Annotated in this window: 43 protein-coding genes, 9 tRNA genes, 2 pseudogenes and 1 riboswitch (2 of these 55 running past the window's edge); of the genes and pseudogenes, 26 read left to right on the top strand and 28 right to left on the bottom strand. The window is 71.9% G+C overall.

The window, feature by feature from the left end; all coding sequences use genetic code 11:
* Positions 1-59, bottom strand: the start of a protein-coding gene (locus ACIHAA_RS28320; RefSeq protein ID WP_399822022.1) for a SpoIIE family protein phosphatase. 1,594 nt of this gene lie to the left of the window's left edge; 59 of the gene's 1,653 nt are visible here — the first part of the coding sequence; it begins with the start codon at positions 57-59; its stop codon lies off the left edge, out of view.
* A 206-nt stretch (positions 60-265) separates the two neighbouring features.
* Positions 266-1,666, bottom strand: coding sequence for an NAD(P)/FAD-dependent oxidoreductase (locus tag ACIHAA_RS28315; RefSeq protein ID WP_399822020.1), 1,401 nt, complete (start codon positions 1,664-1,666; stop codon positions 266-268).
* 381 nt (positions 1,667-2,047) lie between these two features.
* Here ACIHAA_RS28315 and ACIHAA_RS28310 point away from each other — a divergent pair, with 381 nt between their 5' ends.
* Entirely contained in the window at positions 2,048-2,812 is a 765-nt protein-coding gene (locus tag ACIHAA_RS28310; RefSeq protein WP_399822019.1) for a TetR/AcrR family transcriptional regulator, read from the top strand.
* Between the two features lie 460 nt (positions 2,813-3,272).
* Here ACIHAA_RS28310 and ACIHAA_RS28305 read toward each other — a convergent pair whose 3' ends face one another.
* Positions 3,273-5,357 carry an asparagine synthase-related protein gene (locus tag ACIHAA_RS28305; protein WP_399822018.1) on the bottom strand — a complete coding sequence of 695 codons (2,085 nt, stop codon included), beginning with the start codon at positions 5,355-5,357 and terminating at the stop codon, positions 3,273-3,275.
* 694 nt (positions 5,358-6,051) lie between these two features.
* Between ACIHAA_RS28305 and ACIHAA_RS28300 the strand changes: the two genes are divergently transcribed.
* The 4 genes from ACIHAA_RS28300 (at position 6,052) to ACIHAA_RS28285 (ending at position 11,430) form a co-directional block, all read left to right on the top strand.
* A complete protein-coding gene (locus ACIHAA_RS28300) occupies positions 6,052-7,479 on the top strand; it encodes an MFS transporter (RefSeq protein WP_399822016.1) in 1,428 nt (475 codons plus the stop codon).
* 280 nt (positions 7,480-7,759) lie between these two features.
* A complete protein-coding gene (gene lhgO, locus ACIHAA_RS28295) occupies positions 7,760-8,977 on the top strand; it encodes an L-2-hydroxyglutarate oxidase (protein ID WP_399822039.1) in 1,218 nt (405 codons plus the stop codon).
* Positions 8,978-9,051: 74 nt separating this feature from the next.
* Positions 9,052-9,903, top strand: a complete 852-nt coding sequence (gene trmB, locus ACIHAA_RS28290; protein ID WP_399822014.1) for a tRNA (guanosine(46)-N7)-methyltransferase TrmB — start codon at positions 9,052-9,054, stop codon at positions 9,901-9,903.
* Positions 9,904-9,966: 63 nt separating this feature from the next.
* The gene (locus ACIHAA_RS28285) at positions 9,967-11,430 is read left to right on the top strand and encodes a PrsW family intramembrane metalloprotease (RefSeq protein ID WP_399822011.1); all 1,464 of its coding nucleotides are present in this window, start codon (positions 9,967-9,969) and stop codon (positions 11,428-11,430) included.
* Positions 11,431-11,491: 61 nt separating this feature from the next.
* Here ACIHAA_RS28285 and ACIHAA_RS28280 read toward each other — a convergent pair whose 3' ends face one another.
* The 5 genes from ACIHAA_RS28280 to ACIHAA_RS28260 all read right to left on the bottom strand — a co-directional run bounded on the left by ACIHAA_RS28280 (position 11,492) and on the right by ACIHAA_RS28260 (position 17,257).
* Positions 11,492-12,436, bottom strand: a complete 945-nt coding sequence (locus ACIHAA_RS28280) for an aldo/keto reductase (protein WP_399822010.1) — start codon at positions 12,434-12,436, stop codon at positions 11,492-11,494.
* A gap of 312 nt (positions 12,437-12,748) precedes the next feature.
* On the bottom strand, positions 12,749-13,783 hold the full coding sequence (locus ACIHAA_RS28275; protein ID WP_399822008.1) for a M23 family metallopeptidase: 1,035 nt from the start codon (positions 13,781-13,783) through the stop codon (positions 12,749-12,751).
* An 11-nt stretch (positions 13,784-13,794) separates the two neighbouring features.
* A riboswitch (cyclic di-AMP (ydaO/yuaA leader) is annotated at positions 13,795-13,952 on the bottom strand.
* Positions 13,953-14,165: 213 nt separating this feature from the next.
* Entirely contained in the window at positions 14,166-15,419 is a 1,254-nt protein-coding gene (locus tag ACIHAA_RS28270) for a PP2C family protein-serine/threonine phosphatase (protein ID WP_399822038.1), read from the bottom strand.
* 486 nt (positions 15,420-15,905) lie between these two features.
* Positions 15,906-15,979: transfer RNA gene (locus tag ACIHAA_RS28265), tRNA-Met, on the bottom strand.
* 129 nt (positions 15,980-16,108) lie between these two features.
* Positions 16,109-17,257, bottom strand: a complete 1,149-nt coding sequence (locus ACIHAA_RS28260) for a dihydrofolate reductase family protein (protein ID WP_399822006.1) — start codon at positions 17,255-17,257, stop codon at positions 16,109-16,111.
* Positions 17,258-17,426: 169 nt separating this feature from the next.
* Between ACIHAA_RS28260 and ACIHAA_RS28255 the strand changes: the two genes are divergently transcribed.
* Positions 17,427-17,942, top strand: a complete 516-nt coding sequence (locus ACIHAA_RS28255) for a MarR family winged helix-turn-helix transcriptional regulator (RefSeq protein ID WP_399822004.1) — start codon at positions 17,427-17,429, stop codon at positions 17,940-17,942.
* Positions 17,943-18,145: 203 nt separating this feature from the next.
* Entirely contained in the window at positions 18,146-18,847 is a 702-nt protein-coding gene (ribA, locus tag ACIHAA_RS28250) for a GTP cyclohydrolase II (RefSeq protein ID WP_399822001.1), read from the top strand.
* A gap of 141 nt (positions 18,848-18,988) precedes the next feature.
* Here ribA and ACIHAA_RS28245 read toward each other — a convergent pair whose 3' ends face one another.
* Positions 18,989-19,189, bottom strand: a complete 201-nt coding sequence (locus ACIHAA_RS28245) for a helix-turn-helix domain-containing protein (protein WP_399821999.1) — start codon at positions 19,187-19,189, stop codon at positions 18,989-18,991.
* A 321-nt stretch (positions 19,190-19,510) separates the two neighbouring features.
* Between ACIHAA_RS28245 and ACIHAA_RS28240 the strand changes: the two are divergent.
* Positions 19,511-20,237, top strand: a pseudogene (locus ACIHAA_RS28240) (pyridoxal-phosphate dependent enzyme); the annotation flags it as partial.
* On the opposite strand, the gene ACIHAA_RS28235 reads toward ACIHAA_RS28240, so the two are convergent.
* On the bottom strand, positions 20,192-20,575 hold the full coding sequence (locus tag ACIHAA_RS28235; RefSeq protein WP_399821997.1) for an ArsR/SmtB family transcription factor: 384 nt from the start codon (positions 20,573-20,575) through the stop codon (positions 20,192-20,194). The pseudogene ACIHAA_RS28240 and the gene ACIHAA_RS28235 sit on opposite strands and share 46 nt — an antisense overlap.
* A gap of 133 nt (positions 20,576-20,708) precedes the next feature.
* Here ACIHAA_RS28235 and ACIHAA_RS28230 point away from each other — a divergent pair, with 133 nt between their 5' ends.
* Positions 20,709-22,685, top strand: coding sequence for a heavy metal translocating P-type ATPase (locus ACIHAA_RS28230; protein WP_399821995.1), 1,977 nt, complete (start codon positions 20,709-20,711; stop codon positions 22,683-22,685).
* Positions 22,664-23,072: pseudogene (locus tag ACIHAA_RS28225) on the top strand ((2Fe-2S) ferredoxin domain-containing protein). The gene ACIHAA_RS28230 and the pseudogene ACIHAA_RS28225 overlap by 22 nt, the downstream one beginning before the upstream one ends.
* A gap of 16 nt (positions 23,073-23,088) precedes the next feature.
* Here the strand turns inward: ACIHAA_RS28225 and ACIHAA_RS28220 are convergent.
* On the bottom strand, positions 23,089-24,429 hold the full coding sequence (locus tag ACIHAA_RS28220; protein ID WP_399821993.1) for an MFS transporter: 1,341 nt from the start codon (positions 24,427-24,429) through the stop codon (positions 23,089-23,091).
* A gap of 133 nt (positions 24,430-24,562) precedes the next feature.
* Between ACIHAA_RS28220 and ACIHAA_RS28215 the strand changes: the two genes are divergently transcribed.
* Positions 24,563-24,922 carry an ArsR/SmtB family transcription factor gene (locus ACIHAA_RS28215; RefSeq protein ID WP_399821991.1) on the top strand — a complete coding sequence of 120 codons (360 nt, stop codon included), beginning with the start codon at positions 24,563-24,565 and terminating at the stop codon, positions 24,920-24,922.
* A gap of 126 nt (positions 24,923-25,048) precedes the next feature.
* On the opposite strand, the gene ACIHAA_RS28210 is transcribed toward ACIHAA_RS28215, so the two are convergent.
* Positions 25,049-25,618, bottom strand: a complete 570-nt coding sequence (locus tag ACIHAA_RS28210) for a DUF1775 domain-containing protein (protein ID WP_399821989.1) — start codon at positions 25,616-25,618, stop codon at positions 25,049-25,051.
* A gap of 991 nt (positions 25,619-26,609) precedes the next feature.
* Between ACIHAA_RS28210 and ACIHAA_RS28205 the strand changes: the two genes are divergently transcribed.
* Positions 26,610-27,266, top strand: coding sequence for a class I SAM-dependent methyltransferase (locus tag ACIHAA_RS28205; RefSeq protein WP_399821986.1), 657 nt, complete (start codon positions 26,610-26,612; stop codon positions 27,264-27,266).
* A gap of 250 nt (positions 27,267-27,516) precedes the next feature.
* Here ACIHAA_RS28205 and ACIHAA_RS28200 read toward each other — a convergent pair.
* From ACIHAA_RS28200 to ACIHAA_RS28180, 5 genes are all read right to left on the bottom strand, one after another.
* Positions 27,517-27,589: transfer RNA gene (locus ACIHAA_RS28200), tRNA-Lys, on the bottom strand.
* 100 nt (positions 27,590-27,689) lie between these two features.
* Entirely contained in the window at positions 27,690-29,225 is a 1,536-nt protein-coding gene (locus ACIHAA_RS28195) for an amino acid permease (RefSeq protein ID WP_399821984.1), read from the bottom strand.
* A 207-nt stretch (positions 29,226-29,432) separates the two neighbouring features.
* A complete protein-coding gene (locus ACIHAA_RS28190; protein ID WP_399821981.1) occupies positions 29,433-31,703 on the bottom strand; it encodes a DEAD/DEAH box helicase in 2,271 nt (756 codons plus the stop codon).
* 243 nt (positions 31,704-31,946) lie between these two features.
* Positions 31,947-32,477, bottom strand: coding sequence for a hypothetical protein (locus tag ACIHAA_RS28185; RefSeq protein ID WP_399821978.1), 531 nt, complete (start codon positions 32,475-32,477; stop codon positions 31,947-31,949).
* Positions 32,478-32,672: 195 nt separating this feature from the next.
* Positions 32,673-33,023, bottom strand: coding sequence for a metallopeptidase family protein (locus ACIHAA_RS28180; RefSeq protein WP_399821975.1), 351 nt, complete (start codon positions 33,021-33,023; stop codon positions 32,673-32,675).
* Between the two features lie 85 nt (positions 33,024-33,108).
* On the opposite strand from ACIHAA_RS28180, the gene ACIHAA_RS28175 reads away from it, so the two are divergent.
* The 8 genes from ACIHAA_RS28175 (at position 33,109) to ACIHAA_RS28140 (ending at position 40,675) form a co-directional block, all read left to right on the top strand.
* On the top strand, positions 33,109-34,776 hold the full coding sequence (locus tag ACIHAA_RS28175) for a metallophosphoesterase (protein WP_399821974.1): 1,668 nt from the start codon (positions 33,109-33,111) through the stop codon (positions 34,774-34,776).
* Between the two features lie 227 nt (positions 34,777-35,003).
* Positions 35,004-35,076 (top strand) — tRNA-Glu (locus ACIHAA_RS28170).
* 36 nt (positions 35,077-35,112) lie between these two features.
* Positions 35,113-35,187: transfer RNA gene (locus tag ACIHAA_RS28165), tRNA-Asp, on the top strand.
* A 24-nt stretch (positions 35,188-35,211) separates the two neighbouring features.
* Positions 35,212-35,288 (top strand) — tRNA-Phe (locus ACIHAA_RS28160).
* 170 nt (positions 35,289-35,458) lie between these two features.
* Positions 35,459-35,857 (top strand): hypothetical protein, encoded by a 399-nt coding sequence (locus tag ACIHAA_RS28155; protein ID WP_399821972.1) that lies wholly within the window; start codon positions 35,459-35,461, stop codon positions 35,855-35,857.
* Between the two features lie 109 nt (positions 35,858-35,966).
* The gene (gene hrpA / locus ACIHAA_RS28150) at positions 35,967-39,959 is read left to right on the top strand and encodes an ATP-dependent RNA helicase HrpA (RefSeq protein WP_399821970.1); all 3,993 of its coding nucleotides are present in this window, start codon (positions 35,967-35,969) and stop codon (positions 39,957-39,959) included.
* Between the two features lie 120 nt (positions 39,960-40,079).
* Positions 40,080-40,154, top strand: a tRNA-Asp gene (locus ACIHAA_RS28145).
* 329 nt (positions 40,155-40,483) lie between these two features.
* A complete protein-coding gene (locus tag ACIHAA_RS28140) occupies positions 40,484-40,675 on the top strand; it encodes a DUF6274 family protein (protein WP_399821968.1) in 192 nt (63 codons plus the stop codon).
* Between the two features lie 494 nt (positions 40,676-41,169).
* Here the strand turns inward: ACIHAA_RS28140 and bldC are convergent, their stop codons facing one another.
* A complete protein-coding gene (gene bldC / locus ACIHAA_RS28135) occupies positions 41,170-41,376 on the bottom strand; it encodes a developmental transcriptional regulator BldC (protein ID WP_003949541.1) in 207 nt (68 codons plus the stop codon).
* Between the two features lie 596 nt (positions 41,377-41,972).
* Entirely contained in the window at positions 41,973-42,815 is an 843-nt protein-coding gene (locus ACIHAA_RS28130) for a hypothetical protein (protein ID WP_399821965.1), read from the bottom strand.
* 235 nt (positions 42,816-43,050) lie between these two features.
* Here ACIHAA_RS28130 and ACIHAA_RS28125 point away from each other — a divergent pair, with 235 nt between their 5' ends.
* On the top strand, positions 43,051-44,172 hold the full coding sequence (locus tag ACIHAA_RS28125; protein ID WP_399821962.1) for a Leu/Phe/Val dehydrogenase: 1,122 nt from the start codon (positions 43,051-43,053) through the stop codon (positions 44,170-44,172).
* Between the two features lie 275 nt (positions 44,173-44,447).
* Positions 44,448-44,705: a DUF3073 domain-containing protein gene (locus tag ACIHAA_RS28120; RefSeq protein WP_399821960.1), complete on the top strand. Its 258-nt coding sequence runs from the start codon at positions 44,448-44,450 to the stop codon at positions 44,703-44,705.
* A 72-nt stretch (positions 44,706-44,777) separates the two neighbouring features.
* On the opposite strand, the gene purM is transcribed toward ACIHAA_RS28120, so the two are convergent.
* The 6 genes from purM to purS form a co-directional block, all read right to left on the bottom strand.
* Positions 44,778-45,857 carry a phosphoribosylformylglycinamidine cyclo-ligase gene (gene purM / locus ACIHAA_RS28115; protein WP_399821958.1) on the bottom strand — a complete coding sequence of 360 codons (1,080 nt, stop codon included), beginning with the start codon at positions 45,855-45,857 and terminating at the stop codon, positions 44,778-44,780.
* A 33-nt stretch (positions 45,858-45,890) separates the two neighbouring features.
* Complete coding sequence (gene purF, locus ACIHAA_RS28110) at positions 45,891-47,417, bottom strand: amidophosphoribosyltransferase (RefSeq protein ID WP_399821956.1); 1,527 nt, start codon at positions 47,415-47,417, stop codon at positions 45,891-45,893.
* A 332-nt stretch (positions 47,418-47,749) separates the two neighbouring features.
* Positions 47,750-48,547: a sterol carrier family protein gene (locus ACIHAA_RS28105; RefSeq protein ID WP_399821954.1), complete on the bottom strand. Its 798-nt coding sequence runs from the start codon at positions 48,545-48,547 to the stop codon at positions 47,750-47,752.
* Between the two features lie 279 nt (positions 48,548-48,826).
* Positions 48,827-51,085 carry a phosphoribosylformylglycinamidine synthase subunit PurL gene (gene purL / locus ACIHAA_RS28100; RefSeq protein WP_399821952.1) on the bottom strand — a complete coding sequence of 753 codons (2,259 nt, stop codon included), beginning with the start codon at positions 51,083-51,085 and terminating at the stop codon, positions 48,827-48,829.
* The gene (purQ, locus tag ACIHAA_RS28095) at positions 51,082-51,762 is read right to left on the bottom strand and encodes a phosphoribosylformylglycinamidine synthase subunit PurQ (protein WP_399821950.1); all 681 of its coding nucleotides are present in this window, start codon (positions 51,760-51,762) and stop codon (positions 51,082-51,084) included. Before purQ ends, purL begins: the two co-directional genes overlap by 4 nt.
* Complete coding sequence (gene purS, locus ACIHAA_RS28090) at positions 51,759-52,022, bottom strand: phosphoribosylformylglycinamidine synthase subunit PurS (RefSeq protein WP_210872646.1); 264 nt, start codon at positions 52,020-52,022, stop codon at positions 51,759-51,761. The genes purQ and purS overlap by 4 nt, the downstream gene beginning before the upstream one ends.
* A 360-nt stretch (positions 52,023-52,382) precedes the next feature.
* Between purS and ACIHAA_RS28085 the strand changes: the two genes are divergently transcribed.
* The 4 genes from ACIHAA_RS28085 (at position 52,383) to ACIHAA_RS28070 (ending at position 53,654) form a co-directional block, all read left to right on the top strand.
* On the top strand, positions 52,383-52,700 hold the full coding sequence (locus ACIHAA_RS28085; RefSeq protein ID WP_399821948.1) for an Lsr2 family protein: 318 nt from the start codon (positions 52,383-52,385) through the stop codon (positions 52,698-52,700).
* A 149-nt stretch (positions 52,701-52,849) separates the two neighbouring features.
* A tRNA-Gly gene (locus ACIHAA_RS28080) sits at positions 52,850-52,924 on the top strand.
* Positions 52,925-53,001: 77 nt separating this feature from the next.
* Positions 53,002-53,077, top strand: a tRNA-Gly gene (locus ACIHAA_RS28075).
* Positions 53,078-53,578: 501 nt separating this feature from the next.
* Positions 53,579-53,654: transfer RNA gene (locus tag ACIHAA_RS28070), tRNA-Gly, on the top strand.
* A 51-nt stretch (positions 53,655-53,705) separates the two neighbouring features.
* Here the strand turns inward: ACIHAA_RS28070 and ACIHAA_RS28065 are convergent.
* The 3 genes from ACIHAA_RS28065 to ACIHAA_RS28055 form a co-directional block, all read right to left on the bottom strand.
* The gene (locus ACIHAA_RS28065; RefSeq protein ID WP_399821945.1) at positions 53,706-54,605 is read right to left on the bottom strand and encodes a phosphoribosylaminoimidazolesuccinocarboxamide synthase; all 900 of its coding nucleotides are present in this window, start codon (positions 54,603-54,605) and stop codon (positions 53,706-53,708) included.
* 186 nt (positions 54,606-54,791) lie between these two features.
* A complete protein-coding gene (locus ACIHAA_RS28060; RefSeq protein WP_399821943.1) occupies positions 54,792-56,291 on the bottom strand; it encodes a N,N-dimethylformamidase beta subunit family domain-containing protein in 1,500 nt (499 codons plus the stop codon).
* A gap of 196 nt (positions 56,292-56,487) precedes the next feature.
* A protein-coding gene (locus ACIHAA_RS28055; RefSeq protein ID WP_399822035.1) for a hypothetical protein crosses the window boundary here: on the bottom strand, positions 56,488-57,671 show its 3' portion. The gene runs 688 nt beyond the window's last position; only the last 1,184 of its 1,872 coding nucleotides appear in the window; its start codon lies off the right edge, out of view — the gene reads right to left on this strand; its stop codon occupies positions 56,488-56,490.

The following is a 57,671-nucleotide window of genomic DNA, read 5'->3' as shown; positions in this document are numbered from 1 at the left end:
CGCGCTGCGGCGCGGCGCTGCGTTCCGGGGAGCCGGGCGCTCCAGCGCGTGAAGTTCACCGATTCCTTGCCTCGTCTGGGTCGTGGCCGGCCGGATCCGGAACCGGTCGGGGTCCGGAGCCTGCCCCCGGGGTGGCGGCACAGCGGGAAAAGCCTGATGGGTCCGTCGGGGCGGGGATCGGCCCGCCCGAGATCGGGGACCAGTCTGTCGGAACAGGCCGACATCCGTCAGACGTCGGCGCTTCCGGTGGAGTTCCTGGTTTCGGTCAGGACGACCCCTTCGGGTCCCTGGAAGGCTTTCCACCGGCCGCGAGTTCGAACTCCGCACGGGGATGTTCGAGTGAACCGAGCGAGACGATCTCCCTCTTGAAAAGGCCCGCCAGGGTCCATTCGGCCAGGATCCGGGCCTTGCGGTTGAAGGTGGGCACCCGGCTCAGGTGGTAGGTGCGGTGCATGAACCAGGCGGGGTAGCCCTTCAGCTTGCGCCCGTACACATGAGCGACACCCTTGTGCAGTCCCAGGGAGGCGACCGAGCCGACGTACTTGTGGGCGTAGGTCTCCAGGGGCTCGTCGCGCAGGGAGCGCACGATGTTGTCACCGAGGACCCTGGCCTGGCGCACCGCGTGCTGGGCGTTGGGGGCGGTCTCCTTGCCGGGCTCCTCGGCGGTGACGTCCGGGACGGCGGCCGCGTCACCCGCCGCCCAGGCGTGCGGGGCGCCGTCCACACTCAGTTCGGGGGTGCACTTCAGGCGGCCGCGGCCGTTCAGCGGCAGGTCCGTGGTGGCGAGGACCGGATGGGGTTTGACCCCGGCGGTCCACACCACCGTCCGGGTGGGGAAGCGTGCGCCGTCGGACAGCACGACCACCCGGTCGACGCAGGACTCCAGGCGGGTCCCGAGGCGTACGTCGATATTGCGGCGGCGCAGCTCGGTGACGGTGTAGCGGCCCATCTCCGCGCCGACCTCCGGGAGGATGCGGTCGGACGCCTCCACGAGGATCCACTTCATGTCCCCAGGCTCCACGTTGTGGTAGTAGCGCGTGGCGTAGCGGGCCATGTCCTCCAGCTCGCCCAGCGCCTCCACACCGGCGAACCCGCCTCCGACGAAGACGAAGGTGAGGGCGGCGTCACGGATCGCCGGGTCGCGGGTGGAGGAGGCGATGTCCATCTGTTCGATGACGTGGTTGCGCAGGCCGATGGCCTCTTCGAGGGTCTTGAAGCCGATGCCGTGGTCGGCGAGGCCGGGGATCGGGAGGGTGCGCGAGACGGAGCCCGGGGCGAGGACCAGTTCGTCGTACGGGATGTGCTCCGTCTGTCCGCTCTCCTCGGTGGCGAGCGTGTCGACGGTGGCGGTGCGCCCGGCGTGGTCGATGCCGGTGACCTCGCCGATGACCACATGGCAGCCGTCGAGGACCCGCCGCAGGGGTACGACGACATGGCGCGGGGAGATGGCACCCGCGGCCGCCTCGGGCAGGAACGGCTGGTAGGTCATATAGGGGTCGGGCGAGACGACCACGATCTCCGCCTCGCGTCTGGCGAGTTCCGCCTTCAGTCTGCGTTGCAGGCGCAGGGCCGTGTAGAGGCCGACGTAACCGCCGCCGACGATGAGGATGCGCACGCACTTCGGGGGTTCGGCGGGCCTCGCCCGGTGGAATGCAGCCGTCACCATCCCATGACGCACCGGGCACGCGAGTTTGTCCACAGGCCCAGCAAATTGTGTGACCGGACGGCGCTGCTCGGCAGGGTTGGCCGGATTACCGGAGTGCGGGGAAAGATTGCAGGTCAATGGGTGTGAGCCGGGTGGCACTGGGGGGCGTAATCAGGACGTACCCGACCCGTACTCCGATCGGGGGGCGCTCTGTGCGGAACCTGCCCCTTCTGAATTGACCCCCTCTCAACTATGTTCGTGTGTCGACGGAGTGTAAGGGGGATGCGCTCGACGGGCCCGCGACGGGCGGGCCGGTCACGTAGGACGCTCGTTCCATGCGCTCCGGCTTTCCAATGGCGGGGAGAGTCTCCGGGGGGAGACGTCATTACCGGGGGAACACTTATGCACATTCAGGACTCTCACTGGTCGGCCGCGTCCACTGTCGCGGCGGCGGGCACGATGAGCATGGCGGCGGGCGGCGGACGCGAGGACGGTGCGCGGACGGCGCCGCTGCGGGTGGATGCACAGCGCAACCTGGAGCATGTACTGCGCGCGGCCCGCGAGGTCTTCGGCGAGCTGGGCTACGGCGCGCCGATGGAGGACGTGGCGCGGCGCGCGCGGGTCGGCGTCGGCACGGTGTACCGGCGCTTTCCGAGCAAGGACGTCCTGGTACGGCGAATAGCCGAGGAGGAGACCTCCCGGCTGACCGACCAGGCCAGGACGGCGCTCGGCCAGGAGGAGGAGCCGTGGTCGGCGCTGTCGCGCTTCCTGCGCACCTCGGTGGCGTCGGGGGCGGGGCGGCTGCTGCCGCCGCAGGTGCTGCGGGTCGGGGTCGTCGAGGAGGGGATCGAGGGAGCCGGTGCGGCGCCTTCGGCCGAGGCGCTGCTGCCGCAGCAGCGGTCCCTCGCGGCGGAGTTGCAGCTTGTCGCGGAGCGGTCCGCGCCCGAGCCCCACGATGTGGGCACGGCGGAGCTGCTGGAGGTCGTCGGACAGCTGGTGGAGCGGGCGCGCGCGGCAGGCGAGCTGCGGCCGGACGTCACCGTCTCGGACGTCCTGCTGGTGATCGCCACGGCGGCACCCTCACTGCCGGACGCGACCCAGCAGGCGGCAGCATCGGCGCGACTGCTGGACATCCTCCTGGAGGGACTGCGGTCGCGGCCGGTCTGAGGGGCGGGGGCCGTTCGGGGCGGGATCAGGGGACCGTCAGGGGCAGTGGTCCAGAAGTCTTCCGGCCACGGGATCCGGCACCCGTCCGGGCTGAGGGTCCGGGGCTCCGGGGCACGTCCGAACCGGGATCCGGGATCCGTCCTGCCCTACGATTCGGCGCCCCGGCGATTCGGGACCCATCCGGTCTGAGGGGCGGGAACCTGTCCGGTCCGGGAATCGGGGACCGTTCGGGCCGAGGACTGGAGACCGTCCGGGCGGGGGACCGTTCCGGGCCGGGCGCCCGAGGGCCGTCCGAGCCAGGTGCCCGAGGACCGTCCGGGCTAGTTGCCAGGGCCCCCTGGCAACGGGGAACCGGGCGCAGCCGAGGCTGACGTCTGCCGGGGCCGGCGAGGCGTGGCGGAGCGTCTCGGGGCTGGCGGGGCGTGTCGGGGGTGGCGGGCCTCGGGACCGGCGGGGGTGGCTATCGTCCTGCGCCGAGTGCTCGGCCGCCGGTCGCGAGGCCTGCTGGTACGGCGCGGGACCGGGCCGGGGTGCCCGTCCAGCAGGTGCCCCGGCGGGCGAGCAGGCGACGCAGCCACAGTTCTGTGGAGACCAGCTCCGCCAGGCCGTCCAGCGGGACGGGCGCACCGTCCGCCGCGGCGCGTACGGCCTCGCGGACGACCCGGGCCTCCACCAGCCCTGCCTCCGCCAGCAGGGGCGTGTCGAACAGGGCCAGCAGGGGGTGCACCGCCATCCGGAGACCGGCACGGGCCGCGGCCGCCGAGGAGGCGTGCGACGGGGCGCCCCAGCCGGGCGGGAGTGCGCCGACGCCCGCGCCCTGAAGGACCGTGCGCAGGATGGCGGCCCGCGCCCCGGGCTGGACCCGCAGCGCCTCCGGCAGGGCGCGGCAGGCGCGGACGACCTGGTTGTCCAGGAACGGTGAGTGCAGGCGCTGGGAGCGGATCTCGGCGGCCTGTTCCAGCACCCTCAGGTCCGCCGCCTGTCTCGCCAGCGCGGCCCGCGCCCGGTGGTCGCCGGGGCGCCGACCGGGGCCGATGCCCGCCCGGTCCGCGGCTCCCTGGAGGCGAACCGATACTTCAGCGAGGGCCTCACCGGTCAGCCAGCGGGCCGCCGGGCCGGGTCTGGCCCAGGTGAGGGCGGCGAGCGACGCCCCCACCGCACCCCCGGGCTCCTCGAAGTGCCGCTGCATCAGCCGGTCGCCGAGCGCGGCGACACCGGCCCGGTAGGGCGTGCGGGCCAGTTTCCGCGCAGCGGCGTACACCCGTGCGGGAACCATCACCGATCCGTCCGCCTTCGCCAGCGCGGCGACCGGGCGGACGAGATGGCGCCGTCTGCGGTCCATCAGCAGGTCCGCGAGACGGGCCGGATGCGCGTCGAGCACCTGGCGCGCGCCGTAGCCCGTGAAGTGGTCCGCGCTGCCGGAGGCCAGCCGGGCCCGGTGTCTGGCCGCCGAGACCAGGGACGGGCCCGGCTCGTCCGTCAGGGGGCCCTCCAGTTCGGCGTAGGGCAGGGCCTCCTCGCCGCAGGCGACCACCACATGGTGCAGCCGGGGGTTGGCGGCCAGGGTCCCGGCCCGCTCCAGCTCGGCCTCGCGGCCGCGCACGGCGAGGTCGTTGAAGGTGACGGCGAGCAGGCGTTCACCGGCTCCGGTGCCGTGTCCGAGGACCGTGCCGGGTCTGCCGGGAAGCCCGGCCGCGAGGAGGGCCAGGGTGCCGGAGGCCGGTCCGCCGGAGAGGTCGGCGCCGATCCCCGGGGCGGGCACTCCGCGAGCGGCACGCCGCTCGGCCGGTCCCATACCGGGGACGGGCCCCGGGTCGATCTCGACGCCCGGCACATGCCGGGGCGCCGACAGCCGGGCGCGTACGGCGTCGACGAGGGCGTCGCGCACCGCGTCCACGGCTTCGGCCGGGTCCGCCGGGGGCGCGGCGACCGCCAGCGAGGCGACCGGCTCGTAACCGGCGACCTCGCGCGCGCCCGCGCGCAGGATGAGGGCGTGACCGGGCGGAATGCGCCGTACACCGTCGTAGGGGGTCGAGTCGTGGACCGCGGCCGGTACGTCGGGGGCGGCGAGGAGGGCGGCCAGATGCCCGAAGTCCAGATTGGCCTCGGTGAGGTCGGCCAGGGGGAGCGCGGCGGTCGCGTAGGCGGTGCCCCCGGCCCAGGGGGTGTGGAAGACGGGGCGGGCGCCCGCGAGGTCGCCGCACACGGTGATCCGGCGTCCGACCTGGACGACGGCGGTGTAGCTGCCGGACCAGGCGGTCAGATGGCGGAGTGCCCCTCCGCGGGCTGCGAACAGCGACACCCGCAGTTCCTCGTCGGAGGCTCCGCAGATGCCGAGAACCGCGATCCGGGTCTGCGCGTCCGCCTTCACCACGCGCACCTCGTCGGGGCGCCAGTCGCCGACGGCCCACAGCGGATCGGGGTCGCCCCACAGGAGCTGGGCGCCGACCGGGTGCAGGGTCTCGCCGTCGTAGCCGGTGGCTCCGGCCGATTCGGGACCGACGGCCGCAGCGGCGGTGCTGCTCCATCCCACCAACCACCGCATCGACGCCTCCACAGGCTGTGGACAACCAGTGCACCGTACGAACGGCACCATGCTGCCACGAAGATTGCGCGCCGGAGGGCGGGTGCCGTGTCTCGCGCGCCCCTGAATGCGCCCTTGGACTCCGGGCGGCGAACCGGTGAACTCCATTTCCCGGCAGGGCCGTCGGACTTTCCCGGCAGGGCCGTCGGAAGAAATCGGCGGCACGAATGCGCCCCCGGTGCGCTCCCTGTGAACCCCGTTCGCGCCGTCAAGTGTCATGGTCGGGGGCCTGATCGCCGCCGAAAACCAGCAACTGTTTTCGGCCAAATCGGCCGGGAGCAGGCAGGGTTGCACACGCTCCGTACAGGCCGACGCAACGCACAGTCCGGGAGGCGGAATTCGCCCCCCGGACCGGTCCGCCGCCCGCGGGGATGGGGGCGGCGGTATCCCCCAGCCCGCTGGATCCAGTACAGCGGGCCGACCCACGCAGGGTCCATGGAACCGCCCTCCGCCCTGGCCGGAGAAGAGCGCACGGGCAGGCGCACAGCCACACGCCAGGAGCACGCGGCAACACTCCGTACTGAGGTGCGGACCACAATCCCGCCATCCGGATTTAAGCCCCTTAACGCTTGGGATGCGGCGAACTACGCTGGGTTTACGAATGCCGCGCGGTTATGCCATCGCCGCGGCAGCCGTCTGTGTCGAGGGGTGGCGCATGTCCAGGGAGCAACGCGGGCCGAACGAGAAGCTCGGCGCCGTTCTCGCCCTCGCGGGAATCAGCAACGCAGGACTCGCCCGGCGCGTCAACGACCTTGGCGCCCAACGCGGGTTGACACTTCGCTACGACAAGACCTCGGTGGCGCGCTGGGTGTCGAAGGGCATGGTGCCGCAGGGCGCCGCGCCGCACCTGATCGCGGCCGCCATCGGGCAGAAACTCGGCCGCCCCGTACCGCTCCACGAGATCGGTCTGGCGGACGCGGATCCCGCACCGGAAGTGGGCCTCGCCTTCCCCCGGGACGTGGGACAGGCGGTGCGGTCGGCGACCGAGCTGTACCGCCTCGACCTCGCCGGGCGCCGGGCCGGCAGCGGCGGCATCTGGCAGTCGCTGGCCGGATCCTTCGCCGTGAGCGCCTATGCGACCCCCGCCTCCCGCTGGCTGATAACCCCGGCCGACAGCTCGGTGGCCCGGGACACGGACGCCGTCGGCGACGGGTCGGGCGCACCGCTGAAAGTCGGCCACAGCGATGTCCAGAAGCTGCGGGAGGCCGCGGAGGACGCCCGGCGCTGGGACTCCAAGTACGGCGGCGGCGACTGGCGTTCGTCGATGGTGCCCGAATGCTTACGGGTGGAGGCCGCGCCGCTGCTGCTCGGCTCCTACTCGGACGAGGTGGGCCGCGCGCTGTGCGGCGCCAGCGCCGAACTGACGCGGCTGGCCGGGTGGATGGCCTTCGACACGGGACAGCAGGAGGCCGCCCAGCGCTACTACATCCAGGCGCTGCGCCTGGCCCGCGCCGCCGCCGACGTCCCCCTCGGGGGCTATGTCCTGGCCTCCATGTCGCTCCAGGCGACCTACCGCGGCTTCGGCGACGAGGGCGTCGACCTCGCCCAGGCCGCCCTGGAGCGCAACCGCGGCCTGGCCACGGCCCGCACCATGAGCTTCTTCCGCCTGGTCGAGGCACGGGCGCACGCGCGGGCGGGCGACGCCCAGGCGGCGGGTACGGCCCTGAAGTCCGCCGAAGGCTGGCTGGAACGCGCCCGTGACGGCGACCACGACCCGTCCTGGCTCGGCTTCTACTCCTACGACCGCTTCGCCGCCGACGCCGCCGAGTGCTACCGCGACCTCAAGGCCCCGCGCCAGGTCCGCCGCTTCACCGAGCAGGCGCTGTCCCGGCCCACGGAGGAGTTCGTGCGCTCCCACGGGCTGCGGCTGGTGGTCTCGGCCGTCGCCGAGCTGGAGTCCGGCAATCTGGACGCGGCCTGCGAGCAGGGCGTGCGGGCGGTGGAGGTCGCCGGACGCATATCGTCGGCGCGCACCACCGAGTACGTACGGGACCTGCTGCACCGGCTGGAGCCCTACGGCGACGAGCCCCGCGTGGCGGAACTGCGGGAGCGGGCCCGGCCACTGCTGATGACACCCGCTTAGGCGGCACGCGCGGGCGGTACGAGGGGGCTACGAGCGGGCGCTACGAGGGGCCGGTCTGAGGCGCTGGTCCAAGGGGCCGGCCCGGCTGGGGTGGCTCGGGTTGGCTCGCCCGCGCCGCCCGCGCCGCCCGCTTCAGGAGGCTGTCCGCTTCAGGAGGCCGTCCCCTTCAGGAAGCCGTCTGCTCCAAGCGGCCGACGCCGCCGTGTGGCCTGCGTGGTCTTCGGTTCTCCCCGGGTTTGAAGGCATTGTCAGTGGCGCAGTGCACTATCGAAACCGGGAGGTGGAGCAGGTGCGGAAGATCGCGTACGACTGCGATGTGCTGGTGGTCGGCGGTGGCATCGTCGGGCTGTCGACGGCGTATGCGATCACGCGTGCCGCCCCCGGCACCCGGGTCACGGTCCTGGAGAAGGAGACGGGGCCCGCCCGCCATCAGACGGGGCACAACAGCGGCGTCATCCACAGCGGGATCTACTACCGCCCGGGCTCCCTGAAGGCACGTTTCGCGGTCGAGGGCGCCGCCGAGATGGTCAAGTTCTGCGCGGAGTACGGCATCGCGCACTCCGTCACGGGCAAGCTGATCGTCGCCACCGGGCGCGAGGAGCTGCCGCGTCTGCACGGACTCGTCCAGCGCGGCCGGGAGAACGGGATACCGGTCCGGGAGCTGGGCCCGGCCCAGATCGCGGAGTACGAGCCGGAGGTGCGCGGAGTCGCGGCCATCCATGTGGGCACGACGGGGATCTGCGACTTCACGGCGGTCGCCCGGCAGCTGGGGGAGGAGTCCGGGGCGGAGATCCGGTACGGCGCCGAGGTCGTGCGGATCGACCGCCGACCGGCGCTGGGCGTCGCCGTGCGCACCGCGGACGGGACCGTGCTGCGGGCGCGGGCGCTGGTCAACTGCGCGGGACTGCACTGTGACGAGGTGGCCCGGCTGACCGGGGACGAGCCGGGCATGCGGATCGTGCCGTTCCGGGGTGAGTACTACACGCTGGCGCGGCCCGAGCTGGTGCGGGGGCTGGTGTATCCGGTGCCGGACCCGGCGTTCCCCTTCCTCGGGGTCCATCTGACCCGGGGTATCGACGGAGAGGTCCACATCGGTCCGAACGCGGTCCCGGCCCTGGCCCGCGAGGGGTACGGCTGGGGTGTCGTACGGCCGCGGGAGCTGGGTGCGACGGTGGCCTGGCCGGGATCGTGGCGGATAGCGCGGCGGCACTGGCGGTACGGCGCGGGCGAGCTGCACAGATCGCTGTCCAAGAGTGCCTTCACCCGGGCGGTGCGGACTCTGCTGCCCGGGATCCGGGCGGAGGACCTGGTGCCGACCGCGGCCGGGGTCCGGGCGCAGGCCGTGCTGCGGGACGGGACGCTGGTGGACGACTTCCTGATCCAGGAGGGGGCACGGACGGTCCATGTGCTGAACGCGCCGTCGCCCGCGGCCACCGCCTCCCTGCCGATCGGCCGCGAGGTCGCCCGCCGGGCGCTGGCCGTGCTGGAGGGAGAGTGAGTGGATCACCGGCCACGGCCGCCGGACCGGGCCGGACTGGCTCTTCCCGGCTTCCCCTTAAAATTGGTGTCACTGTGTCTGACTCACTCCCTTTCGCTCCCGAAGACTCCGAGGCCGCCCCCGGGGTCCGGCCCCCGCACACCTCCGGCGCCCCGGCCCGCAGGCCCAAGGGCGAGCCGCGGTTCCCCGACGGGCCGCAGCCCGACCCCGCCGGGTCCCACTTCGAGCGGCGGATCCGGAGTTTCCAGCCGCGGCGCAGCCGGGTGACCACCGGACAGGCGGACGCGATCCAACGGCTGTGGCCCCGGTGGGGACTGGACATCGACGGGCAGCGGACGGTGGATCCCGCCGAGCTGTTCGGGAACGAGCACCCCGTGGTGCTGGAGATCGGCTTCGGGATGGGCGAGGCCACCGCGCGGATGGCCGCCGACGACCCGGGCACCAACATCCTGGCCGTCGATGTGCACACCCCCGGCCAGGGCAATCTGCTGGGCCTCGCCGAGCGGAACGGACTGACCAACGTCCGGGTCGCGAACGGCGACGCGATCATCCTGCTCCGCGAGATGCTTCCGCCGGACGCGCTGGACGGGCTGCGGGTCTACTTCCCCGACCCCTGGCCCAAGAAGCGCCACCACAAGCGGCGGCTGATCCAGCCCGAGTTCCTCGACCTCGTCGCGGCCCGCCTCAAGCCGGGCGCGCTGGTGCACTGCGCCACGGACTGGGAGCCGTACGCCGAACAGATGCTTGAGGTGCTCACCGCGCACCCCGCCTTCGAGAACACCGTGCCGGACGGCGGCTGCGCGCCCCGTCCCGCGTTCCGTCCGCTGACCCGTTTCGAGGGCCAGGGGCTGGACAAGGGACATGTCGTGAACGACCTGCTGTTCCGGCGCGTAGAGCACCGGGACCCCTCCCCCGCCGGGAACTGAGCGCCCGGCGGGCCCGCCGGGCACCGTCGCGGGCGGCGCCCCCGTCTCGTTAGGGTCGATTCCGTGGACATCCGTCGCCCGTATCCGAGGCACCCCGACGGCCATCCGGGCGGAACCCGGCATCCGCACTGGTGGCAGCGCCGGTGGGTGCGCTATGGCGCGCTGGTCACGCTGCTGACGCTCTCGGGCCTGGTCATCCTGGCCCTCGTACGGCAGCAGACGGGCACCGAGGGGTTCCTCGTCGGGCTGGGGCTCGCAGTGCTGCCGGTGCCCCTGCTGGTCGCCGCGTTCCGCTGGCTGGACCGGGTGGAGCCCGGACCCTGGCGGAACATGGTCTTCGCCTTCGCCTGGGGCGCCTGCGCGGCCGCGCTCATCGCGATCGTCGCCAACAGCTTCGCCACCCGATGGATAGCGACCGCGACCGCCGACCCGCACGGCGCCGACACACTCGGCGCGACCCTCATAGCGCCGGTCGTCGAGGAGTCCGCCAAGGCGGCGGCGGTGCTGCTGGTCTTCCTGTTCCGCAGACGGGACTTCACCGGGATCGTGGACGGGGTGGTCATAGCCGGGGTCACCGCGACCGGCTTCGCCTTCACCGAGAACATCCTCTATCTGGGCACGGCCTTCGGCACGGACCAGCTGAGCGGCGGTCGGGGGCTCGCCTCCGTGACGGCCGCGACCTTCTTCGTCCGGGTGGTGATGTCGCCCTTCGCCCATCCGCTGTTCACCGTGTGCACCGGGATAGGTTTCGGCGTCGCGGCACTGACGACGGAGCGGCGGCGGGCGCTGCGCGTGCTGCTGCCGCTGGCCGGACTGCTGCTCGCCATGGGCATGCACTCGATGTGGAACGGATCCTCGTCCTTCGGCGACTTCGGCTTCTTCGCGGTCTACGCGTCCTTCATGGCGCCCGCGTTCGCGCTGCTGACCTGGCTGGTGATCTGGACGCGGCAGCGGGAGCTGCGGACGGTCCGGGAGGAGCTGCCCGTGTATACGGCCACGGGGTGGCTGGGGCCCGCGGAACCGCATGTGCTCGGCTCGATGCGGGCGCGGCGGCTGGCCCGCCAGTACGCCCGGCAGCACTTCGGAAGGGCCGCGGCGCGCTCGGTCGCACAGTACGAGGCGTACGCGACCTCACTGGCGTTTCTCCGGCACCGTGCGCGCCGCGGCCGGGCTGGGGCCGACTTCGCCGAACGGGAGAGCGAGCTGCTCAACGCGTTGTGGGCGCGGCGGGAGGTGGCGCGCCCGTCTCTGGCGCACGCCGCGCCGATGGCACCGCGGGTACCGGTGTGGTCCGGCCATGGGCATGCCCCGCGGTACCCGGCACCGCGCCACGGCCCGACAGCGCCGTACCCGCAGCCGTATCCCCATCCGTATGGCTATCCGTATCCGCAGCCGTATCCCTATCCGTATCCCTACGCCGCGTCGGCGCCCCACTCACGCTCCGCGCCTCACTCCCCCTCCGCTCCCGCCCCCCGCTCCCCTTCGGCTCCCTGCTCCGCGTCCGCGCCCGACCCCTATCGGCCGTAGGGCGCCGGGCGCCCCGCGACCGGAGAGGAGCACGGGCAGGAGCAGGGGCACGGGTGTGCGACTAGGCGGACGCCTCCGTGAGCCTTTCGAGGTCCTCGTCCGTCAGGGTCAGATCCGCGACCGCCAGCAGTGCGGGCAGCTGTTCCACCGTGCGGGCGGAGGCGATCGGGGCCGCGACCGTCGGCCGGGACGCGAGCCAGGCCAGGGCCACCGTGGGGATCTCCGCGCCCCGGGACCGCGCGACCTCGTCGAGGGCCGCCAGCACCCGTCGCCCGCGCTCGCTCGCCAGATACTTTCCGGCGCCCTGCGCCCGCGCCGAGTCCACGGTGGTGCCTGGCCGGTACTTGCCGGTCAGGAATCCGGCCGCGAGGGCGTAGTAGGGAACGGCCGCCACGCCCGCGCGGGCGGCCACCTCCTCCAGCGGGCCCTCGTAGGTGTCGCGCGAGACCAGGTTGTAGTGCGGCTGGAGGGCCGTGTACCGGACCAGGTTCTCGCGGTCGGAGAAGTCGAGGGACTCCTTCAGCCGGTCGGCGGAGATGTTGGAGGCGCCGATGGCGCGCACCTTGCCCGCCTTCACCAGGTCGTCGAGCGCGCCGATGATCTCCTCGACCGGCACCTCCGGCTGGTCGAAGTGGGTGTAGTAGAGGTCGATGTAGTCGGTGCCCAGGCGGCGCAGGGACGCGTCGGCGGCGGCCTTGATGGTGGCGGACCGCAGCCCCTTGTAGTCGGGGTGCTGGCTGACCTTGGTCGCGATGATCACGTCGGAACGGTTGCCGCGCGCCGCGAGCCACTGTCCGATGACGGTCTCGGACTCGCCGCCCTTGTTTCCGGGCACCCACGCCGAGTAGGCGTCGGCCGTGTCGACGAAGTTGCCGCCGGCCGCCGTGTAGGCGTCGAGTACGGCGAAGGACTGCGCCGTGTCGGCGGTCCAGCCGAAGACATTGCCGCCGAGGGAGAGGGGGAAGACCTCGAGGTCCGAGGAGCCGAGCTTGCGTAGAGCAGTCATGCAACAGTTCAGCGCACACCCTGGAAGCGCTTATTCCGATCGGCGGCCGTTCGGCTGAACGGCGGCTGTTCGGCTGAACGGAGAGCCGGAGCCCACCGAAGGCCGCCGGAGCCCCCGCGCCGGTGAGCCGCCCGGCCGTCGCTGCGGCAGACCGACGGCCCTGGCGTCGGGGGGTTGTCGCCAGGGCCGCCGGAGTTCGTCTCAGGAGATCGCGTTCGTCTCAGGAGATCGCGTTCGTCTCAGGAGATCAGGAGGATGACGCGCGCCGCGCCGCGGGGCACAGGCACGGACGCGGGAGAGCCGGGCAGGGCGTCAGGGGTTGATGCCTCTGGCCTGGAGCCACGCCATCGGGTCGATCGCGCTGCCGCCGTCCGGGTGGACCTCCAGGTGCAGGTGCGGCCCGGTGACATTGCCGGTCGCGCCCACGCGGCCGATGACATCGCCCGTGGACACCTTCTGACCGGCGGTGACACTGATCGACGACTGGTGGCAGAACCACAGCTCGGTGCCGTCGTCCAGGGTGAGGACCGTGCGGTAGCCGTAGGCGCCCGCCCATCCCGCCTGGGTGACGGTGCCGCTGTGGATGGCCTTGATGAGGGTGCCCGTGGGCGCGGCGAAGTCGAGGCCGGTGTGGTAGCCGGAGGACCACAGGGACCCGGCGTCGCCGAAGCGCGAGGTCAGGGTGTACGAGGAGGTGGGCAGCGTGTACTGCTTGGCCAGGTCCGCCAGCCGGGCGGCCTCGGCCTTCTGCTTGGCCGCCGCGTCCGCGGCCTTCTTGTCGGCGGCCGCCTTGGCCGTGGCGGCGTCCTGGGCCTTGGCGGCGGCGTCGGCGGCCTTCTTCGCGGCGGCGTCCTCGGCGGCCTGGGCGGCTGCCGCGGCCGTCCGGTCCTGCTGGGACTCGGCCTGCCGCATGATCCGGCTGCGCAGTGCCTCGCCCGCGTCCCTGCTGCCCGTGGCAGCGTCGGCGGTGCTGACACCGGCGGTGCTGAGGGCGGTGGCGGAGCCCTTGGGGGTGCCGGTGTCCTCGCCGATGAGCGCCTTGGCCGAGTCGGTGACGGTGGAGAGGTCGGGCAGGGAGATGGACACCGGCGGCTTGCCGGTCTGCGCGGTGGCCATGCCGCCCGCGCCGACCGCGGCCATCACGCCGACGCCGAGAACGGTGGAGCTGCGGGCGAGTCCGCCGCCGCGCTGCTTGCTGACGCGGTGCCGACCGCGGAGGGGACGGACGGAATCCTCAGTGGGGTTCCACTCCTCCCAGGGGCCCTCGTCGGTGCGGGACGCGAAGCCGATGGTCTGGGTGCCGTTCGGGGTGAACAAGAGGTTCTCGGCAGGCCGGTTGGACGCCACGTGGGCGCGCTCCTTTCCTTCCCTTTCGCCTACCGGGTTAGCTGACGGGTTCGGAGCAGGAAGGTCTCCTACGCGCGTATACCGGCCGTTCAGACGTGGCGGTATACGGGCGATTCACCCCAAGGTGGTGGTTCCCCGGTTCCCTTGCGGGATTCGGCACATGCGCACGGAGCCGTCTCTGCTGACGGCTGGGACGACCGCGCTGCGTTATCGAACGTTAATAGACGCGGGACCCGGATTCCAAGCCGTTCGGACAGATCGTTAACGCTTCTGGCCAGGCTTTTCACGGATGGAACGGTGCAAATAGGGCGAGTTGTTCGCGCGGCACCGACCCCTTTCATTTTGACGGTGTGTCAGTTGTTATACGGCGGGAGCGGATCACTCACCCACCGTGACAAAGCCCCCGCAGGCAGGGGCGCTTGGCCCGCTCACGACCGCTCGGCCGTCGTACGGCCAGCAGCGCCATGTCGTCCGTGGCCTGGCCGCCGGTGTGCCGGGCGACGTCCTCGGTGACGGCGGTCAGTACGGCGCCGGGAGTCGGCAGGTCGCGCCCGGCCAGGCGCTCGACGGGATCGTAGAACTCGCCGCGCGCGTCCCGGGCCTCCGAGACGCCGTCGGTGTGGAAGAGCAGCGTCGAGCCGGGCGGGAAGTCCCGCTCCTCGGCACGGTCGGGCCCGAGCGCGAGGTCGCCCATCCCGAGCGGCAGCGCCGGTTCGCGGGCCTCCAGTTCGCGCAGGGTGCCGTCCGGGAACAGCAGCAGGGGTGCGGGGTGGCCCCGGTTGACGATGCGGACGGCGCCCTCCTCGTGCGGGATCTCGGCGAGCACCGCCGTGGTGAACCACTCGTGGACGTCGTGCCCCTCCCGGCGGATGCCCTCGCGCGACAGCGCCCGCTCCAGGCGCTGGGCGACGGCCTCCAGGGTCGCCTCCTGCTCCGCGGCCTCCCGGAAGGCGCCGATGACGACGGCGACCGCCGCCACGGCGCCCGTCCCCTTGCCGCGTACGTCCCCGACCACCAGCCGTACGCCGTGCGGGGAGTCCTGGACGGCGTACAGGTCGCCGCCGATGCAGGCGTCGGCCTGCGCCGCCTCGTACCGGGCGGCGATCCGCAGCCCCCCGATCCGCGCGGGCGGCTCGGGCAGTACGGCGCGCTGGGCGGCCTCGGCGATCCGGCGGGCGGAGGCCAGGCGGGCGTCGTTGCGACGGACGAGCGCGTTGATGAGGACCGCGGGAACGGCGGCCGCCCCGGTGGTCACCGCCTCGGTGACCGTCCCGGAGGACCCCGGCACCGCGAGCCCGAGATGCACGGCCAGCACGGCGGCGAGGGCCGCGGCGCCGGTGACGACGGTGCCGCGCAAGGAGTGCAGCGGGGCGGCGACGAGCGGCGCTGCAGTGAAGAGGGGAACGGCCGGGAAGACGGACGGGGTCAGCCGCCCGCAGCAGATGCCCAGGCCGATGAGCAGCGCGGGCAGCGCCCGCAGAAAGGCCCGCGCATACGAACTCCGCCGACTCTCGGCGGGACTGCTGCCGGGAGGCCGGGGGCCACCGGGCCGCCGATAGGACCACTGGGCCCCGCCGGTTCGCCCGGCTTCCCCGGCCCACTCGGCCCCGCCGGTCCGCCCGGCTTCCCTGGTCAGCTCGGCTTCGCCGGTCCCCTCGGCTTCCCCAGTCCGCCCGCCGGGGCGGTCGCCGCCCGCGGAACAGCCGCAGTCACCGCCCTCGGAACGGTCGCGGGATCGCTCCCGCTCCCCCGGGTGACGTTCCCCGGCCCCTGGGGGCCGCTCTCCCGGGTGATGTTCTCGTTCCCCCGGAAAAGGGGGAACGGCCGGGCCGACGAGGGTCCGGTCGTACGGGACACCGGTCCCGCTGTACGGAGTTCCGGGCCCTGGCCCGCGGTTCTGTTCGTCGCACGGCGCGTCGGTCCGCCACGCGCCTCCTCGCTGCACCACCCGTCCAGGCTTCCCGCAGGACGGGCGGGGGGCGACCGCTGTGGGCCGACCGGCGTACACAAACCCGCAGACGGGGATGGGAAGGAACCGCGCGTGGAAGGAAGAGGAGCGGGTGAAGAACACGGGAGAAAGCAGAGGGCCGGAATCCTATGGATTCCGGCCCTCTGCCATCAGTAGCGGGGACAGGATTTGAACCTGCGACCTCTGGGTTATGAGCCCAGCGAGCTACCGAGCTGCTCCACCCCGCGTCGGTGATTCCAGTGTACGCCATGCGCGGGACACTCAGCACACAGGTTTACGTCCACCCAGCTTCACCGGCGCCCCGGACCCGTCGGCGGCCTGCCGCGACCGGGACGGCCAGGGGCGGGCGTGAGCCGTCAGCGGGTCTCGGGCGGGGACAGCAGATGGGCGTTCGGGGCCTTGGCCGCCTCCTCGTGCCCAGGCAGCAGCACCACATCCACCCCGGCCGCCGTGAGCAGCGCGTTCCCGTCCGCGGCCGCGACAAAGGTGTCCGGTTCCCGCCAGGCCGTGACCACCCGCCGTACCCCGGCGTCGAGGATCAGCCGGGCGCAGGGCGCGGGCCGGGAGGACCGGCGGGCGCAGGGCTCCAGGCTGCTGTAGACCGTGGCGGTGGCCAGGCGCGGATCCGCCGGGTCCAGCTTCGCCAGGGCCGCTTCCTCCGCGTGCACCACCGGGTCCCCGCCCTCCCGGGAGTGCGCCCGCGCCAGCTCCGTACCGTCGGCCGCGACGATCACCGCCCCGACGCTGAAGGCCGTGGCGGAGGGCGGGCACTGCGCCGCCAGTTCGCAGGCCGCCGCCAGCCACCGCCGGTCCGCGGCGGAGGCCGAGCGGCCGCTGCCGGGTGCGGTGGGCACGTAGCGCATCAGGACGACGTCCCCCACCGGCCGCGTCTCCACCAGCCGCATCCGGCCCGGCGGGTACGCCCCCGGCCCGAACATCCGCGGCGCGTCGGGCTGCCCCACGATCAGCGGGGCGAGCACCAGCTGGAGTTCGTCCGCGAGCCCTTGTTGCAGCAGCTGGGTGTGCACCCGGCCGCCGCCCTCGACCATCAGTCTGCGCACGCCCCGCACCTCACCCAGATGGGAGAGCACGGCGGCCCACTCCACCTCGAGGCCGAGCGCGACCACCGCCACGTCCGCGGGCAGCAGACCGCCCAGCCGCTCCGCGCCCTTGTCCGTGGTGTAGAGCACCTTCGCGCCCCCGGTGTGCCAGAAGCGGGCGTCCGGATCGAGGTCTCCGGAGGCGCTGACCGCGACCTTCAGGGGGTATACCGGCTGCCCCGCGGCCACCCGGGCCGCGCGCCGCTCCTCGGAGTAGACCAGCAGCCGCGGGTTGTCGGTGCGGAGCGTGCCCGCACCGACGAGGATCGCGTCGCTGCCCGCCCGTACCTCGTCGACCCGGTCGAAGTCCTCCGGTCCGGACAGCAGGAGCCGCTCGGGGCCGGTGTCGTCCAGGAAGCCGTCGAGGGAGACGGCGGCGGACAACAGGACGTAGGGGTGGGCCATGGGGGTGCACTCCAGGGGATCGATGAGGGCCGGGGGCGGGCAAGGTGGTCACGGGGCCGGGCGTGCCGTGGGGCCAGGATGCGCCCGGGCGGGCCCGAAGGTCGAGATCCGGCGGGCATCCACCCCCGCACCCTTGGTTCAACTTTTAAACAATAACTACACTGGGGCCATGACCACTCGCTGGCTCACCCCCGAGGAACAGCGCGCCTGGCGCTCGTACCTCGCCGCGTCCTGGCTCCTGGAGGACGCCGTCGACCGGCAGCTCCAGCGCGAGGCCGGGATGCCGCACCTGTACTACTCCGTCCTCGCCAACCTCTCCGACGCGCCCGGCCACCGGATGCGGATGACGGACCTCGCCCGGACCCTGAAGATCACCCGCAGCCGCCTCACCTACGCCGTCACCCGCCTGGAGCGGGACGGCGCGGTCCGCCGGGAGGGCTGCCCCACCGACCGGCGCGGCAGTACGGCGGTCCTCACCGACGAGGGCCTGGCGCTCCTGGAACGCACGGCGCCGGGCCATGTCGAAACGGTACGGGCCGCCGTCTTCGACCATCTCGCACCCGAAGAGGTGGCCCAACTGGAAGCGATCTGCACCCGGATCACGGAGGCGCTCCAGGGCGACCAGGAACGATCGGCGGGCGACTGCCTCCCCTGGCGCCGCCGCTCATCCACGACGACCGACTGACCGAGCGCCCAAGTGCCCGAGTGCCCGAGTGCCCGAGCAACCGGCGGACCGGCGGACCGGCCCCCTCACCAGGCTTCCCGAAATCCCTGTTGCTTGAAGTTTAAAGCATGGGCTAAGCTCTCCGCCCGAGGTTGTGCTTCAAATCTGAAGCAAGGGGCCCACACCCTGCCCCGCAACCCGCCGGCCCGGAGAGGACGACAGACATGCGCGACCCAGGCGACGCCATCGCACCCCAGGACAGCGGCGACCCGACCGCCACCGGACTCCCCGCCCCCACCGGCCCCTCCGCCGCCACCGTGCGCACCCGCGTGACGGTCCCCCTCCGCTTCGGCGACGGCTACACGGTCACCGCCGACCTGGTCACCTTCCACGGCCTCACCGACGGCCAGGAGCATGTCGCCGTGATCCTCGGCGAACCCCCGGCCGACCGGCCCCCGCTGGTGCGGCTGCACTCCGAGTGCCTGACCGGAGACGTCTTCGGCTCGGCCCGCTGCGACTGCGGCCCCCAGCTGCGGGAGGCGGTGGAGCGCATCGCGGACCGGGGCGGCGTTCTGCTGTACCTCCGTCAGGAGGGCCGCGGCATCGGCCTCTACAACAAGCTCGACGCCTACGCGCTCCAGGACCAGGGCCTGGACACCTACGAGGCGAACGCCGCGCTCGGCCTGCCGGAGGACGCGCGCGACTACACGGCCGCCGCGCAGATGCTCCGCGCCCTCGGCATCGACACCCTGGACCTGCTCTCCAACAACCCCGACAAGGCGGCCCAACTCCGCGGCCACGACCTCGACGTCACCCACCACGTCCCGACCGGCGTCTTCACCACGGCCCAGAACGTCCGCTACCTCCGCGCCAAGGCGATCCACACCCAGCACACCCTGCCCCTCACGGAACTGACAGCCGGCTGACCGGCGAACCCCCGGCACAGCGCAAGCGCGGGCCCCCCGGAACCCGGATCATCGACGTGGACTCGGTCTGGCGTACGGCGATCTCCTGACGGCCGCGGTGTCCGCCGGCCAGCTGCCGTCGCCATGACCGATTGCGCTGCTTCATGGCCGGGCAAGCCAACAGTCCGTGCAGTTCGGTCTCGACGTCCAGTCGGTCGATGGCGGACACCCACGCGGTGAGATCGCCGCGGGGGGGGGAGGCTGCCTGCCGTTCTGAAGGCGACTGACCTTCGAGGTCTGCCAGCCAAGGCGGGCAGCGAGGGCCTTCCCTTCCAGTCCGGCGGATGCCGGCGCCCTGCTCATCGATGGACCCCAGGTCGGAGTGGGAGCGCGGGGATGCGTGATTCACCGTGTGCCGACTTGTGCCTCACCGTCCGTTCGCGCATCGCTCACGCAGCCACCCGGGCGGGACTTTGCGGCCAGGACTGCCACCCTCGGTGCAGCCGGTCGGGACTCCGAAGGACAGCCGCAGCCCCCTCGCGCTCCACTGCGTCTGGCGCCTGTAGGCACCACCCGTACGCCCCGCCCCACGCCGGAAATCCGTGGCGGGGCGTGCTTGTGCGCCCGTAACCCATGACGACGGCGCCGCGCCTTTCGTGCGCGGCGCGTAGAAGCCGTACTCGCATGAATGTCCCCCTGCCTGACCCCCTGCCTGAATTCCCCTCAGCTCATGTCGCGCCTCCCCGGACCGCCCGCCGCCCCGCCGAACTGGTCGGTGGAACGCCGACCCTGTGGATCGACGAACCGTTCGCCCCCGCCGGCCGCGGCTTCCGGGCGAAACTCGACGGCGCGAACCCCGGCGGTATCAAGGACCGCCCCGGGCTGCACATGATCCGTGAGGCCCGCCGGAAGGGCGATCTCCCGCCGGGCGCGCCGCTCGTCGAGTCGTCCAGCGGCACGCTGGCCCTGGGTCTCGCCCTGGCCGGGCTGACCTTCGGGCATCCGGTCACCGTCGTGACCGACCCGGGCATGGAGCCGCCGGTGGTGCGGCTGCTGGCCACACTGGGCGCGCACGTCGACCAGGTCGCCGCCCCGCACCCCAGCGGCGGCTGGCAGCAGGCACGCTGCGAACGCGTCGCCGAACTGCTGGCCCGCACTCCGGGGGCGTTCTGCCCGGACCAGTACCACAACCCGGACAACGTGTCCGCCTACCGGCCGCCGGCCGCGGAGCTGATCGCGCAGCTCGGACGCATCGACTGTCCTGGTGGCGTCGGTGGGCACCGGAGGCCACTCCGCCGGCGTCTCCCGCGTACTGCGCGAGTTCTTCCCCGACCTGGCCCTGATCGGCGTGGACTCATTCGCCGACTACGCCCCGGCTGCGGTGACCGCCGCGGCCGGGGTGTCGCGCAGCCCCAGGCGCAGATGTTCCACGTGATGGAGGGCCTGTTCCAGAAGCTCGGCCACATGGTTGTCGTAGAGCGCGTAGATGACCGAGCGGCCCCGGCGCTCACCTGTCACCAGGCCCAGGTTGCGCAGCAGGCGCAGCTGGTGGGAACAGGCGGACTGCTCCATGCCGACGGCGCCCGCCAGCTCGGTCGCCGCGCACGGGCCCTCCTGAAGGCGGGCCAGGATCCGTAGCCGTGAGGGCGTGGCCAGGGCTTGGAGCGTGGCGGCCACGTCGGCCGCGCCCACGGTCTCCAAGCGCTCGCGCGCGGTGGCGGTGGTCTCGGCGTCTGGTCCATGGCCCATGCCCTTCATCCTACGGAGAGCAATACATGAATGCATGAATGAGTCTTCATGCGGTCCTGTACGGTGAGGAGGGCGCTGCCGCAGTTCCGGCGGTCCGCCGTTCCGTCCGCCGTTGTGAAGGATCCGCATTCCCGTGACGACACTCACCGTTCCTCCGGCCGACCGGGACGCCCTCGCCCTGACGGCGGAGGCACCGCCACGACGCACCCGTGCCCTGGCCCTGCCCGAGGCCCGCTGGGCCGCCACGGCCACGGTGTTGTTCCTGGTGGCGCTCGTGTTGCAGCTGGCGGGCGCCCCGGCGTGGGCTTGGGGCCCGCTGTACGCGCTGACCTACGCGTCCGGCGGCTGGGAGCCCGGCTGGGCGGGCCTGCGGGCGCTGCGGGACAGGACCCTGGACGTCGACCTGCTGATGGTCGTCGCGGCGCTCGGGGCGGCGGCGATCGGACAGGTCATGGACGGCGCCCTGCTGATCGTCATCTTCGCGACCTCGGGTGCGCTGGAGGCTCTGGCAACGGCCCGTACGGCCGACTCGGTGCGCGGCCTGCTCGACCTGTCCCCGGCCACGGCCACCCGGCTGTCCGACGGCGACGGCGAGGAGAGGGTCGCCGTCGAGGACCTGGCCGTCGGCGACACGGTCCTCGTGCGTCCCGGGGAGCGCGTGGGCGCCGACGGCCGTGTGGTGGGCGGCGCCGGCGAGGTCGACCAGGCGGCCATCACCGGTGAGCCGCTGCCGGTGGCCAAGGAGGAGGGCGACGAGGTCTTTGCCGGCACCCTCAACGGCACCGGCGCCCTGCGGGTGCGCGTCGAGCGGGACGCATCGGACTCGGTGATCGCCCGGATCGTGCGCATGGTCGAGGAGGCGTCCGAGACCAAGGCACCCACCCAGTTGTTCATCGAGAGGGTCGAGCAGCGCTACTCGCTGGGCATGGTGGCGGCGACCCTGGCCGTGTTCCTCGTGCCGCTCGCCCTCGGGGCGGACCTGACCGGGTCACTGCTGCGGGCGATGACCTTCATGATCGTCGCGTCGCCGTGCGCGGTCGTGCTGGCGACCATGCCGCCCCTGCTGTCGGCCATCGCGAACGCCGGACGGCACGGGGTCCTGGTCAAGTCGGCGGTGGTGATGGAGCGGCTGGGGCAGGTCGACGCGGTGGCGCTGGACAAGACCGGCACACTGACCGAGGGCACCCCGCGCGTGGCCGACCTGCGCCCGCTGGCCGGCTCCGGCGTGTCCGAGGGCGAGTTGCTGGCCTGGGCGGCGGCCGCGGAGCGCCCGAGCGAGCATCCGCTGGCGCGGGCCGTCCTGGACGCGGCGCACGACCGCGGGCTGGAACTGCCGGTGGCGGAGGACTTCGACTCCACCCCTGGCGTCGGCGTGAGAGCCACCGTCGACGGGCATGTGGTCGCGGTCGGCGCACCGGGCCGCCTGCTGGACGGGGCCACGAGCGGGGCCTCCGCGCGGGCTGCGGTCGTCGCCGCCGCGCTGGAGGCGGAGGGCCGGACGGCCGTGCTGGTCGTGGTCGACGGCGCACCGGTGGGTGTCCTCGGCGTCGCCGACCGGCTGCGGCCGGACGCGGCTCGCACCGTCGGCGCGCTGACCTCCCTGACCGGCACGGCACCTGTGCTGCTGACCGGCGACAATCCGCGAGCCGCCGGCCGTCTCGCCGCCGAGGTCGGTATCGGGGACGTCCGGGCGGCCCTGCTGCCCCAGCACAAGGTGGCCGCGGTCAGGGAGTTCGAGAAGATGGGCCGCAGGGTGATGGTGGTGGGCGACGGCGTGAACGACGCCCCGGCCCTGGCTGCCGCGCACACCGGTGTCGCCATGGGCCGGGCGGGCTCCGACCTGGCGCTGGAGACCGCCGACGCGGTCGTCGTCCGCGACGAACTCACCACGGTGCCCGCCGTGATCTCCCTGTCCCGCCGGGCCCGCGGACTGGTCGTCCAGAATCTCGTCATCGCGAGTGTCTTCATCGCCGCGCTGGTCGTCTGGGATCTCGCCGGACACCTGCCACTGCCCCTCGGTGTGGCGGGTCACGAGGGCTCCACCGTCATCGTCGGCCTCAACGGACTGCGGCTGCTGCGCGAGGCGGCCTGGAAGCGGGCCGCCGAGTGAGCCACCGCAAGGCACCGCGAGGCACCGGGGCGCCCCGGTGCACGGTCATCGTGGGCAGGGGGTGCGGCACACCCGAGGTCCCGGGCATCGACCACGCCGCCCGGCTCGCCGCGCTCAAGACCGGACTGGGCACGGTGGCGCAGGTCCGCGCGGTCGGCTGCCTCGACGCCTGCGAGCACGCCAACGTCGTCGTACAGCCGTCCCCGGCCGGACGGACCGCGGGAGCCCGGCCACTGTGGCTCGGGCTGGTCAACGGCCCCGACGCGACGGCCGGCATCGTGGCCCGGGCCCGGGCGGCAGGCCCGGGCATCTCCGAGCGGCCCGGAACTCGTCGGCCGCTACGCGTTCCCACCGTCCGGGCGCGTACGGCGCGCCGTCGAGGACTGAGCACCGCCCCAGGGCGTCAGCGAGGGGCGTGCAGGCTGTCGGCCAGCACATGGTGGCTGTGCCGCCAGCCCCGCTCCGCCTGCTCGGCGCCCCTCAGGTGCGGGTGGCCGGGGTCGAGGCCGGTGTGCTCGTGCTCGACACCCGCCGCCTCCCTCGACGGCCACATCCGCACCGCCAGCACCCCGGACACCAGCGTGATCACGCCCAGCGCGACCACGGCCGACTGAAGGCCCGCGACCGACCCCAGCCAGCCCGCCAGCGGATAGGTCAGCAGCCAGCAGCTGTGGGAGAGGGAGAACTGGGCGGCGAAGGCGGACGTGCGCTCCTCGGGCGGAGCGGAGCGCCGGATCAGCCGTCCGGTCGGGGTCAGCACCATCGAGCAGGCAGCGCCGAAGGCGGCCCAGGTCAGCAGCAGCACGGGCCAGCGCCAGCCTCCGCCGCCCGCCGCCGTGAGCGCGCCGAGTCCCGCGAAGACGACGGTCAGGAACAGCGCGCCGCGCAGCATCACCGTGCGGTCGGACACCCGGTCAAGGACGCGGGGCAGCAGCAGCGCGACGACCATCGAACCAGCGCCGTAGGCGCCGAGCGCCAGGGAGACGTCGGCCGCGCTGCGGCCCAGGTGGTCGCGGACGTACCCGACGCTGTTGACGGTGACCATCGCGCTCGCCGCCGCCACCGCCAGGTTGAGCAGGAGCAGGGCACGCAACTGCGGGGCCGCGAAGAAGAGGCGGCTGCCGGCGGTGGCCCTGGCATACACGCCCCCTGCGGGCGGCTCCGTCGGCGCGGCGGGCTTCGGCAGCACCACGGAGACCACGAGAGCCGCCGATGCCAGGAACCCGGCCACCGTGCCGAGGAAGAGCCAGTTGTATGTGATCACCGAGAGCAGGACTGCGGCCAGTGCCGGGCTGAACAGGCTCTCCAGGTCGTAGGCGAGGCGGGAGAGGGACAGGGCCTGCGTGTAGTCGCGCTCGGCGGGCAGCGCGTCGGGGATGACCGCCTGGAAGGTCGGGGTGAACGCGGCCGATGCCGCCTGCAGCAGGAAGATCAGTACGTACACCTGCCACACCTGGTCCACGAACGGCAGCATCAGCGCCACCGCCGCACGGGTCAGGTCCGCGCCCACCATGAGCGTCCGGCGCGGCAGCCTGTGGGCGACCGCGCCGATCGCCGGAGCGATCGCCACATACGCCACCATCTTGATCGCCAGCGCGGTACCGAGCACGGAGCCGGCGTCGGCACCCGCGATGTCGTACGCCAGCAGCCCGAGTGCCACCGTCGCCAGACCCGTGCCGACGAGCGCGATGACCTGGGCGGTGAACAGGTGGCGGTAGGTGCGGTTGCGCAGCACCGAGAACATGCGGCGATCCCTGGGCCGAAGTCGGGCGAGTCGTCCACCCCCACTCTACCTATAGGTGCGCATCTGCGCACATGTTTGTTTCCAGCCGTGGCCGGACGACCCGGCCGTGCGCTCCGGCCTCTACCCTGTGTGCATGCCGGCTCGCGAACCCTCGCCAACTGCGCCTGGCGCGCATCTGCGCCCCCCGGACAGCACGCGTCTCGCCGAGGCGACCGAGGTTTTCGCGCTACTGTCCGACCCGACCCGGCTCCATCTGCTGTGGCTGCTCGCGCAAGGAGAGTCCGATGTCGGCTCGCTGGCAGAGCAGTGCGCCGCCTCACGGACCGCGACCAGCCAGCACCTGGCGAAGCTGCGGCTTGCCGGACTCGTGGAGACGCGCCGCGAGGGACGGCACGTGTACTACAGGCTCAGCGACGGGCATCTGCGGCGCCTGGTCGTGGAGGCGCTCAGCCACGCCGACCACCGCGTGAGCGGCACGGCACCGCACGACTGAGTCCCCCTGCCTCCCGCCCGCACCCGCGGCCGGGCACGCGCCCGGCCCGAACGCCACGGCCCCCCGCCGGCCCGCGCGAGAGCGGGTCGGCGGGGGGCCGATTCTGTGCCTACCCGTCCGCGCGGGTCACCGCCGGGCGGCCGACCTGCGGCGGACGGCGAAGACCACCGCGACGACGGCGAGTGCCGCGGCACCGATGCCGGCCCAGGCGCCCGTCGGCACCCCGCCGTCGTCGTCCTTCTTCGCCTCTGCGGCAGGAGAGGACGACGGCTCCGCGCCCTGCCCGGCCGGTGACGCGGACGCGGGCGCGAACGCCGAAGCGCCGGGTGAACCAGTGGCCCGGGCGCCGGGCACGGCAGCACCGAGTTCGAGGACCGGCGCGGGGTTCTCGGCGCCCTCGTCCAGCGCGATCCAGCGGTCCACCCGGCCGTCGCTGTGGGACTGGAGCGTCTTGAACGCCAGTTCCCTCACGTCGGGAAGCCGCTTCACGAGGACCGAATACCTCGCGTTCTCACCGGTCTTCAACGCCGGTCCGCCGATGGTGCAGCCGTCGGCGCCGGCGGTGAACTTCCAGCCCTTTGGGCCGTCCTGGTAGGTCACATCGGCGGGGTCGATGCCCTTGGGCAGGACGACACGGATTCTGAGTGATCCCGGCGGTCGTGAACTCCGACTCGGCTTCGCAGGCCACTTCGGCATTCGCCGCGAGAACCTGCGCCTTCTCGGACTCGACCTCGACGTGGGCGGCGGCCGGTACCGCGGCGAGCAGGAGGGTGCCGGCGGTGGCGGCGGTGGCGAAGGCCAGACGCCGGGCCGTGCGGGGGGCTTCAGGGCATGGAACATACGTGTGTCTCCAGGCATGAGGGAGCGCGGGGTCGCACCAAGCGCCGTCCCCGCGGGGTCAGAAGGCGAAGGCGAGGCCCGCCCGGGGAGGCCCCTCCGCACGATCACATCCGCGAGCACCGCCCCCTGGGGCGGCGGCCTGTCCAGCCATGACGCAGCAGGCAGTGGCGCGGGGAACCGGACCCGTGATCGGCGGCTGTCCAACAGGGCAAGCGCCCTGGAGATCGGTACCCGCACGGCCGCGACCACCGCGGTCAGCCCGCGCGCGAGCGACCAGCACACGGTGTCCCCACGATGCAGCAGCACACCGACCAGGAGCGCGGCCACGGCGTGCGCCACCGTCAGCGCCGACGAGGCGTGCAACCGTTCGTGCCAGACTTCATGGGCGCCGACCGCGTGGTGCATGTGCGCGGGCCCGGACCTCACCGACTCCGGCCTGCCGTCGGAGTGGTCGGCCATGAACCAGGAGTGCAGCCACGCCTGGGCAAGACCGCATGTCGCCACCACCACGCCCAGCGACCGACGCCTCCGTGCGCCGACGAGACCCACCATGAGGAGCGCGGCCATCGCCGCCGCGCCCTGCCGCCACGGAACCGGTCCCCCGGCGACCAGATGACGGGCGCTCACGCCGAGCACCGTCCCGACGGTCGCGAACACGGCTGCCCGCAGGAGGGGCAGCGGCGCCTGGTGCGTCGTCGTTCGCGGCTCGGTCATGGTCTGTCCATCATCGGGGAACACGCCATGCGCCGCGGCAGCGCACAGCGGTCGATGCGCCGGAGGATGCCGGTGAGAACCGGCACCGCCGCTGCGTGTCCGGAGTGTCAGTGGCCACTGACAAGATCAGGAGATGACTGACAGGACCGCTTCGATCGCCGCCTACTGGGATGCCGCCGCGGCGGCCTTCGACGACGAGCCGGGCCACGGGCTGCGAGCCGACCGCACACGGGCCGCCTGGGCCCGGCTCCTGCACACCTGGCTGCCGACCGGCCCGGACGACGTCCTCGACATCGGCTGTGGCACCGGATCGCTGTCCCTGCTCCTGGCCGAGGCCGGACACCGGGTCACCGGGGTCGACCTGGCGCCGCGGATGGTCGAGCAGGCGCGCACGAAGTTTCAGGGCGCAGCGCTCCCGGGCCTCTTCCTGGTCGGTGACGCCATGGTGCCCCCGACCGGGGAACAGCGGTTCGGCGCCGTGGTGTCGCGACATCTGGTGTGGACGCTGCCTGAACCGGAGGCCGCGCTGCACGCGTGGGTGGCACGGTTGCGGCCCGGTGGGCGGCTGGTGCTGGTCGAGGGGCGGTGGCGCGAGTCGGGCCTGCGTGATGTGCCGTATGTGGCCGGTGCCGAGTCCCTGCCGTGGAACGGCGGAATCAGCGCGCAGGACCTGGCCGCTGCCGTACGTCCGCTGGTCGCCGACGTGCGTATCGAACCGCTGGGCAGTGACCCGGACTTGTGGGGCGCCCCGGTGGACGATGAGCGGTATGCCCTGATCGCTGACGTGTGAGCGCGGAGGAGGTGCCACCGAGAGCGACCGGCGTACGCGCCCTGCCGCCTGATGGGGCTCCGAGAAGACGCGTAGCCGATCCCCGCTCCCGCCCGGCAGCTGCTGAACCGTCCGCCCGGGCCGCAGTCGGTCCGCAGGACGCAGCCGCTCACGCAAGTGCCCGAAAACGAGACAGCGCCCGAGCCGACCGAAGCCGACCCGGGCGCCGCGTAGCAGGTCAGAGGGGGGGCAATCCCCTTCCCCGCACCGGTAGGCCCTGTGGGACTCGAACCCACAACCAATGGATTAAAAGTCCACTGCTCTGCCAATTGAGCTAAGGGCCCAGGTGTTGTTGCCTCCCCGAGCATAGCCGGACGCGGGCGTCTCGTAGATCGGGTATCGGGGAGCCGGGCCGTAAGTGGGCCGTGCGGGTGGCCGGGAGGGCTACGGATCGACCGGTTCCGGGGCCCCGGCGCGGGCGGCCTCGCGGGCCAGGGTGCGTTCGTGCTGGGGGTTGAGGAACCAGTGCCGGGCCGAGGCCAGCCACCACAGGGCGGCGAAGCCGAGGACGACCAGGACGGCGACCGGGGCGTAGTTGAAGGTCTCCCGGGTGACCGGGGAGACCTGCGGGAGCATGAAGAGGACCGTGATGACCGCGACCCACGCCACGGACACCCAGCCGATCGTCCGCGACCAGCGGCCCAGGTGCCAGGGCCCGCGTTCGAAGGAGTCGCCCCGGCGCACCCGCAGCAGGATGGGGAGGGCGTAGGCGATGTAGAGGCCGATCACCGCGATCGAGGTGACCGCCGCGTACGCCGTGACATTGATCAGATACGGCAGGCCGAGGGCCAGCGCGCCGGCCACCGCCAGCCACACCGCGGCCGCCGGGGTGCGGGTGCGCGCGCCGACGGTGTGCCACACCCGCGAGAAGGGCAGTGCCCCGTCGCGCGAAAAGGCGTAGATCATGCGGCTGTTGGCGGTCACCGAGGCCATCCCGCAGAACAGCTGCGCACCGATCACCACGAGCAGCAGCAGTTTGCCGGTGGTGGCGCCGAGGGCGTCCAGCAGGATCTGGGCGGGCGGCGCGCCGGTCGGGGACGCCAGTTCCTTGTCGTAGGACTGGATGGCGAAGGTGAAGCCCAGCAGCAGGACGAAACCGGCCGCCCAGGACGTCCAGATGGAGCGCACGATGCCGCGGGGACCGGCCGTGGACGCGTTGTGCGTCTCCTCGGTCATATGGGCGGAGGCGTCGTAGCCGGTGAAGGTGTACTGGGCCATCAGCAGGCCCAGCAGGACGACATAGGCGCCGCTGCCCCAGCCCGTGTTGTTCACGAAGTGCGTGAAGACGAAGGACGCCGACTGATGGTGGTCCGGTACGAGGGCCAGGGCGCCGACGATCACCGCGACGCCCAGCACGTGCCACCACACGCTGACGCTGTTGAGCAGGGCGACGATACGGACGCCGAAGGTGTTCAGCAGGCCGTGCAGCAGGAGGATCGCCGCGAAGAGCAGGACCGTGCGGCCGGGCGTGACCTCGAAGTCGAACTGGAGATTGAGATAGGCGCCCAGGAAGGACGCGGCGCCGAAGTCGACGCCCGCCGTCACCGCCACCTGGCCCAGCACGTTGAACCAGCCCGTGAACCAGGCCCAGGCCGCCGCCGAGCGCCGTGGCGCCAGCCGGTGGGCCCAGAAGTACAGGCCCGCGGACGTCGGGTACGCCGAGCAGATCTCGGCCATCGACAGGCCGACGAACAGCGTCATCAGCCCTACGGCGACCCAGCCCCAGATCATCACGGCGGGGCCGCCGGTGTTCATCCCGAAGAGATAGAGCGTCAGACAGCCGGAGAGGACGGAGATGATCGTGAAGGAGACCGCGTAGTTGGAGAACGCCGACATCCGGCGCGCGAGTACCTGTGTGTAGCCGAGCTGGGCCAGCCGTTCTTCGTCGGACGGGCCGTTCGGTCGTACGTCCTTTGTCATGTCCCAGCGTTTCCCAGGGGCACCGCACGGCATGCGTCACAGGGGTGACAGGGACAGACAGGGGTGGACGGGAGTGGGCAGGGGGGCGTCGTGGCACGGGGGTCGCCTGCGTCATCTGCGGAGGCGGGCGGGGACGCGGAAAACGCCGCGCCCCCGGCCCGGGATCCGGGGCGGGGGCGCGGCGCTCAGTGCTGCTGTGGCCGGGTGTCAGCCGTTGCGCTTCCAGCGCGGCTTGTCCTCGCGGCGGCCGAAGCCGCCGCCCGTGCCGCGGTGGTCGTCACGACGGCCGTACGGGCGGTCGGGCGAACCGGAGCGGAAGCCCGGGCGGTCGCCCTGGCGGTCACGGTTGAAGGGACGGTCGCTGCCGCGGTGTCCACCGCGCTCGTCGCGACGCTCGAACGGACGGCGCTCGTTGTCCCGGCGGAAGCCGCCGCGGTCGTCACGACGCTCGAACGAACGGCCGCCGCGGTCACCGCGGTCGTCACGGCGCTCACCACGGTCACCGCGCTCGTCGCGGCGGTCGCGGTCGAAGGGGCGACGGTCACGGTCGCCGTCCCGGCGGAAGCCGCCACGGTCGTCACGACGCTCGAACGAACGGCCGCCACGGTCACCGTCACGGCGGTCACGGTCGAAGCCGCGGTCGCGGTTGAAGCCGCCGCGGTCACCACGGTCACCGCGGTCGTCGCGGCGGTCACGGTCGAAGGGGCGACGGTCACGGTCGCCGTCCCGGCGGAAGCCACCACGGTCGTCACGACGCTCGAACGAACGGCCGCCACGGTCGTCACGGCGGTCGAAGCCGCGGTCGCGGTCGCGGTTGAAGCCGCCACGGTCGTCGCGGCGCTCCCGGCGCTCGTACGAGGACGAGCCCGCCGGACGCTCCGGGCGCTCGCTCTGCTCGGCGTCCTGGGCGGCCGGCTGCTCCGGCAGCTGCACCTCGGTGGCGCCCGCGGGCGCCTCGGCAACGGCGTCCTGTCGCTCCGCGGCTGCGGCCACGGCGGCCTCCGGGTCCTCGCCGCGCTCCCGGGCGGACCGGGCGACCAGCCGGTCGGCCTCGTCGCGCAGCTCGGCGGCGCGCCGCGTGACCCGCTCCAACTGCTTGGTCAGGTGGGCGACTTCGCGCTCGGCCTGCTCAGCTGCGTTCCCGGCGGCCTCGGCCTGGACCTCGGTCATGGAACGGGCGCCGGTGATCTCGGCGACCTCCGGGTCGAACGCGGCCCCGCCCTGGATGATGTGGCGCGAGGCGTCGACGCCCGCGTCCTCCATCAGCCGGAAGATCTGGCGCCGCTGGTGCGGCAGGGAGAGCGAGACCACCGTGCCCGTACGGCCCGCACGGGCCGTACGGCCGGCGCGGTGCAGATAGTCCTTGTGGTCGCCGGCCGGGTCCACGTTCAGCACCAGGTCGATGCCGTCGACGTGGATACCTCGGGCCGCGACGTCAGTCGCGACGAGCACATTGACGTAGCCGTCCTTGAAGTCGGCCAGCGTGCGGGTACGCGCGCCCTGGGTCATGCCGCCGTGCAGCGCGTCCGCCTTCGCCCCGGCGTCGCGCAGCTGCTCGGCCACGCGGTCGGCGCCGAGCTGGGTGCGCACGAAGATGATGGTGCGGCCCTTGCGGGAGGCGATGGCCGCGGTGACCGGGGCCTTGTCCTTGGGCTTCACGATCAGGATGTGGTGCGACATGGTCGTCACGGCACCCTGGGCGGCGTCGACCTCGTGGCTGACCGGGTTGTTGAGGTACCGGTCGACGAGGGTCTGGATCTCGTTCTCCATGGTCGCGGAGAACAGCATGCGCTGGCCGTCGGACGGCACCTGGTCGAGCAGCTCGGTGACCTCGGGCAGGAAGCCCAGGTCGGACATCTGGTCGGCCTCGTCGAGGACGGCGATCCGCACGTCCTCCAGGGAGCAGGCGCCGCGGTTGATGATGTCCCGCAGACGGCCGGGGGTGGCGACCAGGATGTCCACGCCGCGCTCCAGGGCGTAGATCTGGTTGCCCATGGAGGTGCCGCCGCAGACGACCTTCATCTTCAGGCCGAGGACGTCGCCGTAGGGCTGGAGCGCGTCGGCCACCTGCATGGCCAGCTCGCGCGTCGGGGTCAGGATGACCGCCCGCGGCTTCTTCTTCTCGGTGCGGCCGCCGGCCAGCGTGGCGAGGGCGGGAAGTCCGAAGGACAGGGTCTTGCCGGAGCCGGTGCGGCCACGGCCGAGGATGTCCTTGCCCTCCAGGGCGTCCGGGATGGTCGCGGCCTGGATCGGGAAGGGGGTGGTCACACCGTTCTGCGCGAGCTTGCGGACGATGCCCTCGGGCAGACCGAGATCCGCGAAGGTGATCTCGGGAGCGGCGTCCTCGGCCGCTGCGGTCTCGACCGCTTCGACCGCTTCGGCCGCTTCGACGGCCTCGACGTCTGCGGCGCTGCCGTGGGTGTCGGTGGTGTCGGCGTCCTCGGGCAGGACGATGTGCTCAGTACTGGCAATGGACATGCGAAATGCGAACCTTCCGGAGTTCACGGCACGCGCCCAAACATCCGTGAAGTCGCAATCGACCGCCTCAATGCGGTCCGGCCACGGCTAGGGAGAGTACGCGCCACACGGCGCGTCTTATAGGCGCCGGGCAAATGGGATCAAACGATCTACCACCATACGCACCCGCCCCCGCCAAGTGCAAACCGAATCCCTGGCGCTTCGGGTGAGCCTCACCACACACCCTCTGCACGGCGGTTCCCGCTAGGCCACCGGTTTCCCGGCCTCGGGGGCCGGTTCCCGCAGCACCAGCTGGGCGGACTGCTCATGCGCCGAGGAGGAGGGCTCGGCGACCGTCGGTGTCGGGGACGGCGGATCGGGCTGGCCGGTCGGCGTCGGCTCGTCGGTGGGGGTGGGCGTGGGCTCCCCGGCGGGTGGCGGCGGGGGCGGCAGCGCACCGCCGCCCCCGCCGCCGCCCGCCGACTGACCGCCGCTCGGCCGCGGATCCTTGGCCCCGGCGCTGCGTCCGGACGCCGACGCGGAGGGCGAGCCGGAGGCGTCCTTCCCGGACTTGTCCGACGCCGACGCGCCGCCCTTGGCCGCCGCCCCGCCCGGATCCCCGTCGCGGCCCGTGCCCCACCCGGGAACCCCGTCCCGGGCGGCCGCGCCGTGCCGCCCCGCCGGATGCGACGGCGAGGGACTGCCCGCGTCGTCGCCCACGCTCATACAGCCGGCGGCCGCGGTGACGGCGAGCGCCGTGGCGGCCAGTCGGACGGATACGTAACAGGCACGCACGGGCAGCCACCTCCGGGGCGGAAGAAAAGTCCCCCTGCCCAACTCCCGTCACCCGCAAGAGGACACGCCCACAACGCGGAGAGCGTCACACGTCACAGCGAATCGCACACGAACAGGGGTGCGTTCCGGTCGCATACCGGACCGCATCCGGGCATACCCGCGAATGCCCGCAGCTGTGGCCGCGGCTGTCCGCGCTCAGCCGTACCCCAGCGCGTGCAGCCGCGCGTCATCGATCCCGAAGTGGTGCGCGATCTCGTGCACCACCGTCACCTCGGTCTCCGCGACCACGTCCTCCCGGGTCTCGCAGATCCGCAGGGTCGGCCCGCGGTAGATGGTGATCCGGTCCGGCAGCACGCCCGCGTACCACTCCCCGCGGTCGGTCAGCGGGGTGCCCTCGTACAGCCCGAGCAGACCGGGTTCACCGGCGGGCGGCTCGTCCTCGACGAACACCGCGACGTTGTCCATCAGCCGCGTCAGCTCCGGCGGGATCCGGTCGAGCGCCTCGGCGACCAGTTCCTCGAACTCCTCGCGCGTCATCTCCAGCACAGGGCCATTGTCCGGTACGGCACCCCCGGAGGTGAGGCTCGGGGCGCGCCGCATATCGGCCCGGTGAGACGGGCATACGCCACCAATGGTCCGCGCCTCCCTCGTCCGCCGCGTCCCTGCCGCCGCCCGGAACCGCATACGAGCCGCCCGGAACCGCACACGTTCCGCCGGAAAGCGCATACGCGCCGTCGCGAAGCGCATACGAAAGGCACCCGGCACCCCGGTCCGCCGCCGTCGGCGCCCGCCCCGTCCCCGCCCCGCCGCCGTGCTCGCCTCCCCGCCGCGCCCATGGCTCCGGGCACTCGGCATGGCCGCGGTCGTCCTCCTCGGCAGCTGGCTCGGCCTGCTGGTCGTGGGCAGTGTGCGGGTACCGGTCGGGCCGGTGAACACCACCATGGCCCTGCGTCCCTCCCTCACCGGCGGCACAAGGATCAATGTGTCCCCGCTCGGCGCGCTGCGGCTGGACAGCCATGAGGCCCCCGTCCGCCTCGACGTCGACGTCGACCAGCTCGACCCGGTGCGCGCCCAGGCTCTCGTCGACCATCCGGAGCGGATCTCCGGGCTTCAGCAGGAGATCGTCCGCGACGTCGAACACGGCGCGGCCGCCCTGGCCGTCCGCTCCTGCCTGGCGGTGGCCGTCGGCGCCACCGGACTGGGCCTGGCCGTCTACCGGCGCCCCCGCCGGGCCCTGGCCGCCGGGGGACTGGCGCTCGGGCTGCTCACCGCCTCGGGGGCGACGGCGTACGCCAGCTGGAATCCCCAGTCGGTCCTCGAACCGAAGTTCTCCGGCCTGCTCTCCTCGGCCCCGTCCCTGGTCGGCAACGCCCGCAGCATCGTCACCGAATTCGATGTCTACCAGAAGGAATTGGCCCGCCTGGTGACGAACGTGACCAAGCTGTACGACGTCACCTCCACGCTCCCGGCCTACGAACCCGACCCGACGACCATCCGCGTCCTGCATGTCTCCGACATCCATCTCAACCCGAGCAGCTGGAAGATCATCGCGTCCCTGGTGCGGCAGTACGACGTCCAGGTGATCGTCGACTCGGGCGACACCATGGACCACGGCTCGACGGCGGAGAACGGCTTCCTGGACCCGATCGCGGACCTCGGCGCCCCGTACATCTGGGTCCGGGGCAACCATGACTCGGCCGCCACCCAGCGGTATCTGGAGCACCTGAAGAACGTGCACGTCCTGGACGACGGCCGGGCGATCTCGGTCGCGGGCCTGCGTTTCGCGGGCATCGGGGACCCGCAGTTCACCCCCGACCGCTCCGTGGCACCGGGCGGGGACCGCGCCGAGGAACTGGCGGGGGCGCGGCTGGCCTCCGCGCTGCACGACCAGAAGGCCGCCGGGACGCCCGTGGACATCGCGATCGCCCATGAGCCGACGGCCGCCCGCCAGACGGACGGTGAGGTACCGCTGGTCCTGGCCGGGCATCTGCACCACGAGGGGATGGAGATCATGCGCTACGGCACCCGGCTGCGCATCGAGGGCTCCACCGGCGGCAGCGGGCTGCGTGCGGTCGAGCACCGGTACCCGGCCCCCGTGGAGGCCTCGATCCTCTATCTGGACCGGGACACCCGCCGCCTCCAGGCCTGGGACGAGATCAGGCTCGGCGGCCTCGGCCAGACCACGGCGGAGGTCAGCCGCCATCTGGCCAAGGAGAACCACCCGGGCGCGTCGCCAACCCCGTCCACACCTTCACCCCCAGCCCCCACGTCTCCGCCCGCAGACCCCACGCCCCGGTAGCTTCACCGCCCCGTCCGCCCGCCACAGCGGCCGGGCGCCGCCCCGGGCCGCGTCGGCAACGCGCCCGGCCGCTCCGGAGGGGCTTTCGGCCTTCCTCCGGCAGCCCGGACGGGCCGGGCGCGCCCCTCACCCCGAGCGCCCCTCTCAATCGTTTTGGCGAACCCTCACTCGATCCCATATGCTTCTCACGTCCCCGACGCGCTGAGAAGCGCGCAGGCGGGCCGATAGCCCTCATCGTCTAGCGGCCTAGGACGCCGCCCTTTCAAGGCGGTAGCACGGGTTCGAATCCCGTTGGGGGCACGCAACGCCGTGTGCGACACTGTCGTACGCAAGCTTGGTCCTGTGGAGCAGTTTGGAGTGCTCGCCACCCTGTCAAGGTGGAGGCCGCGGGTTCAAATCCCGTCAGGACCGCTGGGGTTTCACGTGAAACCCCGTGGCTGGGTAGCTCAGTTGGTACGAGCGTCCGCCTGAAAAGCGGAAGGTCGCCGGTTCGACCCCGGCCCCAGCCACCACCGCCCCGCAAGGGCAGACAGCCTCTCCTGGATCTTCCGGAGGGGCTGTCTTCGTATGTGCGCCCCCGCCCCGGGGCACCGCTTGGCATGTTCGCGCTTGGGCGCTACGTTCTGGCGGTCGACGCAGCCATGTGGAGGGGGAGTTCATGGGCGGGAGCGGGCCGAAGGCCATGGGGGAAGTCGAGCTGGAGAAGGACCGGGCTCGCTACGGCCTGCTCGCGGTGATCGTCAGCACTCTCGCGATCGCCGGTGTCGCGATCTTCGGGGTGTGGCGCCTGAACGGCGACAGATCGGTGATCGTCGGGGTCCTGACCGCGGCCTTCACCGCCGTCAGCAGCATGACCACCGCGTATCTCGGCATCAAGGCCGTCTCCAACACCGCCCGGTCGATGAACCAGGACCGGATCGGCCGCGCCCAGAGCACCCACGAGCCGTCAGCCGCACCGACCGACCCGGCAGCCCCAGCCGTACCGAGCGGTCCGGCCGCACCGGCCGTCCCCGCACCGACAGCCCCGACCTCCACCGCACCGGGCCCCACCGCCCCGGCCTCCCCGCCCCCGGCCGGCTGACCCACGCCCGCAAACCGGGGCCGGGGCCCCGCGCCCCGCCGCCCCCGGCGAATCGCCGACGGCAAATCGTTAGCCATGAATTTCGCCGAGGTGAGATCCTGGACGGCGTATGTCTACGCATCCTGCCCCCGCCCTCGGCGCCCTCGCCCCCCGCCTGGCCCAGCTCTCCCTGCGCGACGCGCAGCGTCTCGGGCGCAGGCTCGAAGGCGCGCGCAAGATCCGCAAGCCCGAGGCCCGGGCCGCCGTACTCACCGAGATCGAGGCGGAGGTGGCCAAGGCCGAGGACCGGATGGCCGGACGCGCCGCCCGGGTCCCCGCCGTCACCTACCCCGAGCAGCTGCCGGTCAGCCAGAAGAAGGACGAGATCGCGGCCGCCATACGCGACCACCAGGTGGTGATCGTGGCGGGCGAGACCGGGTCCGGCAAGACCACCCAGATCCCCAAGATCTGTCTGGAACTCGGCCGCGGGGTGCGCGGCATGATCGGCCACACCCAGCCCCGCCGTATCGCCGCCCGGACGGTCGCCGAGCGGGTGGCCGAGGAGCTGGACACACCGCTCGGCGAGGCGGTCGGCTGGAAGGTCCGCTTCACCGACCAGGTGAGCCCGGACGCGACCTTCGTCAAGCTGATGACGGACGGCATCCTGCTCGCCGAGATCCAGACGGACCGCGAGCTGCGCGCCTACGACACCATCATCATCGACGAGGCCCATGAGCGGTCCCTCAACATCGACTTCCTGCTCGGCTATCTCGCCCAGCTCCTCCCCCGCCGCCCCGACCTCAAGGTCGTCATCACCTCGGCGACCATCGACCCCGAGCGCTTCTCCCGGCACTTCGGTGACGCGCCGATCGTCGAGGTCAGCGGCCGCACCTATCCGGTGGAGGTGCGCTACCGCCCCCTCCTCGAAGCGGACTCCGAGGACGCCGACCGCGACCAGATCACCGCGATCACGGACGCCGTCGAGGAGCTGATGGCCGAGGGGCGGGGCGACATCCTGGTCTTCCTCTCGGGCGAGCGCGAGATCCGCGACACCGCGGACGCGCTGACCAGAAAGCAGTACAGATCCACCGAGGTCCTGCCGCTGTACGCCCGGCTCTCCCACGCCGAGCAGCACCGTGTCTTCCAGCCCCACACGGGCCGCAGGATCGTTCTGGCGACGAACGTCGCCGAGACCTCCCTCACCGTCCCGGGCATCAAGTACGTCATCGACCCCGGCTTCGCCCGTATCTCCCGCTACAGCCACCGCACCAAGGTCCAGCGCCTGCCCATCGAGCCGGTCTCCCAGGCCAGCGCCAACCAGCGCAAGGGCCGCTGCGGACGTACCTCGGACGGCATCTGCATCCGCCTCTACGGCGAGGACGACTTCGAGGCCCGGCCCGAGTTCACCGACGCCGAGATCCTCCGTACGAACCTGGCCTCCGTCATCCTCCAGATGACCGCGGCCGGTCTCGGCGACATCGAGAAGTTCCCCTTCATCGACCCGCCGGATCACCGCAACATCCGCGACGGTGTCCAGCTCCTCCAGGAACTGGGCGCGCTGGACCCCGAGCAGAAGGATCCGCGCAAGCGCCTCACCGACACCGGCCGCAAGCTGGCGCAGCTGCCGGTGGACCCGAGGCTCGCCCGCATGGTCCTGGAGGCCGACAAGAACGGCTGCGCCCGCGAGGTCATGGTCATCGCCGCCGCGCTGTCCATCCAGGACCCGCGCGAGCGCCCCGCCGACAAGCAGGCCCAGGCCGACCAGCAGCACGCCCGCTTCAAGGAGGAGACGAGCGACTTCCTCGCCTACCTCGGCCTCTGGCGCTATCTGCGCGAGCAGCAGAAGGAGCGCGGCTCCTCGTCCTTCCGCCGGATGTGCAAGCAGGAGTATCTGAACTTCCTGCGCATCCGCGAGTGGCAGGACATCTACACCCAGCTGCGCACGGTCGCCAAGCAGATGGGCATCCACCTCAACGAGCAGGACGCCCCGGCCGACCACGTCCACATCTCGCTGCTGGCCGGTCTGCTCTCGCACATCGGGCTGAAGGACGTGAAGGAGTCCAAGGACTCCGCTCCGGGCAGCCGCCGGGACGGCGGACGCAACGAGTACATCGGCGCCCGCAACGCCAAGTTCGCGATCTTCCCCGGCTCCTCCCTGTTCAAGAAGCCGCCGCGCTTCGTGATGTCCGCCGAACTGGTGGAGACCTCCCGGCTGTGGGCCAGGGTCAACGCGAAGATCGAGCCGGAGTGGGTCGAGCCGCTCGCGGGACATCTGCTGAAGCGGACGTACAGCGAACCGCACTGGGAGAAGGACCAGGCGGCCGTGATGGCGTACGAGAAGGTCACGCTGTACGGCGTCCCGCTCGTCGACCGGCGGAAGGTGAACTACGGGCGCATCGATCCGGAGGCCAGCCGGGAGCTGTTCATCCGCAACGCCCTGGTCGAGGGCGACTGGCGCACCCACCACAAGTTCTTCGCCGACAACCGCAGGCTGCTCACCGAGGTCGAGGAGCTGGAGCACCGGGCGCGGCGCCGGGACATCCTGGTCGACGACGAGACACTCTTCGACTTCTACGACCAGCGGGTGCCCGGGCATGTGGTGTCCGGCGCCCACTTCGACTCCTGGTGGAAGCACAAGCGGCACGAGGAGCCGGAGTTCCTCGACTTCGCGCGCGAGATGCTCATCAACGAGCGGGCGGGCGCGGTCACCAAGGACGACTATCCCGACTCCTGGCGGCAGGGCCGGCTGAAGTTCAAGGTCACCTATCAGTTCGAGCCGGGCGCGGACGCGGACGGTGTGACCGTCCATGTCCCGTTGCAGGTCCTCAACCAGGTCACCGACGAGGGCTTCGACTGGCAGATCCCGGGCCTGCGGGAGGAGCTGGTCACCGAGCTGATCCGCTCGCTGCCCAAGCCCGTCCGGCGCCACTACGTCCCGGCGCCGAACTATGCGAAGGCGTTCCTGGAGAAGGCCCCGGCGCCCGGAGAGACCGGCTCCCCGGAGCCGCTGACCACGGCCATGGTGCGCGAGCTGCGGCGGATGGTCGGGGTGCCGTTCGAGGCCGAGGACTTCGACTGGTCCAAGGTGCCCGACCACCTGAAGATCACCTTCCGGATCGTGGACGAGCGGCGCCGCAAGCTGGCCGAGGACAAGGACCTGGAGCTCCTGAAGCTCCGGCTGAAGCCGAAGGCCCGCCAGGCCCTCTCGCAGGCCGCGGCGGCCACGGCCGAGCGGCAGGGCGGGGAGTCCCTGGAGCGCACCGGCCTCGCGGACTGGACGATCGGCAGCCTCACCCGGGTCTTCGAGACCCGGCGGGCCGGGCAGCCCGTGAAGGCGTATCCGGCGCTGGTCGACGACGGCGACACCGTCTCCGTGCGCCTCTTCGACACCGAGGAGGAGCAGGCGCAGGCGATGTGGCGGGGCACCCGGCGGCTGATCCTGCGCAACATCCCGGTCAACCCGGCGAAGTTCGCCTCCGAGAAGCTGACGAACCAGCAGAAGCTCGGTCTGTCGGCCAACCCGCACGGCTCGATCCAGGCGCTGTTCGACGACTGCGCGACGGCCGCGGCGGACAAGCTCATAGGGGACTTCGGCGGCCCGGCCTGGGACGAGGAGTCGTACCGGAAGCTCTACGACAAGGTGCGGGCGGAGATCGTCGACACCACGGTCCGCACGGTCGGCCAGGTGCAGCAGGTGCTGGCGGCCTGGGGGGCCTGCGAGCGCCGTCTGAAGGCGGTACGGAGCCCGGCGCTGCTGCCGAACCTGGCGGATGTACGGGCGCAGCTGGACGCCCTGGTGAAGCCCGGCTTCGTCACCGCGGCGGGGATCCGGCGGCTGCCCGATCTGATGCGCTATCTGGTGGCCGCGGACCGCAGGCTCCAGCAGATGCCGACCAACGTCCAGCGGGACACCACCCGGATGGCGAAGGTCCATGAGATGCGGGACGAGTACGCCTGGCTGCTGGAGCAGCTGCCGCCGGGACGGCCCGTTCCCCAGCAGGTCCTGGACATCCGCTGGATGATCGAGGAGCTGCGGGTGAGCTACTTCGCCCATGCGCTGGGCACCGCCTACCCGGTGTCGGACAAGCGGATCGTGAAGGCGATCGACGCCGCCGCGCCGTAACGGCCCCCTCACGGTGGGTGAGTTCGACCCGGGGCTCACCCTCCTGTACAGTCTCATCTCGCAGCGCACCGCACGCAGACCCGGAGATCCGGTTCGGCCGGGCGGATCGCAGCGAAACCTGGTCCTGTGGAGCAGTTTGGAGTGCTCGCCACCCTGTCAAGGTGGAGGCCGCGGGTTCAAATCCCGTCAGGACCGCAGCAGAAGAAGCCCCGTATCCGTGCCGGATGCGGGGCTTCTTCGTGTGTACGTGTACGTGTACGTGTACGTGTACGTGTACGTGTACGTGTACGTGTCCGGGTCGGCGTACGCGGACCCGGCACCGCCCCTGCCCTCGTTCCCGGACAGGAAGGGGCGGGAAGCGCGCCTCGGTGCCCGCAGGCCGCCCGGCCGGTCCGGGGGGCGTTCGGGCCGACGGGCGGCCGCCCGGGGCGACTTGGACGTGCCGGGGCGTCTTGACGGCGGCACGTTCCACCGGTACCCCGGAGTCAGGGCTCCGCCCCCCGCGGGCCCCGGGGAGGTGGCGTATGGCGACTTCGGTTCGGCACGAGACCCGCGCCCTGCTCCGGGCCCATCTGTCCGCCGCTTCCGGGTACCGGCATCTGACCCGGCGCTGCGCCGTCTGCCACCAGCTCCTGCAACTGGCCATGGAGCCCGCGCAGCGCGGCGAGGAGGACCCCTGGACGGTGTCCGAGGACGAGCGCCCCTCGACGGCGTGAGCGTCCGCCGACCGGACCGGGGAGGTTGGCCGGGCATCCGCCGGGGCACCCCTGCCCATGACGGCCCGCCCCAACACCCGCCACACACAGGCCTGTTCCTTTAACAAAGGGACCATGAGCACAACAAGACCCGGGTCCTGTGACGGGTGTCACTGCATAAAGTATGGAAACCGAGGGTCTTACGCCTCTCCTACAACGGGTCAATTTAATATGTGCAATTGCACTGTCACCCGGGGTCCCGCACGGCAGATCCGACAGCGCTCCCCAGACTCGGACAAGGCCGCGCACCCACCGGCCCCCGAACCGTACCCAGGGCACAAAAAAGATCGCGCCGGACTCGGCGGAGTCCAGCGCGATCGACGACGCACCCGTGTCGTACCTCTGCTGAGCTTGGGCGAGAGTCCTGTTGGGGCAGGACCCGCGTCGCTTGGAGCTGTGGTGCGGACGTCACGACAGGTTGGGGGGCCTGTCGGTATGTCCGGCTATGCAGTTGTTCAGGCCTCGCTGCGCTGCTGCGGGATACCCGCGAGCAGGGCGCGGACCTCAGCCTCGCGGTAGCGGCGGTGCCCGCCGAGCGTACGGATCGACGTGAGCTTGCCGGCCTTCGCCCACCGCGTGACCGTCTTGGGGTCGACGCGGAACATCGTGGCGACCTCAGCCGGGGTCAGCAGCGGCTCGGCATCAGGGGTGCGAGCGGTCATGAGCGGCCTCCTCGGGAGAACCGAACCTTCTCGGTTCTTTCCTCTAAATTCTGCACCTTGACCCGCGTTGCCCGAAATGGCGGACGCGAGTCGAGTCGGTTATAGGACGAACGGCTTGTCCTCGGCACTACAACTACACCATCTGTCCAGCCGCGTCGGCCAAACCGATGGAATTGCCCTCCCAGGTGTTCATCAGCGACGGAAGCCGATGGACCATGCCATAGCGGACAGTCACGCCACTGTGACGATCAGTCACAGTGGCGATCAGGAGGCACCAGACCCCCCAAGGGGTGCAATGCTGAGATTTCGCCCAAAAGCGGTTCCATGCGGACAGATGAAACCTCCCCCGGGCTCCTTGTCCTATTTTGGCACGAGGAGGGCCGTAAGGCGCAAGGTCCTTGTAAGTGCCGTCCGTCACGCTTGACGGCTTTGACCCCCATGTGAGACATAAGTCCCACCGAGGCGACCTGCGTACGTCAACCATGGGCCAAGGGTTGCAACTTCACCATGTCTCGCAGGTCACAATTTGCGCACTGGATCCCGAAGGGCTCCCGCGCAGGACCCGCCGGACCCCGCCGGTCCCCCCGCCCCTGACCTCAGTTCGCCGAACGGCGGTCCCGCACCGCCCGCCAGCGCTCCACCAGCCGCTCGTACGCCTCCCCGGCCGCGTCCCCGTCCCCGTGCCGCAGGGCCTCGATGCCCTCGGCGACATCCGCGGCCGAGTGGTCCCCGTCCAGCACCGCGGGTGGCAGCACATGGACCAGACCGCCGTAGTCCAGCTCGACCAGCGACCGCGGATGGAACTCCTCCAGCCAGCGCCCCACCTCCATCAGGCCGTCGATCAGCGGGCCCTCGTCGAGGGCGTCCCGCAGGGTGCGCAGCGCCCGGGCGGTGCGCCGCCGCGCCTGCACCATGGGGGTGCGGTAGCGCAGCATCGGGGGGATCCCGGCCGAGCCGTGGTCGTAGTGGCGCTCGGCGTCCGAGACCAGGACGAACCAGTTCAGCGGGACCTGCCAGGTCCCGGTGCGGATCCACGGGCGGGCGTCCGGATGGACGGCCAGCCAGCGTTCGTAGTCCTGGGCGGCCTGGCGGCGCACCACCGGCGGCAGGACCGCGTCCAGCACCACCGAGGGCAGCTCCTGCGTCAGCTCCCCCAGCGCCTGCCAGCCGCGCAGCCGGGTGCGCCAGGGACAGACGCACAGCGCCCCCTCGACCTCGGCGACAAAGGCGTCGCCGCTCTCGTGCACCGGCACCGCGACGGGCGGTGTGGGCACCAAGTCGGCCAGGGAGCGCCGCAGTTCGTCCTGGTACGAGGGACGGTCGGGGCGCCGGGCGTAACGCGCCCAGTGGCTGCGTTCCGGCTCGGGGAAGGCGGCCAGCGGCTCGTACACCCTCAAGTAGGACGCGTACGGGACGATCACCGAGGACACCTTGGGCACGCCTGCTCCCTCCCCATCGGGCCTGACGCGAAACCCCGCCGGGCACCGCCCGGGCGAGGTGGAAAACCATGGCAAATCGTCCCATGAACCGGCTCCCGTGTACTCCGCGGGAGGGTGATCCTGCGCACTGCGGGGCTGGCGGAGGCCCACAGGTTCTACGCTCATGCCCACGGGGCCCGCCACCCGCACGGGATCCCGTTCCCCAACCGCCGCTACACCACCGGGAGTCACCACCGTGACCGACGTAACCGACGGCGTCCTGCACACCCTGTTCCGCTCCGACCAGGGGGGCCATGAACAGGTCGTGCTCTGCCAGGACCGGGCCAGTGGCCTCAAGGCCGTCATCGCGATCCACTCCACCGCCCTCGGCCCCGCGCTCGGCGGCACGCGCTTCTACCCGTACGGGAGCGAGGAGGAGGCCGTCGCCGACGCGCTGAACCTCGCGCGCGGGATGTCCTACAAGAACGCCCTGGCCGGCCTCGCCCACGGCGGCGGCAAGGCCGTGATCATCGGTGACCCCGAGCGGATCAAGACCGAGGAGCTGCTGCTCGCGTACGGCCGCTTCGTGGCCTCGCTCGGCGGCCGGTACGTCACCGCCTGCGATGTCGGCACCTATGTCGCCGACATGGACGTGGTGGCCCGGGCCAACCCCTGGACCACCGGCCGCTCCCCCGAGAACGGCGGTGCGGGCGACTCCTCGGTGCTGACCGCCTACGGCGTCTTCCAGGGCATGCGGGCCTCGGCCCAGCATCTGTGGGGCGACCCCACCCTGCGCGGACGCACGGTCGGGATCGCGGGCGTCGGCAAGGTGGGCCGCTATCTGGTCGGGCACCTCCTGGAGGACGGCGCCCGGGTGGTGATCACGGATGTCCGTCCGGACGCCGTGCGCCGGATCACCGAGGCGCACCCCGAGGTGGCCGTGGCCGACGACACCGGCATGCTCATCACCGGTGCCCACGCCCTCGGCCCGCTCGACATCTACGCGCCCTGCGCGCTCGGCGGCGCGCTCAACGACGACTCCGTGCAGGTGCTCACGGCCGCGGTGGTGTGCGGCGCGGCCAACAACCAGCTGGCGCACCCGGGAGTGGAGAAGGACCTCGCCGACCGCGGGATCCTGTACGCCCCGGACTACGTGGTCAACGCGGGCGGTGTCATCCAGGTCGCCGACGAGTTGCATGGCTTCGACTTCGACCGGTGCAGGGCCAAGGCGGCGAAGATCTTCGACACCACGCTGGCCATATTCGCACGCGCGAAGGAAGACGGAATTCCGCCTGCCGCGGCGGCCGATCGGATCGCCGAGCAGCGCATGGCCGAGGCGCGACCGGGCACCCTCTCCGGAGGTGCCGCGCAGCGTTGATCCGGTACCCGCCGGCAGGAGGCTGGAGAGAACTCTCACTCTTATCGGCGGGTCGTCCGCCAATAAGTGGTTAAAATCGGCTGTGACCAGCGAGGACGGGGCGCCTCGACGGTTCTGTGCACACGCCCGCCCTACGGGCGACGTACCGTATGGGCGTGGGCTCAGGTACCGTGGAAGCCCTACGGACCGGTCTCTCCACGGAGAGCCCGTTCCGGATCATGAACGCGTGTCAAGACTCTGGGGCCGTCGAGCCCCGTCGTTGAGGGGGTCGAGCCATGGGGCGCGGCCGGGCCAAGGCCAAGCAGACGAAGGTCGCCCGCCAGCTGAAGTACAACAGCGGTGGGACGGATCTCTCACGCCTGGCCGAGGAGCTGGGCGCATCGCCGTCGAACGCATCGCCGAACGGCGAGCGGTTCGAGGACGATGAGCAGGACGAGGACGACGACCTGTATTCACGGTACGCCGACCTCTACGAGGACGACGACGAAGACGAGGACGACCAGTCCCCGCAGCAGCGTCGCCGCGGCGCTTGACCCTGCACTGAAGGACTTCCACCCGGTCCGTGGCCCTGGCCACGGACCGGGTTCTGTGCTGTCCGCAGGGGCTCAGCCCGCGTAGTCGCCGACCAGCTCCGCACCCGTGGTGTGGCCGCCCCGGGCGGTGATCTCACCGGCGACCCAGGCCTCGACCCCGCGGTCGGCCAGGGCGGCGAGTGCGACGTCCGTCGACTCCTCGGGCACGATCGCGATCATGCCCACGCCCATGTTCAGGGTCTTCTCCAGCTCCAGCCGCTCGACCCCGCCGGTCCTGCCGACAAGGTCGAACACCGGCCCGGGAGTCCAGGTGGAGCGGTCCACGGTCGCGTGCAGGCCGTCCGGGATCACCCGGGCCAGGTTGGCCGCGAGACCGCCGCCGGTGATGTGGCTGAAGGCGTGCACCTCGGCGGTGCGGGCCAGGGCCAGGCAGTCCAGCGAGTAGATCTTGGTGGGTTCGAGCAGCTCCTCGCCGAGGGTGCGGCCGAGGTCCTCGATGTGCTGGTCGAGGCCGAGCTTCGCCCGGTCGAGCAGGACATGCCGGACGAGCGAGTACCCGTTCGAGTGGAGTCCGGAGGCGGCCAGGGCGATCACCGTGTCGCCCTCGCGGATGCGTTCGGCACCGAGCAGCCGGTCGGCCTCCACAACGCCCGTACCGGCGCCCGCGACATCGAAGTCGTCCGCACCGAGCAGGCCCGGGTGTTCGGCCGTCTCACCACCCACCAGGGCACATCCCGCGAGCACACAGCCCTCGGCGATGCCCTTCACGATCGCGGCGACCCGCTCGGGGTGGACCTTGCCGACGCAGATGTAGTCGGTCATGAACAGCGGCTCGGCACCGCACACCACGATGTCGTCCATGACCATGGCGACCAGGTCGTGGCCGATGGTGTCGTAGACGCCCATCCGGCGGGCGATGTCGACCTTGGTGCCGACGCCGTCGGTGGCGGAGGCGAGCAGCGGACGCTCATAGCGCTTGAGGGCGGAGGCATCGAAGAGGCCCGCGAAGCCGCCGAGGCCGCCGAGGACCTCGGGGCGCTGCGTCTTCTTCACCCACTCCTTCATCAGCTCCACGGCGCGGTCGCCCGCTTCGATGTCGACGCCCGCGCTTGCGTAGCTGGCGCCGCCTGCGGCACTGATGGTCTCAGACATGACGGTGAGAACTTTCGTGTCGTACGGCAGAGGTCACGGGCGACGGATCGCGTCGGCCGCGGCCGTGGCGGCCGGACCGGCCGCCAGCTCGGTCTCCAGCAGCTGCTTGCCCAGCAGCTCCGGGTCGGGCAGCTCCATCGGGTACTCCCCGTCGAAGCACGCGCGGCACAGGTTCGGCTTGGCGATGGCCGTGGCCTCGATCATCCCGTCGAGGGAGATGTACGCCAGCGAATCGGCGCCCAGCGAGGTGCCGATCTCCTCGGTCGTCATGCCGTTGGCGATCAGTTCGGCGCGGGTGGCGAAGTCGATACCGAAGAAGCAGGGCCACTTCACCGGCGGGGAGGAGATGCGGATGTGGACCTCGGCGGCGCCCGCCTCGCGCAGCATCCGCACCAGCGCCCGCTGGGTGTTGCCGCGCACGATGGAGTCGTCCACGACGACCAGCCGCTTGCCCCGGATGACTTCCTTCAGGGGGTTGAGCTTCAGCCGGATGCCCAGCTGGCGGATGGTCTGCGAGGGCTGGATGAAGGTGCGGCCGACATAGGCGTTCTTCACCAGGCCGGCGCCGAAGGGGATCCCGGACGCCTCGGCGTAGCCGATCGCGGCAGGGGTGCCGGACTCCGGCGTCGCTATGACGAGATCGGCCTCGGCGGGCGCCTCCTTCGCCAGGCGGCGGCCCATCTCCACACGGGAGAGATAGACGTTGCGACCGGCGATGTCGGTGTCCGGACGGGCCAGGTAGACATACTCGAAGACACAGCCGCGAGGCTTCGCTTCTGCGAATCGAGAGCTGCGCAGACCGTTCTCGTCTATCGCCACGAACTCGCCGGGCTCGATCTCGCGGACGAAGCTGGCGCCCGTGATGTCCAGGGCGGCGCTCTCCGAGGCGACGACCCAGCCGCGCTCCAGCCGGCCGAGGACCAGCGGGCGGATGCCCTGCGGGTCTCGGGCCGCGTAGAGGGTCTGCTCGTTCATGAAGACGAGGGAGAAGGCGCCCTGGACCTTCGGGAGGACCTTGATGGCCGCTTCCTCGACGGTCAGTGGCACCCCGTCGTCATCGACCTGTCCGGCCAGCAGGGCCGTGACCAGGTCGGTGTCGTTGGTGGCGGCCACCTGGGTGGCACGGCCGTTCTCCTTGGGAAGGGCGGCGACCATCTCGGCGAGCTGCGCCGTGTTGACCAGGTTGCCGTTGTGGCCGAGCGCGAGGGAGCCGTGGGCCGTGGCCCGGAAGGTGGGCTGGGCGTTCTCCCACACGGAGGCGCCGGTGGTCGAGTAGCGGGCGTGTCCGACCGCGATATGACCTTGGAGGGAACCGAGCGAAGTTTCGTCGAAGACCTGGGAAACGAGGCCCATGTCCTTGAAGACGAGGATCTGGGAGCCGTTGCTGACCGCGATTCCCGCGGATTCCTGACCCCGGTGCTGAAGGGCGTAGAGCCCGAAGTACGTGAGTTTTGCGACCTCTTCGCCCGGAGCCCAGACACCGAAGACGCCACATGCGTCCTGGGGGCCTTTCTCGCCGGGGAGCAGATCGTGATTGAGTCGACCGTCACCACGTGGCACGGCTCCGAGTGTAGGCGAGATCGCGCACTGGTCCGAATCCGGCCGGTCACCCCGGACACCCCCGCCGACCGGCTACAACTCCGGGTCACCGGGTGGCTACCCCATCGTTTTCGCTGGTCAGCGAGATCTCGAGCGGGCGGGTCCGAGAGGCCGACCGCCGGGCGGGGCGTTCGGCCGCCTCTTTGTAGGTATGCATAAGTGAGCCGTCGCACATCATCTGTGGGGTCCGAGGTGGTCCCAGGGTGAGGTGACCGTTCCGTAGGGTCGCGACAGCCGCGCCGGAACTGTCGCAGTCGCAGCCGTCGGGGGTCCCGGTCCCCGTGACGGCCGGTTCAGGACATCAGGGGCAGCAGCGGTCCCAGATCGGCCCGCTCCCCGCTGGCGGTGACCAGGGCGTCGGAGAGGGCGGTGTCCCAGGAGGCGCGGCCCGTGGCGAGCCGGATCCAGGTCAGCGGGTCGGTCTCGACGACGTTCGGCGGGGTGCCGCGGGTGTGGCGGGGGCCCTCGACGCACTGCACCACGGCGTACGGCGGGATGCGCAGCTCGGTGGCGGACCCGGGCGCCCGAGCGGCGAGCGCGTCCGCGAGCAGCCGGGTGCAGGCGGCGAGGGCCTGCCGGTCGTGGGGGACGCCGAGTCCCGGGACGGCGTCGTTGAGGTCGTCGGTGTGGACGACGAGTTCCACCGTGCGGGTGACCATGTAGTCGTCCAGCGGCATGGCACCGGCGTGGGTGGCGAGCAGCCGGGTGCCGGGATGGGTGTCGAGGTCCCGTCGGGTGGCCTCCGCGATCCCGGTGAGGTAGGCGTCCAGGTCGGGGTGGTCCTCGACCAGTTGGTGGGCGCCCTTGGCGACGGTCGCGGAGTGGGCGGAGGTGATGAACGGCCAGTCGAGGGCGATGGCGTCCTGCCGGGCGGGCTCGGGCTGCCCGAGGAAACGCCCGACGGTCGCGAGGCTCGCCCCGATGTGCGCGGCCAGCTCCCGTACGGTCCAGTCGCCGAGGCGGGTGGGGAGGGCGAGTTGGGCGGCGGTGAGGGTCCGCACGGCCTCCCGCACATGGTCGAACTGGGCGAGAACCGCGGTACGGGTCCTGGCGGGGTCGTAGGTGCGGGCGCGCTTTCCGGCGAGAGGCATGAGGGCGAGCCTATGCCGGGACGACAACCCGGCTAAGGCACTTTTGCGACGCAGGCCGAGAACTTACGGGGCCCTTGGCGGTACGGGGACGGGCCGGGCTCGAAGTGCCGTCCTGGGAAGCGCGCTTCGGGTCCGGCCCGTGCGGGCGGACCCGAAGTGGCGCCGGATGCCTGGAGCCCCGCCGGAGAACGGCGACCGGGCCCCGCCCGGGGACGGCGCGTGCCCGGCCGTCCCCGCCGGAGAACGGCGGGACGGCCGGGCGCCGTAGGTGCGGAACTCCTACTTGAGGAGTGCCGGGATGGTGGCCTCGTGGGCCTCGCGCAGTTCCTCCAGGGACAGCGCGAAGTGGCCCTGGAGTTCCACCGCGTTCCCGTCCACGACACCGACCCGGACGGCGGGCAGACCACGCGCGCCGCACATGTCGTTGAAGCGGATCTCCTCCGAGCGCGGCACCGCGACCACCGCGCGCCCCGCCGACTCGGAGAACAGGAAGGTGAACGCGTCCAGGCCGTCCGGCACGATCAGCCGCGCGCCCTTGCCGCCCAGCAGCGCCGACTCGACCACGGCCTGGACCAGACCGCCGTCGGACAGGTCGTGCGCGGAGTCGATCATGCCGTCGCGGGAGGCGGAGATCAGGATCTCGCCGAGCAGCCGCTCCCGCTCCAGGTCGACCTGCGGGGGCAGTCCGCCGAGATGGTCGTGGACGACCTGCGACCAGGCCGAGCCGCCGAACTCCTCGCGCGTGTCGCCGAGAAGGTAGATCAGCTGGCCCTCCTCCTGGAAGGCGACCGGCGTGCGGCGGGCGACATCGTCGATGACGCCCAGGACCGCCACCACCGGGGTCGGGTGGATGGCCGCCTCGCCCGTCTGGTTGTACAGCGACACATTGCCGCCGGTCACCGGGGTGCCCAGCTGGAGGCAGCCGTCGGCGAGACCGCGCACGGCCTCCGCGAACTGCCACATGACGGCCGGGTCCTCGGGCGAGCCGAAGTTGAGGCAGTCGGAGACGGCGAGCGGCCGGGCGCCCGTGGTGGCCACATTCCGGTACGCCTCGGCGAGCGCGAGCTGCGCGCCCGTGTACGGGTCGAGCTTCGCGTACCGCCCGTTGCCGTCGGTCGCGATGGCGACGCCGAGCCCGGAGGCCTCGTCGATGCGGATCATCCCGGAGTCCTCGGGCTGGGCGAGGACGGTGTTGCCCTGGACGAAGTGGTCGTACTGGGAGGTGATCCACTTCTTGGACGCCTGGTTGGGCGACGCCACCAGCTTCAGGACCTGGTCCTTCAGCTCCTTGGAGGTCTCCGGGCGCGGCAGCTTGCCGGCGTCGTCGGCCTGGAGCGCGTCCTGCCAGTCGGGGCGCGCGTAGGGGCGCTCGTAGACCGGGCCCTCGTGCGCGACCGTCCGCGGGTCGACGTCGACGATCTTGCCGCCGTGCCAGTAGATCTCCAGGCGGTCCCCGTCGGTCACCTCACCGATGACGGTGGCGATGACGTCCCACTTCTCGCAGATCTCCAGGAACCGGCCGACCTTGTCCGGCTCGACGACCGCGCACATGCGCTCCTGCGACTCGCTCATGAGGATCTCCTCCGGCGAGAGCGTCGAGTCACGCAGCGGTACGTCGTCCAGGGTGACGCGCATACCGCCGGAACCGTTGGACGCCAGCTCCGAGGTGGCGCAGGACAGACCGGCCGCGCCGAGGTCCTGGATGCCGACGACCAGCTTCTCCCGGAAGGCCTCCAGGGTGCACTCGATGAGCAGCTTCTCCTGGAACGGGTCGCCGACCTGGACGGCCGGGCGCTTGGAGGGCTTGGCGTCGTCGAAGGTCTCGGAGGCGAGGATCGAGGCGCCGCCGATGCCGTCGCCGCCGGTGCGGGCGCCGTAGAGCACGACCTTGTTGCCCGTGCCGGACGCCTTCGCCAGATGGATGTCCTCGTGCCGCATCACCCCGATGGCACCGGCGTTGACCAGCGGGTTGCCCTGGTAGCAGGAGTCGAAGACGACCTCGCCGCCAATGTTGGGCAGGCCGAGGCAGTTGCCGTAGCCGCCGATGCCCGCGACGACGCCGGGCAGGACCCGCTTGGTGTCGGGGTGGTCGGCCGCGCCGAAGCGCAGCGGGTCGACGACGGCGACCGGCCGCGCGCCCATCGCGATGATGTCGCGCACGATGCCGCCGACGCCGGTCGCGGCGCCCTGGTACGGCTCCACGTACGACGGGTGGTTGTGTGACTCCACCTTGAAGGTGACCGCGTAGCCCTGGCCGACGTCGACGACGCCCGCGTTCTCGCCGATGCCGACGAGCAGGGCGTCCGACTGCGGGGCCTTCTCACCGAACTGGCGGAGGTGGACCTTGGAGGACTTGTAGGAGCAGTGCTCGGACCACATGACCGAGTACATGGCCAGCTCGGCGCCGGTGGGGCGGCGGCCCAGGATCTCGACGACCCGCTCGTACTCGTCCTTCTTCAGGCCGAGTTCGGCCCAGGGCAGCTCGACGTCGGGGGTCGCGGCCGCGTGCTCGACCGTGTCCAGAGGCGTCTTGCTCATGCGCCCACCAGCTTCTTGAGGATCGATGTGAAGAACGGGAGCCCGTCGGTGCGTCCGGTGCCGATCAGCGGCTCGACGGCGTGCTCCGGGTGCGGCATGAGGCCGACGACGTTCCCGGCCTCGTTGGTGATGCCGGCGATGTCGCGGAGCGAGCCGTTGGGGTTGACGTCGAGGTAGCGGAAGACGACCCGGCCCTCCGCCTCCAGCTGGTCCAGCGTGTACGCGTCGGCGACGTACCGGCCGTCCATGTTCTTCAGCGGGATGTGGATCTCCTGCCCGGCGATGAAGTCACCGGTCCAGGCCGTCCCCGTCTGCTCCACCCGCAGCTTCTGGTCGCGGCAGATGAAGTGGAGGTGGTCGTTGCCGAGCATGGCGCCCGGGAGCAGGTGCGCCTCGGTGAGGACCTGGAAGCCGTTGCAGATGCCGAGGACCGGCAGTCCGGCCTTCGCCTGCTCGATGACGGACTCCATCACCGGGGAGAACCGGGAGATGGCGCCGGCCCGCAGATAGTCGCCGTAGGAGAAACCTCCCGGCAGCACCACCGCGTCGACCTGACCCAGGCCCTTGTCCTTGTGCCAGAGAGCCACGGGCTCCGCGCCCGCGAGGCGGATCGCGCGCTGGGTGTCCCGGTCGTCCAGGCTGCCCGGGAAAGTGACGACGCCGATACGAGCGGTCACTTGGCGGCCTCCGCGACTTCCTCCACCTTGACGGTGAAGTCCTCGATCACGGTGTTGGCGAGGAAGGATTCCGCGAGATCACGGATGCGGGCGAGCGCGGCATCGTCGACCGGCCCGTCCACCTCGAGTTCGAATCGCTTTCCCTGACGTACGTCGGAGATGCCTTCGAAACCGAGCCGCGGCAGGGCGCGCTGGACCGCCTGGCCCTGGGGGTCGAGGATCTCCGGCTTGAGCATGACGTCGACTACGACGCGTGCCACTGGCACTCCCGGTGTGTGGTGCTGAGCAGGTCCCTTCAGACTACCCGTACAAAATTTCTACTCGCGTAGATTCGTAGCTTCCTACGTGAGCCCCGTCACGATCCGGGACCATCGAAGCCACCTCGGCACGGAAAATCCTCGGAAAAACCACGAAGGACGGTGACCCCGTCATTGCCCGGACACGCGGACGTATTCCGTCGGTCTTCACAATGCAATGCCGGGCACTGTACAAAGGAATTGGCAATAGCCGATACTTTGCTCAATTACCGCCGGACAGTCGACATCTCCCCGGCATCCCCGGACGTCCGCACACGTCGTGGCGGATGATCGCGGAGGTGCCGCACGAAGGGACCGATATTCGTGGCGCAGCGTGTCGTGGTCACTCTCTTTGACGACATCGACGGCTCAGAAGCGGCGGAAACGATCGCATTCGGACTGGACGGCAAGTCCTACGAGATCGACCTCAACCGAGCCAATGCCAAGAAACTGCGTAAGGCACTGGCGCCCTACGTCGAGGCCGGCCGCAAGAAGGCGAAGTCCGGCAAGGCGTACACCCACACGGCGGTGACCCCCGACCCGGCCGCCGTCCGCGCCTGGGCCCGCTCCAACAAGATGGACGTGCCGCCGCGCGGCCGCATCCCGAAGAAGGTCTACGAGGCCTTCGCGGAGGCGAACTGAGGCGAGGGACGGCCGGGGGGCGCGCGCACGCAGGCTTCGCCCCCCCATCCGGCCCCGCCCGCAACCGACTTGCGCTGCACCCCGGGTGATCAGCTAGAGTCTGGAACACGCCGAGGGGCAAGGCCGAAAGGTCGGACCCCAGGAGTCACGCGGGTGTAGTTCAGTAGCAGAACACCCCCTTTCCAAGGGGGAGGCGCAGTGTGCAATCCCTGTCACCCGCTCCACGGCACCGTCCCAACCACACTTGTGGATCAGGTAAGCTGGTGCCCGCACCGATCGGTGAAAGCCGGTCGGGAGCAGTGCGGACGTAGCTCAGTTGGTAGAGCGCAACCTTGCCAAGGTTGAGGTCGCGAGTTCGAGCCTCGTCGTCCGCTCCATGGAGTTAAGGCCCCGGTCATCGATCGGGGCCTTTCTCGTTGGGTACATAGAAGAGCCCTTCGGGGAATGGTGTGAGGACGACCACATTCCATCGGGGGTATGCCGGGGGCGAACACTCCGAATGCCGGGCCCGCGGGCGGCCGGACGCGACGGCCGATTGCGCCTGGGCGCGGGCTCCCGGGGCGGATGCTGCCGGTCCCGGGAGGCACCGGCCGGGCACGGACACGGTGGCGCGCCCGGTGGACGCGGCACGCAAAGCCGCACGGCTCCCCCACAGTTGGCCCTTCCGCCGCTCCCGCCGCTCCCGGCCGGGCGCTCGGCGACCGCCCAGGGCTCCCCGCCGTACGAGGGGGCGGGCGCCCGGGTCCGGGAGCGCGCCATGACCGCCCTGCCCCGGGGGACCGGCCGCGCGCGCCCGCCGTCGGCCGGGCCCACCGTTCGGCGATGCGTCCCGGGCACGCTCGGGGTTGGGTATAGTTGCTCTCGCGCAACGGCGCAGTGCGGACGTAGCTCAGTTGGTAGAGCGCAACCTTGCCAAGGTTGAGGTCGCGAGTTCGAGCCTCGTCGTCCGCTCCACAGAGCAAAGGCCCCGGTCATCGACCGGGGCCTTTCTCATGGGCTCAGGGCTCAGCTCCAGCGGAGGCCCGTCAGGCGCTCGTAGGCCTCCACGTACTTCGCGCGGGTCGCCTCGACGATCTCCTGCGGCAGCGGCGGCGGGGGCTGCTCGCTCGTGCGGTCCCAGCCGGAGGCTGCGGAGGTGAGCCAGTCCCGCACGAACTGCTTGTCGAACGACGGCTGGGCGCGGCCCGGCTCCCAGCGGTCGGCCGGCCAGAAGCGGGAGGAGTCCGGGGTGAGGACCTCGTCGGCGAGGACCAGGGTGTCGCCGTCGTATCCGAACTCGAACTTGGTGTCCGCCAGGATGATCCCGCGCTCGCGGGCGATGTCACGGGCCCGCCCGTACACCGCGAGGGTGGCCTGCCGCAGCTGCGCCGCGGTCTCGGCGCCGACCTGACGGGCGGCCTCCTCGTAGGAGACGTTCTCGTCGTGCTCGCCGACGGCGGCCTTGGCGGCGGGCGTGAAGATCGGCGCGGGCAGCTCCGATCCGTCCACCAGGCCCTCGGGGAGGGCGAGGCCGCAGACCGTACGGGACTCGCGGTACTCGGCAAGACCCGAACCGGTCAGATAGCCCCGGGCCACACACTCCACCGGGACCATCCGCAGGGATGTGCAGACCAGGGTGCGGCCGGCCCAGTCGGCCGGGGCGCCGGGCGGCAGCTCGGTGCTCAGGACATGGCTCGGCACCAGATCGCGGAGCCGGTCGAACCACCACAGCGACAGCTGGGTGAGGATCCGGCCCTTGTCCGGGATCTCGGTCGGCAGCACCCAGTCGAATGCCGATGTGCGGTCGCTGGCGACCATCACGAGGTCGCCCGTCTCGTTCCGGTACAGCTCGCGCACCTTGCCGGTGTGCAGATGCACCAGGCCCGGCACCTGGACGGGTTCGGGCTTTTCCACGAATCCGGACACGGTTCCTCCCCGTGGTTCTGTCCAACTGGCTCGATTCTCCCGTATGCGGGGAGCGGGCTGGTCCGGGGGGGTGGGGCGGGGAGGGTGCAGGTCCGGGTGGGGCGGGGCGGGGAGGGTGCCGGTCTGGGGGTGGGGCCGGGGAGGATGCGGGGGGCGGGACCGGTGAGGGAGGTGGCCCGGGAGGGGTCAGTCCCGTTTGCAGATGCGGTCCAGGAGGTTCGCCGTGGCCTGCTGGATCCGGGGGTCCGTGTGGCCGGGGCGGTCCAGGGCCGGGGACCAGGCGAAGGTCCCGGACGCGAAGACCAGGGCTCCGGAGGGCGCGCGGTAGAGGGAGGTCTCCTGGTGGCGCCGCACACCCTCGCTGTCCCGGTAGGGGGAGTGGGCGAGCAGGATGCGGCCTTGGTGCTCGGGCAGGGGGACACGGGGGAAGTAACGGTCCGCCTCCCCGGCGACCATGCCGTCCAGTTCGTCGCCCTCCTGGGCGCCGGTCGACTCCCACAGCCAGTGACCGGCGTTGCGCACGACGAGGGGATGGGGTTCGGGGACCCGTCCCGCGTACTGGATGCCGACCATCTCCTGCTCGGGGCGGTCGATCTCCCGCCAGAGCACGGGCTTTCCCGGGCCGCGGCGCTTGCGGCAGGTGAGCAGCCGGTCCGGGACCCCGGACGGGGAGGGGCCCAGCTCCACCTGCCAGTACATGGTGTTGGCGGACAGGAACACCAGGGAGGTGCCGTGCTCGCGGGCGAGTTCCACGGTGCGGCGCATCTGGGCCGACCAGTACTCGTCGTGGCCCGGGAAGACAAGGCCCCGGTAGCGGGTGGGGTCGACGCGTCCCGCGTGCAGGTCGCGGGCGTCGGCATAGGCGATGTCATAGCCGTAGCGCTCGGCCCAGCGGATGAAGTCGTAGGCGTGGCCGACGTGCAGGGGCAGGCCCGCGCCCGCGTACGGGCGGTCGAAGGAGACCGTGGTGGCGGCGTCGGCCTCGCCGAGCAGCCGTCCGCCCGTGTCCCAGGCGTGGTAGAGGCTGGCGCCGGTGTGCCCGTCCTCCGGATACAGGTTGTACGCCTGCCAGGTGACGTCGGGCAGCAGCAGAAGCAGGTCCGCCGGGCGGCCGTCGCGGACGGTGAAGGGGACGTGGGAGCGGTAGCCGTCGGCGGTGGTGAGGACGGCGACATAGGCGCCGATGCTCCAGTACGAGGGGATCTGGAGCCGCCAGGACAGCCACCAGTGGTGGCAGGAGACCGTGCGGTCGGCGGTGAGCGGCGGCGGCTGCACGATGCCGGACAGCCGGGGGCTGGTGGTGATCTTGGCTGCGCCGTCGCCGTCGTAGTGCCCGATCCGGTACACGTCGACGGCGAATTCCTGGGGCGGGTCGACGGTGATACGGAAGTCGATGGCCTCCCCCGGGGCGACCGCGCCCGTCGAGGTGAAGCCCTTGATCTGGCGGTGGACGTCGTCGGCGGAGCGGGGGCCGCCGGTGCGGGGCGCGGGAACCCGGGCCCCCTTGGTCCCCTGGGACGGAACATGGGCGGGGGCGGGGTCCACGTACCAGGGGACCACGTGCCCCGTGTCGTCGAAGTACGTCTCGCTCCCTCGGAGCCAGGGAACGGGGCCCTGGCCGAAAGGATCCGTCACGGCATGCGCGAGAGCGCCCGACTCCCAGCGGCGGATGTGCTCCGACTCCATGTGATGTCCCCTCCCTCGTCCCCCGTGAGCCGTCGTCAAGCCCTTGCCCGGCCCCTGATCCGGCCTTGCTCTGGCATGTGCCTGGTATGCGATCGGTCCCAGCACATCACATTACGCACGCACTCCGTCACCGTTCGTCGTGAATTGACGTGTAACGGAATGGGAGCCTGGGGCCAGGGGTCCACGTCGCGGGCGGTCAGACCAGCCGGACCGGCTTCTCGGGGCGTACGCCGAGGTTCAGCAGCCAGCAGCGCAGCGGGGCCGGATCCCCCTCCTCGACCAGGGTCAGGATCCGGGGGGCCAGGTCGGCCGCGCGTTCTCCCTTCACCAGGAGGGACGGGCCGTCCAGCCAGTCGAGCCCGGGCACCGCGCCCGCCGTGTCCATGGCGGCGCAGCACACCATCGCGGTCACATGGTCCACCAGCAGTTCCCGGCCGGTGCGCGGCGGCTGGAGCGGGAAGAGCGGGAGGGCTCCCTCGTCCCACAGCGCCGGGTCCGGGCCCGCGGACTGCCCGGCTTCGACACCCACCGGGGGACGGCCGGTGACCGTCTCCTCCCGGGCCATGGCGGCGCTGAGCCCGGCCACCAGGGCGGCGGCCCGCACACTGGCGACCACCCCGTCGTCGTCGGCGGCCGCGGGGAACGGTGCCTCGCGGGCGGTCTCCGCCTCCCGCACGGTCAGATACTCCACGACCCGCTCCAGCGTCGGGCCGTCCGCGCGGGACACCGCCGAGGGCGCGGGATGGCGTACGCCCAGGGCGTCCAGGACACGCTGGAGACGCGCCGCGTCCTGGCGCCACTTGCGGTCGACGACCTCCTCCGGGTAGTCGTGCCAGTGCACCGGGGCCCACTCAGGACCGGGCCGGGGCGGGCCGCCGTGGAAGAGACGGGCGGCGAGGAGCGACGCGGCCTCGTCGATGGCGCCGGGTTCCTCCAGCAGGTCGCAGGCCGGGCGCTCGCCGAGCCGGGAGGTGAAGCCCTCGGCCAGCCGGTCCCGGCGGGACAGCTCGGTCAGCGCGGCGACCACACCCGCGTCCAGCCGGGAGGGCCAGCGGCCCATCCGCCAGGCGGGCAGCGCGACCCGCGTGAGCAACCGGTCCCAGCCCGCGTATGCCAGCCCCACCTGCTCCTGGGCGACGATCCGCAGACCGTAGTCCACAGCCTGCGCGCGCTCGGACGCCGCGGCGGCCACCCCTCGCTCCATCTCGGCCGCGTGACCCCGGCAGCTCCGCAGCAGCAGGCGGGACAGCCAGCCCGCGCCGGACAGCAGCGTACGTATCAGAGGGCTGCGCGCGGGTCCGGAGGTCACGGCCACGGCGGCGTCCAGCCCGCGTACAAAACGGCGGGCCGCCGCTATGTCCGGGTGGGCCGACGGGCCCG

Origin of the sequence: Streptomyces sp. NPDC052040 (assembly GCF_044548405.1) — a bacterium.
GTDB lineage: Bacteria > Actinomycetota > Actinomycetes > Streptomycetales > Streptomycetaceae > Streptomyces.
The sequence above is the reverse complement of the archived record's forward strand: the minus strand, read 5'-3'. Positions and strand labels throughout refer to the sequence as shown.

What these genes read in the sequence shown, in the direction of transcription:
- ACIHAA_RS28315 (WP_399822020.1), bottom strand. Translation starts at nt 1,666, where the DNA reads ATGGTGACGGCTGCATTCCACCGGGCGAGGCCCGCCGAACCCCCGAAG.
- ACIHAA_RS28310 (WP_399822019.1), top strand. Translation starts at nt 2,048, where the DNA reads ATGCACATTCAGGACTCTCACTGGTCGGCCGCGTCCACTGTCGCGGCG.
- ACIHAA_RS28305 (WP_399822018.1), bottom strand. Translation starts at nt 5,357, where the DNA reads ATGCGGTGGTTGGTGGGATGGAGCAGCACCGCCGCTGCGGCCGTCGGT.
- ACIHAA_RS28300 (WP_399822016.1), top strand. Translation starts at nt 6,052, where the DNA reads ATGTCCAGGGAGCAACGCGGGCCGAACGAGAAGCTCGGCGCCGTTCTC.
- ACIHAA_RS28280 (WP_399822010.1), bottom strand. Translation starts at nt 12,436, where the DNA reads ATGACTGCTCTACGCAAGCTCGGCTCCTCGGACCTCGAGGTCTTCCCC.
- ACIHAA_RS28260 (WP_399822006.1), bottom strand. Translation starts at nt 17,257, where the DNA reads ATGGCCCACCCCTACGTCCTGTTGTCCGCCGCCGTCTCCCTCGACGGC.
- ACIHAA_RS28255 (WP_399822004.1), top strand. Translation starts at nt 17,427, where the DNA reads ATGACCACTCGCTGGCTCACCCCCGAGGAACAGCGCGCCTGGCGCTCG.
- ribA (WP_399822001.1), top strand. Translation starts at nt 18,146, where the DNA reads ATGCGCGACCCAGGCGACGCCATCGCACCCCAGGACAGCGGCGACCCG.
- ACIHAA_RS28245 (WP_399821999.1), bottom strand. Translation starts at nt 19,189, where the DNA reads ATGAGCAGGGCGCCGGCATCCGCCGGACTGGAAGGGAAGGCCCTCGCT.
- ACIHAA_RS28235 (WP_399821997.1), bottom strand. Translation starts at nt 20,575, where the DNA reads ATGGGCCATGGACCAGACGCCGAGACCACCGCCACCGCGCGCGAGCGC.
- ACIHAA_RS28220 (WP_399821993.1), bottom strand. Translation starts at nt 24,429, where the DNA reads ATGTTCTCGGTGCTGCGCAACCGCACCTACCGCCACCTGTTCACCGCC.
- ACIHAA_RS28215 (WP_399821991.1), top strand. Translation starts at nt 24,563, where the DNA reads ATGCCGGCTCGCGAACCCTCGCCAACTGCGCCTGGCGCGCATCTGCGC.
- ACIHAA_RS28210 (WP_399821989.1), bottom strand. Translation starts at nt 25,618, where the DNA reads ATGCCGAAGTGGCCTGCGAAGCCGAGTCGGAGTTCACGACCGCCGGGA.
- ACIHAA_RS28205 (WP_399821986.1), top strand. Translation starts at nt 26,610, where the DNA reads ATGACTGACAGGACCGCTTCGATCGCCGCCTACTGGGATGCCGCCGCG.
- ACIHAA_RS28195 (WP_399821984.1), bottom strand. Translation starts at nt 29,225, where the DNA reads ATGACAAAGGACGTACGACCGAACGGCCCGTCCGACGAAGAACGGCTG.
- ACIHAA_RS28190 (WP_399821981.1), bottom strand. Translation starts at nt 31,703, where the DNA reads ATGTCCATTGCCAGTACTGAGCACATCGTCCTGCCCGAGGACGCCGAC.
- ACIHAA_RS28175 (WP_399821974.1), top strand. Translation starts at nt 33,109, where the DNA reads ATGGTCCGCGCCTCCCTCGTCCGCCGCGTCCCTGCCGCCGCCCGGAAC.
- ACIHAA_RS28155 (WP_399821972.1), top strand. Translation starts at nt 35,459, where the DNA reads ATGGGGGAAGTCGAGCTGGAGAAGGACCGGGCTCGCTACGGCCTGCTC.
- hrpA (WP_399821970.1), top strand. Translation starts at nt 35,967, where the DNA reads ATGTCTACGCATCCTGCCCCCGCCCTCGGCGCCCTCGCCCCCCGCCTG.
- ACIHAA_RS28140 (WP_399821968.1), top strand. Translation starts at nt 40,484, where the DNA reads ATGGCGACTTCGGTTCGGCACGAGACCCGCGCCCTGCTCCGGGCCCAT.
- bldC (WP_003949541.1), bottom strand. Translation starts at nt 41,376, where the DNA reads ATGACCGCTCGCACCCCTGATGCCGAGCCGCTGCTGACCCCGGCTGAG.
- ACIHAA_RS28120 (WP_399821960.1), top strand. Translation starts at nt 44,448, where the DNA reads ATGGGGCGCGGCCGGGCCAAGGCCAAGCAGACGAAGGTCGCCCGCCAG.
- purM (WP_399821958.1), bottom strand. Translation starts at nt 45,857, where the DNA reads ATGTCTGAGACCATCAGTGCCGCAGGCGGCGCCAGCTACGCAAGCGCG.
- ACIHAA_RS28105 (WP_399821954.1), bottom strand. Translation starts at nt 48,547, where the DNA reads ATGCCTCTCGCCGGAAAGCGCGCCCGCACCTACGACCCCGCCAGGACC.
- purL (WP_399821952.1), bottom strand. Translation starts at nt 51,085, where the DNA reads ATGAGCAAGACGCCTCTGGACACGGTCGAGCACGCGGCCGCGACCCCC.
- ACIHAA_RS28060 (WP_399821943.1), bottom strand. Translation starts at nt 56,291, where the DNA reads ATGGAGTCGGAGCACATCCGCCGCTGGGAGTCGGGCGCTCTCGCGCAT.